The sequence below is a fragment of the Saccharopolyspora sp. NPDC045941 genome, from assembly GCF_056431445.1.
Map to the genome: position 1 here is coordinate 1 of NZ_JBWKKU010000056.1, position 56,385 is coordinate 56,385.

Genomic DNA, 56,385 nt, shown 5'->3' on the forward strand with positions numbered 1-56,385 from the left:
AACACCCTCGTCGTCCTCTTCCCAGGACGCATCCCACTCAGCTAAAATGATCGAGTCAATTCATCCGTGGCTTACACGGAAACAATGACAGGGCCGTCCCACGTGCCGTCCGCCGACCAACGCCGGTGCCATTCATGGACGGTCTTCCAGCTGCCGAAACGTGCGGGAAGGTCCCGCCACGGTATGCCCGTCCAGTCCCGACGCCGGCAAATGCGGCTCCAGCCGGACCCACTCGGCATTCGTCAGATCACCCCGCCCCATGCCGGGCACAACGAACCAGCAGTCCGACAGTCACATGATCCGCCGGACAGTGCCTAGTCGGGTTTGCCATCGGGCAACTGTATCCACGGGCCGCGACGTGCTGACCACATCCACCGCGCTGTGGCGCAGCGGCACCGGACTCCTCGACACTCAGGGCATGCACCTGCTGCTGATCGCCGACACTCACCTCCCGAAACGCGCCAAGGCCCTGCCATCGGAGATCTGGGACGCGGTGACAACAGCCGATACCGTCATCCACGCCGGCGACTGGGTCGATGTCGCGCTGCTCGACGAACTCGAGGCACGCAGCGCATGGACGATCGGGGTGTACGGCAACAACGACGGTCCACAACTGCGAAACCGGCTTCCCGAAATCGCCCGTGCCGAGCTGGGCGGAGTCCGACTCGCCGTGATCCACGAAACCGGCCCCGCACGGGGCCGGGAAGCCAGATGCGACCGGTTGTTCCCGGACACCGACGTGCTCGTGTTCGGGCACAGCCACATCCCGTGGGACACCACCACGCCCGGCGGTCTTCGACTGCTCAACCCCGGCTCTCCCACCGATCGCCGCAGCCAGCCGTACTGCACGTACCTGACCGCTGACATCTCCGGCGAGCAGATCCGGAACGTCGTGTTCCACCGCCTACCACCGCGTTGCACCGGTTGACCCCGGGTTGGCGGCCGAGCGCTCCCGTCGCCGACGATCGGAGGTCCGCCATCGCCCGGCGTGCAGGAAATTTGATCCCGCACGACACCAGGACGATGGCTACTGTTGTGCGTCGCCAGGGCTCTTCGCGTCATGGCGTTGGGGCGGGCCCCGTGCCGCATCGGAACAAGCAAAGCCATCGTCCGGTTCTATTGAGCCTTTTTCATCCTGGTCAGCCCGCAGCCGCGGGTCGCAAAGCCGCACGTCGATGGGGTGTCGCATGCGCCGCAGGCGCATAGCCCACCTATGACCCTGGCACCGCCGCGGGTTCACGGTGCCCACCCCTCCGGGGTTCCCTCGGCGAGGACGGCCCCTCTGCCGTGTATTGGGCATACATCAGGAGGGGCACCCACAGTCCAGGGAGCCTCTGAGGTTCCGCCGCCCGCACCGCCACGCAAATCGAGGTTGGAAAAACCTCATTCGACGAGGACGGGTTTAAGCCATCACCTCCTCAATAATCCGCCGAATCGTCGTCGGACATGTCCGGCTCGGCCGAGTAGCCGCCGTCGAGCGAGCTCGGATCGACCGAGTAACCACCGTCGAGCGAGCCCGGGTCGATGGAGTAGCCGCCATCGGACATGTCCGGGTCGGCGGAATAGCCGTCGTCGGTCATGCCCGGATCGACGGAATAGCCGCTATCGGTCATGCCCGGGTCGACCGAGTAGCCGCCGTCGAGCGAACTCGGATCGACCGAGTAACCACCGTCGAACGAGCCCGGGTCGACCGACATGTTCGGTTCGGCGGAGTAGCCGCCGCCCGACATGTTCGCATCCGCCGACATTCCACCCGTGTCGTCCGTGCCGGGGAGGCACATGCCGGCCCCCTGCTCGGACGCGGCGGCCGCGGCTCCCGCGTCGGCGGGGTCCACTTCGTGCGGGAGGTCCTCTTCACTCACCACCTCCATGCCGCGGACCGCGTCGACGCCCTCCCCGACGATGCCGCCGACTCCTTCGCCGACCTCTCCCCCCGCCCAGCTTCCGGCCGGGCCGAGCTCCCCACCGGCAGCGCTCCCGATCATGCCGCCGATCGCTTTTCCGGCCTGCTGGCCCGCGTGCTCGTCCCTGAAGTCGCCTTCCTGGACGGGCCCGGGGAACGGGACGCCGCTGTCGTTCGGATATCCAGGATTCGCTTTCGGTCCCACGTTCTGCACAGGACCCTCCTTCCCTGCCCGCCGAACCGAACGTGCGCTCCAGCACGGGGTCCGGCCCGGCGGGCACCGATGTCCGGCTCAAGCGACCCGCTGCCGGACGGCAGCGGGTCGCGACCACCCCGCGGTCACCCGGTCGGCCCGACGAGGTCGCCCAGCATTCCTTCGCAGGTGCGGATCAGGACCTGGGCGGCTGCGACCGACTGCCGCAGGCTCGCCGGGCTTTCCGCCCGGCCCTGCCAACGGGCCAGCGCCTCCTGCGCGGCATTGCGGATCGCCCCCTGGTCGGCCTCCGGTGCCAACCCGAGGCGGCGGGCCGGGGCGATTCCGGAACTTCCCAGCAGGCGCTCGGCTTCCGCGACCTCCTCCTCGGTGAGTCCGGCGGGGTCTTGCCGCAGGGAGTTGAGCAACCGGAGCTCGGCGATCTCATGGGCGCCGGCCCACACCCGCTCCACCTCCGCGACCAGTTGTTTGTTCCCCTCCAACGGCATTTGCCGCAGCACCGAGCCCAGCGCCTGCAGCGCCGACCGGGCCTTGAGCACTTCGGCCCGGGCCGCGAACTGGGTGCCCAGCGCCGCGACGAGCTGCCGCAGCCCGGAGTTCTCGATGAGCATCGCGGCCAGCTGCGCGGAATTGCCGCACTTGCCCGACCGGATCAGCTCGATGCCCAGCCTCAGCCCGTACATGCCCAGGCGGTCCAGCAGGCGGCGCCGCCCTTCGGCGTCGACCTCGGCGGGGCAGTCCAGCTTGATGAAGCGGTCCACCGAAATCAGCGTCGGCGCCAGTTCCTCGGCCGGTGCCCTGGCCAGCAGTTCCAGCCCGTGGAATTCCTCCTCGCGCAGGGTCCGCCCGGTGTAGGCGAGCAGCCCGGTCACCGGCAGCACCGTCTGGCACAGCCGGCGCACCTGCTCGCTCTTCCGGTAGGAATCGGCCACGCGCGCCGCGCTCGCCATCGAATCCATCTTGCCCGCACCGATCTCGTCGGCCCGCGACAGCACGCCCACCGCGTTGACCGGCGTCGGTTGCACGATGTCGTCGTCGTGGAACGCCTCCAGCAACCGGATGTCCTCGCGGTGCGCGTAGCGCATCAGGTACAGCACCGCGTCGGCCGGCGTGACCCGGCCGTTCGCCGGGGTCAGGAAGTCCTGGGCCCGCTCGGAGATGTCCGTCGACACCGAACCGATCCCCGGTGTGTCGATGAGCATGAAGTTGCGCAGCGCGGTGGACGGCCACTCCACGACCAGCCGCTCCACGTCCGCGGCCCGGGCGCCGCCGAGGTCGATTCGGATGGCGCGGCTGTCCGGGCGGGCGTACCGCACCTCGCGCGCCTCCCCTTGCCTGGGCTGCAGCACCACGCGACAACTGTCGCCGTGCTGGAACCAGGTGACGATGCGGGTGCACTCGCCCGCGTCGGTGGCCGCCAGCTCCTCGCCGATCAGCGCGTTGAGCAGGGTTGACTTGCCGGCCTTGACCTTGCCGGCGATGGCCACCCGCAGCGGTTGCCGAACCCGCACCGCGAGGGTCTTCAGCGATACCTCGGCCGGGGTGCCGGCGTAGGCGGTGGCCGCCGACCGGATCAACCCGTCAACCTGCTGGATGAGCGATGAGTTGTTCATCCCGCACCCCGCCTTCACTTGCCCGGAAGAGCGTTTCGGCTTTCCTGCGCAGCATTGCCACGGACTTGCGGGCCTGCTCCATCTCGGGCAGGCGGCGCTCCCGCTGGGCCTTGTCCGCCTGCAACGACTTCTTCGCCGCCGCCACCGACTGCGCCGCCGCGTTCTGCAGTTCCGCCGCGCGTTCGGAATAGCCCTGCCGCATCTCGCGCTGCATCCGGCGGATGGTGTCCTTGGAGTCCTTGGCGACGTGGAACTTCAGGTCCTCGGTGTACTGGTTGACCGCCGCCTTGGCCTTCTGGCGGCGTTCCTGCACGTCGCGCTTGGCTCCGGAGCGCAGTCCGCCGACACCGCTGAGGACGCCGAAGGCCATCGACACCGGGTTCATCCCGGACATCAGCGCCACCCGGCCCACGGTCTTGAACAGCAGCATGCCGGTGCGCATCCCCTTGGTCTTCAGGCTGGCCTTGACGATCTCGACGTCCTCGGCCGCCTCCTCCAGCTCCTTGATCAGCTCCGTGGGGGCCTCGGCGTGCACTTCGACCTCGGCGCCCTGCTGCTCCTCGGCGAACTGCTCGGCCACCGACTTGCCGAGCTCGGCGACGCGTTGTTGGAGCAACGTGTAGTTCTCCACCACCTCCGCGGTCAGGCGGCGCCGCATCCACGCCTGGATCTCGTCCCAGGTCTTCGCCGGATCTCCCTCGCCGATCGCCTTGTTGGCCTCCCGGGTGAGGTCCCGGAACCGCCGCCGCATGTCGAAGTCCACATCGGACGAGATGTTGCCGAAGCCGTCACCGAGTGTCTGCTGCCAACGCGCCCCGGCGGCGCGCAACGCCTCCGCCTTCTTGCCCGCCTCCTGCAGCTTCGCGACGAGCTCCTTGCCCTGCTCGGGATCGGCCAGCGTCTTCTGCCTGGCCGCCAGCACCTGGTCGACCTGGCCCAGCACGTCGCGGAAGTTCGCGGTGACCGCGGCCAGGGTGAGCCGTTCGATGTTGGCGACCACTTTCTGCCCGAGGTAGGCCAGCAGCGGCACGCAACCGGACTCCGCGAACAACCGCTTGTCGCGTTTCAGCGCGGCCTGCGCCTGCAACGCGGTGGCCACCGGGAACACCGGGATCTCCAGCCCCGCGGCGCGCAGGTGCGCCTTGTCCTGCTCGACGATCTGCCGCCACTGCGGGTAGAGGTCGATCTTCGTCACCGCGCAGACGACACTCGGGCAGAGGTTCTTCGCGGATTTGAGCAGTTCGATCTCCGTGGCGGTGAGTTCCTGCGCGGCGTCGGTGGCGAACACCAGCGCGTCGGCGGCCGACAGCACGCCGTAGGTGGGTGCCTCCGCCGTCTCGCTCAGGCCGCCGACCGGCGTGTCCACGAAGGTCACGCCCTGCGACAGCAGCTGGTTCGGGATGCCCACGTCCACCCACATCAACTTGCCGCCCTTGTCGTTCGGCGGAGCCTCGGTGACCTGCCTGGGGATCTCCCGCAGCGGCGCCGCCACCCGGCTGGCCTCCTTCTTGCCGTTGCCGCTCGGCTGGTAGGTCAACGTGACGGTGGGCTTCTCGGCGTAGGTGATCGACATCGGCACGGCGGTGGACGCGGTGTCCACCACCGGGCAGATCGGCACGTTGACCAATGCGTTGACCAGTGAGCTCTTGCCCTTCTTGAATTCGCCGACCACGACGATGCGGATCAACCGCTTCTTCCGGTCGGCCAGGTGCTTCCGGTCCGCGTTCAGCCGCCGGACCAGGTCCTTGCGCCCGCTCTTCTCGGCGAGCCTGCTGGCCGCGGCCAGGACGGCTTCGACGCCGTCCACCCAGTGCGCGGAGCCCCCCTCGGGGGGCTTGGGTTGCTGCGATGGCCCTGTCATTGCCGCCCACCCGACCCCGTTACCGTCAAAGTCCACTGTGGATGTGCATCGGTCAGAACCCGAAGAAGTCGCCGATGGCTTCGCCCGCGTCCTCCAGGGCACCACCGACGTCGTCGACCACATCGGTCACGGTCTCCGCGACGTCGTCGACCGCATCTCCCGCCGCCGTGCCGAAATCGCTGAAGGTGTCACCGATGTCGCTGACCGTCTCCGTGCCGAAATCCCAGACGTCCGTGAGCTCGTCGTCGAATCCGATGTCGGTCACCAAGTCCCAGGTGAAGTCGCCGACCGCGTCGGCCGCGTCGTCGATGGCATCGTCGACACCGGCGTCGCCGAGCCATTCGCCGAACTCGCTGCCGAGCCAGCCACCGGCTGCGGCTCCCAGCGGCCCGAGGAACATCCCACCGACTGTCGCGCCCGCGACACCGCCGACCGCCGCGCCGTAGTCGCCCTCGAAGAGGTTTTCGACGCCCGAGGCGAGACCGCCGACGCCCAGCGCGCCGCCGCCCAGGTCCACCGCGGTGTCCAGCATGCCGCCCCAGTCACCGCTCAAGACCTCGGTGGCCACGTCCGCGTATTCCCCGACACCGAGCGCGTCGGCCGCGACACCAACCGCTTCGTCGGCCAACCCGCCCCAGTCGCCGCTCAAGACGCCGGTAGCCACGTCGTCGATCGGACCGAGATCGCCGACACCGAGTTCCTCGGCCGCGGTACCGAGCAAACCGCCCCAGTCACCGTTGTAGAGGTCGGTGGCCGCCTGGCCGTAGTCGCCGAGCCCGAGCCCGCTGGCCACGTTGTCGGCCAGCCCGCCGATGTCCCCGCTGAGCAGACCGCCGATGTCTCCGCCGAGCCCACCCCAATCACTCACGTAGTCCGTGTAGTCGTCGAGCGGGGTCCCCACCAGATCTCCCAGGCCGCCCCAGTCCCCGCCGAGCAAGCTGTCGGCGGCCGTGGTGAAGTCGCCGAACCCCGTCCCGGACAGGGTGTCCCCGGCGTACGAACCCCAGTCGGTGCCGGCCGTCGTCTCACCGACCCAACCGCCCAGCTCGGCGCCGGCGGCGGAGGTCGTGGCACCGACCGGGGCGCCCAGCCAGCCCGTGTCGTCGAGCACGTTGTCGTGCAGGACCGGCTCGGTGATCTGGAGCACGGCCGGATTCGAGAACGGATCACCCTGCGCCCACGGCAGCGTGGTCGTGGTCGTAGTGGTGGTGGTGGTCGTGGTCCAGCCACCGGTGTCCCAGCCTCCGACACCGCCCCAACCCCCGGTGTCCCAGCCTCCAGCACCGCCCCAACCCCCGGTGTCCCATTCCCCGGGGAGGATCCCGGTGTCCCAGCCTCCGCCGTCCCAGAGCCCGGACGTATCCAAGGTCGTGTCGTACCCCGTGTCCAGCTGGTCCTGCTCGGGCTCGCCGAGCAGGCCGCCTGAAGACTCGTCCACCGCAGGTTCGGTGGTGGCCGGTTCGGTGTAGCCGGAGAAGTCGTCCTGGACGCCTGTCTCGGCCGCGGTGCCTGCTCCCAGCGGCTCGCTCATGTCCTCGCCGCCGAAGTACCCGGTCGGACCCGCTACGCCGTGGGCGTCGAGGTCGCGCAGCCTGTCCAGGTCCTCCTGGCTGAGATCCTGCTGTTCCGCGGCCAGACCCGCGTCTTGCGTCGTCGAGTAGTCCGGGTGCTCGTACTCGGTGTGCGGCGCCAAGCTCTCATACCCGGGCTCAGCCGGCTGCACGTCCTCCCACGCTCCACGCTCCGGCTGCTCATAATCCGTATGCGGCCCCAAACTCTCATACCCGGGCTCAGCCGGCTGCACGTCCTCCCACGCCCCGCGCTCCGGCTGCTCATAATCCGTATGCGGCCCCAAACTCTCGTAACCAGGCTCAGCCGGTTCCACCTCCGGCTGTTCCCCGGCCCCGGGGTGCTCGTATCCCGCCTCGGAAGCCCAGCTTTCACCCGCGGGGAACTGGTATTCCAGGGTCGTGTACTCGCCGGTGTCGGAAGTCTCCCCGGCGGGTTGGTCCACGTCCTCCGTCAAGTATTCGGGAGCCTCGTCGACCACCTCCGTGGGCTCGGCCCCGTAGTCCGCCGACTCATCGACCGTGTAGTCGGATGGATCGGTGTAGGCAACGTCGGTGGAATCCTCAGCGGTGCCGTAGTCGGATGGATCGGTGTAAGCGATGTCCGTGGAGTCCTCGGCGGTGTCGTAGTCGGACGTCTCGGCGGTGTAGTCCGTCTCGGCTGAGTAATCCGTCCCGGCTGAGTAGTCGGTATCCGCCGAGTAGTCCGTCTCGGTCGAGGAATCGGTTTCGGCGGAGTAGTCCGTCGTTTCCGCTGCCGTGTAATCCGTCGTTTCCTCGGCAGAGAAGTCCGTGGTCTCGTCGCCGGCACCCGTGTCAGCGACCATCTCCTCGTCCATGTCTTCCCGCCTCGTGTCGTGGGTGGTCGTCCACCCGGACGCCATCACTGGTTGTGGGTGCCCTGGTTCGTGCCGTCAGTTCCTCCATCGCCGGTCTTCGGAGGGCTTTCGTCAGTGGGCCTCGGGTGATCGGTCCCGGTACCGCCGCCGGTTCCGCCGCCACCGGTACCGCCGCCACCGGTACCGCCGCCACCGGTACCGCCGCCACCGGTACCGCCGCCACCGGTACCGCCACCACCGGTTCCGCCGCCCCCGGAGCCACCGCCGGATCCGTGGTCCGTGCCGCCGCCGGAACTGCCCCCAGAGCCACCGCCGGATCCGTTGTCGGTGCCACCACCGGAACCTCCGGAACCGTTATCGGTGCCCCCTCCGGAACCACCGCCCGTACCGCCGCTGCCACCGGAGTCGGTGCCGCCCTGCTGGTTCGGGACGTAATTCGGCGTCGGCGCAGGGGCCGGTGCTACCGCAGGTGGCGGAGGTGCCCCGGAGAGCCCCGACAGCAACGTCCAGCCGCCCCAACCCGCGCCCCCGAGCAACAAGACCACAACGACCACGAGCGTGATCACTCGCGCGCGCCGCTCCTTCAGCGCTGCGGGGACCTTCAGCGACGGCATCGGGGGCTTCGAAGGCATCTTGAGCGGCGAGCTCGGTGGTGCGACCGGTGCGGCCTCGGGCACGTAGCCGACCGTTTCCCGGGGTGCGGCAGCGACCGGAGCGGGTTCCGGCTCGGCAGGTGCTGGCGGCTCGGCAGGTGCCGGCGGCTCCGCCGCGGCACGCTGCTGTGGTACCGGCTCCGTCGGTGCCGGCTCCGGCTGCACCGGCGCCGGTTCGCTCGGCGCCTCCTGCGGGGCGCCTACCGGTGGGCCCAACTCCGCAGCGGGCTCGCTCATCCCGGCCAGCGCCGGACTCGCGGCTGCGGACGGCGAAGCCGGGGTGAGCCGGCTGGCGGCTCGTTCGCGTGCGGTGATGGCCGCGCCGGACGCGATCGCGTACTTCGGGGAGGCATCGACCGCCACCGGCCTGCGCAGCTCCGCGGAGATCATCTGGGAGATCAGCGGGATCCGCGAGGATCCGCCGACCAGCAGCACCTTCTGCAGGTCCCCCGGCTCGATCTCGGCCGAACGCAGTGCGCGCAGGAGGTCCCGGATGGTTTCGGCGACGCTCGGCCGGATCATCTGCTCGAACTCCTGCCGGGTCAGCCGCACCTGCGTCTGGACCTGGGGCAGCAGCACCGGCACGACCGTCTGGGTGTCCTCCGACAACGCCTCCTTGGCGGCCGTGCATTCGGCTCGCAGGCGCAGGATGATCTGCCGGGTGTGCACGTCGCGCGGGTCAAGTCCGTGCAAGGACTTCCCGGTGCTGCGCACGACGTGGGTCAGCACGGCCTCGTCGAAGTCCATACCGCCGAGGTGTTCGATGCCCTGCGATGCTCCGACCAGGTCGAATCCACGCTCGCGCTTGGCCAGCACCGCCGCGTCGAACGTGCCGCCACCGAGGTCGTAGACGGCGACGGTGTCACCGGCGTCGACCCGTTCCGCCGAGGCGTAGGAGATGGCTGCGGCCTCCGGTTCGGTCACCGTGGTGGCCCCGGTCAGGTCGGCCAGCTGGAAGCACTGGGCGAGCAGGTCTTGCTTGTACGGCCCCCAGTTCGCCGGGTGGCAGACCGTCACGTGCTCGGGCTGCTCGCCCCGCTCGCGGGCGACGGTGTCGACGGCCCAGCGCAGCAGCCGGGCCATCAGCGCGTCGGCGGAGAACGGTTTCCCGCCCAGGATGATCGGGGCCGGGTCGCCGAACCGGCGCTTGAACTCCCGGACCACGCGACCGGGGTCGGTGGCCGCCCGGCGGTGCGCGGCCTCGCCGACGAGGAAGTCGTCCTCGTCGGTCAGGAACAGCACCGACGGCACCTTCGGCGCGTGCTCACCTAGCGTGGCGACCTCGACTCGGTCCTCCACGGCGACTGCCGCCGCGGTGAAGGTGGTGCCGAGGTCCACCCCGAGCTGGTATCCCATCGAGGTCTGTCTCCTGTGCCAGCCCTGGTTCCCGTCCCGGTGGTGATCTGCGGTACGCCTGGCGCACCCGCGGCCCGCCACCGCCATGTTCCGGCCGACTGCGCCGGAGCGGAGCGGTGGTGCACCCACGTGGCGACCGCTGCGTCGTGGCCGCGCCCCATCTGCGTCCACACTTGTCCTGGTCGCCCTGTAGCCATGCGAACACGCCGAGTTCGCCCGGCAATAGCGCCGAAAGTCCCGTCTCAGGCGGGGAAATGCGCGCCAATCAAGGAATCTGCCGACAGCGAGAAGCGAATCGTTCGCCAAATGCCCCGAATGACTCGGTGGCAGGCAGAATCACCTTCTGCCGCAACCGTGTCTGGTGTGGACAGTTTCAGAAGTGGCGTTCGGGGCGCGATGTGGACGGGCCTGCTGACCTCCGGAAGCACACCTGCACGTCGCAACGCTCGAAAAGCGGCAGCATGCGGACGAACTTGTTATCACTGAAGGCAATCTCATACTCACCGACCACGATCGCACAGGAAACCCCGAACCTGAACAATGATGCCCAGTGGATCGACAGGCCCATCGCGTGCCGAACCGGCTTACGGCGCACCGATCGCGAACACGTCCATCAGCTGCGCGAGGGTGCGGTAGTACCCGACGAGGACGACCAGCTCCACTACCCCCTCGCGCCCGAGCCGGGCGACCGCGGCGTCGAATTCGTCGTCGTCCAGGGGACGGAAGTCGTCCTGCAGGCGCCGGCACAGGGCGTAGGCCGCAGTCTCGGTGGAGTCCTCGGAGGTGAAAGTGCCGGAGGCCAGGGTGGACAGCTCTTCTTCGGTGAGCCCTGCCGCGCGTCCGATCCGCTCGTGGGCGTATCGCTCGAAGCCGCTTTCAGTGGCCGCGGCGACGGTGAGGATCGCGATCTCGCGGGTGCGGACGCTCATCCGCGTGCGGTAGCGCACTGCCGCACCCAGTTCTTGGAGCGGGCCGCCGACGCCGGGTGCGTGCAGCATCACGCCGAAGGGTCCGTTCAGCGCGCCGTTGTCGTCCTGAAGCGCGAAGAGCTGGGGCCCAGCGGCGCGCGGGCCGGAGGTGATGCGCTGGTAGAGGGACAGCTGTTCCTCGTTCAGCTCGGCCTTGGTCAGCTTGGGAAGTCGAGCGGGGTGGGTGGGGTTCACGTCGATGTCCTGTTCACCTCGGAGCACCGGAGATGTCCGGTGAAGAATTCCGCAACGGCGGCGATGGTCTCGTGTTCGTCGAACAGGGGGTCCTCGTGGTTGGCGCCGTCCAGGAGCAGGGTCCGGGCCTGGCCGCCGGCCGCCCTTACCGCCTCCGCGAGCCACCGGCTCTGCTGCGCTGAGGTGATGGCATCGCCGGTCCCGTGCAACAGCATCATCGGCGGACTTTCGGGGTGGACGTGCGTGACCGGGCTCAGCGCGCGGACGTGCTCTTCGGTGAGGTCGGCCTCGGGCACGCCCGCCAGCAGCGCATGGCGCAGGCGGGCACGGGGCGGGTGCGGCAGGTCGGTCGGCCAGACCGCCGAACGCACTTCGTGGGGCACCGGCAGGGCGGGATCCGGACGGGCTTCGGCGGCGCGGGCCGTGAGGTCGTAGCTGCCGAAGTAGCCCACCATCGCCTGGACCGAGCTTTCCGGCCCATCGACGGCGAGGGCGAGGTGGGCGGCGATGTGGGCGCCGGCGGACGCGCCCCAGACCCCGATCCGTTCTGCGGCCAGACCGTGTGCCGGACCTTCACGCCGCAGCCAGCGGACGGCGGCTTGGGCGTCGTGCAGCTGAGCCGGGAAGGCGGCAGCGTTCGCGAACCGGTAATCGGCGCTGGCGACGGCGACGCCGTGCTCGGCGAGGCGAACCAGTCGGTCGAGGTGATCCTCGCGGCTGCCGATCAGCCAGGCACCGCCGTGCAGGTACAGGACGACGGGCACGCCTGTCGGAGCCGGGACGTCCGGGACGTGGAGGTCGAGCAGCAGGTCCGCGGAGGCGTAGCGCAGCCCCTTCCGCGTGCGGACGACATGGTGTCGGGTCATGGCGTGATCGTCCTCGTGTCCAGTCGGTGTTGCGCGAAGCCGGTGCGCCGCAGCGGCCTGCATCAGCGCATCGCGGCGATGGCCGCGAGCACCCGCTGCTGGGAGCGCCGGGCCAGCTCCAGCGCCCGGTGCGGGTCGGCGGTCAGGAGCTTTCCGCCGCGCTTGACGATCCGGCCGCCGACCAGCACGGTGTCGACGTTGCCGGGATGGGCTCCGAGCACCAGTGCTCCGGCCGGATCCGACACCGGGGCCAGATTCAGGTCGCCGGCCCGGACCAAGATCACGTCGGCCTGCTTGCCGGGGGTGAGCGAGCCGGTCCTGCGGTCGAGTCCGGCCGCCTTGGCGCCGGCCAGGGTGGCGAACTCCAGGACGTCGCGGACCCGGAGGGACTCGGGCGCCCCCGGTGCGCGGGAGTGGCCGCCGCCCATCCACGTGCGGAAGTACGCCATCAGGGTCCGCATCTGGGTGAACATGTCGCCGGAGCACTTGGTCTCGGTGTCGCCGCTGAGGCTCGGCCGGATGCCCGCGGCGAGCAAGCGGTCGAGGGGAACGTCGCCCATGCCGGGGGAATTGAGCTCGCAATGCACCCCCAGCGACACCGATGCGCCCGCGTCCGCGATCATCGCGAACTCGTCGTCGCCGCAGCGGCAGCAGTGGACGAAGGTGATGTCCGGACCGAGCACGCCGGCGTCCCGCAGCTGCGCGACGGCCCGGTGGTGGGCGTTGTGCGCGTACGCGCCAACGTGGACAGTCGTGCGGACGCCCAGCTCCCGGGCCAGTCGCAGGTCGTCGAGCCAGACGTCGCGCTGGGCCATCTCCGGTCCGCGGGCCGCCATCGCCAGGGTCAACAGCTGGTCATCGGAGGCGAAGTACCGCTCGCGAAGGCGGCGGATGTCCTGCGGGTGTCCGAGGGCGCTGTCGCGGGTCCACTCGGGCGCCAACGGCCACCCGTGCGCGAAGACACCGCGGATGCCCGACTCGGTCAGGGCCTGAATGGCGGCGTCGGAGTGCTCGGGGGTGTTCTGGACGTGGGACCAGTCCACCAGCGTGGTCACACCGGAGTCCAGCGCCGAAAGTGCGCCCAGGAGGTTGCCCGCGTACACGTCGTCCGGGCGGTATCCGACGCCGACCGGGCCGAGCATCTCGGCGAAGTACTGCAGCGGATCGGTGTCGGCGTAGTGGTGCCGCACGGCGGTCTGCCAGGTGTGCCGGTGGGTGTCGACGAACCCCGGCATGACGATCATCGACGTGGCGTCGACGACCCCGGCGCCGAGGGCGTCGATGGTCGGAGCCACCTCGCGGATGACACCGTCCTCGATCAGGACGTCACCCACCGGCAGCTCGCCGACCGCGCCGTCCATGCTCAGGACGTGGCCGTTGGTGATGAGGGTCGTGGTCATCGCCGGGCTCCGATCCAGTGCTTGATCTGGTCGGCCGCCGCCTGCGGGTCGGGAGCTTGCTCGTCGGCCCAGGCGATGTAGGCGTCGGGGCGGATCAGCAGGCTGCGGACGGCCCGCAGTTCGGGGGTGGTCACGACGGGCACCCCGCTGACCACCCGCAATGGCAACCCGGACGCGTCGAGTCCGGCGTAGCTGTCGTCACCGGTGCAGTCGATCAGCAGGAACCGTTGGTCGCGCAGCAGTTCTCCGACCCGCTTGATGCCGTCGGCAGTGACCAGTTCGAGGTCTGGGGCGCGGTGACCGGTGAGGAGGTGGCTGCCCGGCAGGCTCGGGTAGGGCGCGGTCAGGCCGTTGAGTTCCAGTGCGATGCGCCGGTTGACCTCCGGCAGGGGGAGCAGGTGCTCCTGGAACATCCGTTTGAACACCACGCCCTCCGGGGTGAAGTTGAACTGCACGGCGCACTGCGCCTCCACGCTGCGCAGCAGTTCCTCGGCGACCGGCCGGCGCTCCTGTTCGTAGGTGTCCAGCAGGGTGTCGTCGGCGTGGCCGTTGAGGACGGCGGCGAGCTTCCAGCCGAGGTTGAACGCGTCCTGGATGCAGAAGTTCATCCCGACGCCGCTGGCCGGGTAGTGGATCCGGGTCGACTCCCCCACCAGCAGGATGCGGCCGTTGCGGAACGTCGTGGCGATGCGCAGGGCGTCGGTGAAGCGGGACGCCCACCGCAGCCCGTCGAACTCCACCTCCCTCTCCAGGACGTCGCGCAGACAGGCGCGGACCTCCTCCTCGGTCACCGCCTCGGATTGCGGGGCATGGCGCCGTTGCGCGTGCACGATGTTGAAACGCGTCACCGCGGTGCCGTCCTCGTCGTGGCCGAAGGGGAAGGACGTGACCCAGCCGTGTTCGTTGTCGGTCATCAACCGCCCGTCCGGCCCCAACCCGCCCGTCCGCAGATCGGCGACCATGCCCGTGAAGGTCGCACCATGTCCTTCGAAGCCGATTCCGGCCTGCCCGCGCACCAGGCTGCGACCGCCATCGGCTCCCACCGCGTAACGGGCCGTGAGTTCGAGGCGGCCCGCCCCGTGCGCTGCGGTGACCAGAACTCCCTCGGCGTCCTGGGTGATCTTCTCGACCAGTGCGCCGTGCCGCACGTCCACATCCAGCTCGCGGGCGCGTTCGAGGAGCAGCTCCTCGGTCATGTTCTGCGGCATGATCAGCCGGAAGCCGAACCGCGAGTTCAGGTGGTGCCAGTGCACTGGTTGCATCCCGGCCCAGATGTGCACCGGGATCAACGGGTTGTCCCTGATCGACCTGGCGCGCTCGAAGAAGCGGTCGGCGATCCCGCGGGCGTCGAAGAGTTCTAGGACACGCGGCAGCACCGTGCCGGCGCGGGACTCGACCGGCTTCGTACGGCGCTCGAGCACCGTCACCCGCACACCCGCCAAGGCCAGCTCACTCGCGACGGTGAGTCCGGACGGGCCGCCTCCGACTACCACGACGTCTGTGTCTGTCATTCTTCAGACTCCCGTCTGCTTCAGGGTCCGGGCGTCGATCCCGGCTCGTTGGAGTGCGGTGGCGGCGTGGGCGGCCAGGCGGCTGCGGTCGCCGCTCGGGTCGACGAAGAACGCGGCGCACACGCCGCCCGCGATGGCGATCAGCCCGGTGATGGTGAAGCCCAAGCCGAAACCGCTCGCGGCATCGGAGGAGGCGTCCAGGATCAGGCCCATCGCGAACGGCCCGGCGATGCTGCCCAGCGAGTAGAGGCCGTTGAGGGTGCCCATGACGGCTCCCCGCCGGCCGGGTGGGCAGAGCCGGCCGACGGCGTTGAAGGCCGAGGTCATGGCGACCATCGGCAGCCCGGCGGCGAGGGTGACGCCGCAGATCAGCAGGAAGGCGTTGCCCAGGTGGGGCACCAGCACGGCGCAGGCACCGCCGACCGTCACGGTCACGCCGGTGAGGACGCCGAGCGGGAAGCGTTCGGAGACGCCGCGGGCCATGAGCCGACCGGACAGGGCACCGAGAACGATGATGGCGACGATGCTGACGATGTTCGGCGGGATGACCATGTTGCCCGCCGCTGAGGCGCTGAAGCCGGCGACTTTGATGAAGAACGGGACCAGCCACGCGATGACGACGGCGAGGCTCCAGGCAGCCGCGAAGGTCATCGCGACCGCGCCGACGAACGTGCGGCTGAGGAGGATGCGCCGGTAGGAGATGCGCTCGCCGTCCAGGTCGGCGGTTCCTCCGGTGGCTTCCGAGCCTTCAGCCACAGGGGCGGAGGGAGTCTCGGCAGGCCGGTCTTTGCCGAAGACAGCCCAGACCAGCGCCCACAAAGCACTGAGCGAGGCAGTGGTGAGAAAGCCCCACCGCCAACCGTGTTCGACGATGACCCACGTCAGGATGGGCGCTGCGGTCAGCGCACCGATGCCGTGGGCGATCTGGGTGAGGGCCGTCGGCAAGCTGCGGCGCTCCGCAGGGAACCAGCCGTGCACGGTGTGGACGGCCAGCGGATTGGCCGGCCCCTCGGCAGCGCCGATGAGGATTCGGCTGGCGAACAGCGCCGCCGCGGTGGAGGTCAGCAGCACCGAGCCCTGCGCTATGGCCCACAGGAGCGCCAGCACGACGAACACCCACTTGCTGCGGACCTTGTTCACCATCAGCCCGACGAGGACTGCGGCGACGCTGAACAGCAGGTAGAAGCTGCTGCTCGCGGCGCCGTAGGTGGCGTTGCTGAGGTTCAGCTCGTCCATGGTCGGGACGGCCGCGAGCCCGAGAACGGCCTTGTCCCAGAACGAGAGCGCCATGGCGGCCATCAACAGGACGGTCATGAGCCACGCGCGCCTCAGATCATGCGACCTCTCCATGGTGATCTCCTTGCATCAGGGTGAATCGTGTGGTCAGGCGTGCCGGCGCCGCGGCTGCAAGACGAGGCCATCGGTGGCCGCTCGGTTCGGGTAGCCCGAACAGGCGTGCATCACGGCGCCACATGGGGGCCGGGCTCTCCCCCACGCGCGTCGGCCTTTCCCCTTCCGGCCGGCTCGCACTCCGGTTCGCCGACCGGTCCGGCCGGCGACGCCCCCCGTCAGGAGTGGTGGAGACGTCGTGGCCACGGGTTCATCCGGCTGCGCTGTGCGTGCCGGTCATGAGGGCGGCCAGGTCCTCGGGGTGCAGGAACGACGGGGGCGGCGGCGGGCCCCAGTTGAAAAGTCCTTTGGCGCCTTCGAGGACTTCGGGCGTCCACAGCTGGTCGTCGACGACGCAGTCCATGTCGGAGTAGTACTCGGAGAAGTTGCCTGCGGGATCCTTGAGGTACCAGAAGAAGTTGGACCCGGCGTGGTGCCGGCCCAGGCCCCATACGTGCCGTTCCGGGTGGTCCTCCAGCATCGCCGTGGCGCCGCGACCGACCTCGTCGACGTCGTCTACCTGCCAGGAGGTGTGGTGCAGGAACGCGACGGGGGCCGCGAGGACCAAGAGGTTGTGGTGGTCCGTGGAACAGCGCAGGAACACGCCGTGGTCCTTGATGAAGTCGCTGGCCTTGAAACCCAGGCCCTCGCGGAAGAAGGCGGTGGTCGCTTCGAAGTCGGTGGTGCCGACGACGGCGTGGCCGAGCTTGCGGGGCCGCACAGGGGTGGTGCGCAGGATGCCGGGGGCTCGGGAGCCCCTGCGCTCGATCCGGCCGGGCCCGTTGTAGACCGTCGCTGGGACGGTGGGCTGGCCGAGGCGCGGGGCGACTTCCAGCACGGCTCGTACCGCAGTGGCCCTGTCGTAGGCGGTCAGGGTGGAGCCCGTGGGCCGGCTCTCGATGCCCAGACGCTTCAGCCGTGCTGCCGCGGCGTAGAGGTCGTCAGGCGTGTCGGCGCCAACGCGGACTTCGACCAGCCGACGGGCTGGCGTGTGAACGATGTGGAGCTGACGGCCAGCGTCACGCGTGCTGAACCAGCCGTCGCCGTCCGGGGAGAGGCCGAAATCGGCGTAATACGCCGCCGTCTCGGCGACGTTGGGAACCCCCATGGTGATCGAGACCAGGCGGTGCAGCGCCATGGCGGAGACTCCTTCGTCCGTCTTGTTCGTCAGAGGGCAGGTCGGGCGGGCGGCCGGGTCAGGCGGTGAAGGTCTGGCGCAGTTCACCGATGCCCTCGACGGTGCTGACGAGCACGTCGCCGGATGCCAGCCAGCGCTGCGGATCACGGCCGAGGCCGACGCCGGAGGGGGTTCCGGTGAAGATGACGTCACCGGGCAGCAGCGGCAGGACCGCGGACAGCCCGGCGATCAGAGCGGGCACGGAGAAGATCAGTTCGCGGGTACGGCACTTCTGGACCTCTTCGCCATTGATCGTGCAGCTCAGTTCGAGGTCGTCCGGGTTCTCGAACTCGTCGGGAGTGACCAGCCACGGCCCGACCGGTGCGAAGCCCGGGTAGGACTTGCCGAGGCTGAACTGCGGCGCAGGCCCGGCGAGCTGGGTGATCCGCTCGGAAATGTCCTGCCCCACCGCGAGACCTGCCACGTGCTCCCAGGCAGCGTCCTCGGCCACCCCTTCGGCACGGGCGCCGATCACCGCGACCAGCTCCACTTCCCAGTCGGTGTGCCCGCCCGGCGGAAGCGTGACCTCCGAAACCGGGCCGGTGATGCTGGTGACGTACTTGGTGAACACCGGCGGCAGGCCCGATGGGGACGCGAAGCCCGATTCGGAGGCGTGGTCCCGGTAATTCAGGCCGATGGCCAGGACCTGACGAGGAGCGGGGACGGGTGAGCCGAGGGCGGCCGGCTCGAAGGCCACCCCGACCGGGAGGTCCGCCGCCGCCTCCACCCAGGCCCGGAACTCCTCCCAGCAGTCGTAAACGGCCTGCGGGTCGGCGGTGAAACGACCGCCGGTGGCCTGCTCGACATCGATCGCGCGACCGTCGGCGATCAGGACGAGGCGACCGGAGAGATTGGCGATGCGCAAGGCAAACTCCTGTGGAGGGGATCGCGGAAGTGATGTTCAGGCGCGCGGAGTCGTTCCACAGCACCCGGAGAATCGGGCACGCCGTGGGGAATCGGTGTCCGGATTCGGTGTGCCTCGAGACTAGAACGCCAGCCAACAGCAACGTTAATGATTCGTGCCGATGGGATGCATCACTGGCGTTGATGCTGCCGGCCATGGGACAACTCGTCGGCCACGGCTTTCCAGACGCCGACGATCAGCGCGCCGAGCCGGATCCATCATGCTTGCGGCGTTCACGGCGACCGTGAGTCAGGCGGGGCCATCTCCCGGCAAGTCGAGTTCCCGGGCGAGCTCGACGAGCCTCTTCCGCAGCCACTCGTGTGCCGGGTCCTGGGCGTGTTGCGGGTTCCAGTAGAGCGCCTCGTGGAACGGCGGCAGCTGAACAGGGGGTTCGAGGATGCGCAGCCTGGCGGGCTCGGCGACCAGCCGCGCCAGCCGTTCGTGCACCAAGCCCACGACGGGCGTGTCACGAAGCAGCAGAGGCGCGGTGACGAAGGACTGGGTGCTGATCACGTTGCGCCGGGTGATCCCCAACTCCTCGAGCTGCGCCTCGATCACGGGCACCCCGGTGCCACCGGCGTAAGCCGCGTAGGGCAAGGCCACGAACTCCTCGACGGTGATCGTGTCGCCGACCGCCTGGTTGTGCCGGTCGACCGCGAGCACGTACCGGTCGGTGAACAACGGTTCGCTCGGGAACCCGAAGCGCTTCCCCGTGATCTCCGTCGGCATGATCAGGAAATCGGCCTGCCGGCGGCGAAGCTGGTCGACGTAGCCGGCCGTGATGGGCTTCACGCAGACCTGAATCCGAGGAGCTTCCACGGCGAGCACCGCGATCAGTCGGCGCAGCAGCACCAGCAGGACGTAATCGCTGGCGACGATCGTGAAGGTCCGGGCCTCCCGCGCCGGTTCGAAGTCGGCCGGGCGGCCGAGTACGGCCTCGACAGCGCCGATGGCCGAACGAACGGGTTCCACCAAGGATTCCGCCAGCGGGGTGAGCGTCGACGAGCGGCCTTCGCGCACCAGCAAGGGATCGTCGAAGTGCTTGCGCAGGCGTGCCAGCGATGCGCTCATCGCGGGCTGCCCCACCGACAGGCGCTCGCCCGCCCTCGTGACGTTTCGTTCGGTCAGCAGCGCATCGAGCGCCACGAGGAGATTGAGGTCGACGCCGCTCAACCGCATGACCGAAGAGTAACCGGCGAGGCCGCGGCGCAGCCGCCAGCCAGTCCACGGCTGCGCCCCGATCGGCACAGCGCTGTCCGCCCTGGCCGGTACAGGACGTCGCGCGCGCAACCGGTGGGTCGAGCTGGGGCGGGCTCGCCGCCGATGCGCTTGGGCTCGTCGTTGGCTTGTACCGCAGGAGCACGCCGATGGCGATCGGCATGGCGTTGGCCGCGGATGCGTTGCGTGGTCATTCGTTCGAGACTGGGTCGATGGGCGAATTGGTCCGGAAGCGTGTTCGGGTCGAGGGAATCGTGCAGGGCGTGGGTTTTCGGCCCTTCGTCTACTCGCTGGCGACCGGCCTGGGGCTGGCCGGGCACGTCGGCAACGACGTGCACGGCGTGTTCGTCGAGGTGGAAGGGCCGGCGTCGGGCATCCGGCGGTTCCTCGGCATGCTCCGGGAGCAGGCTCCGCCGTTGGCGGTGGTGGCCCGGATCTCCGTCGCCGATGTCGCGGCCGTGGCCGAAACCGGGTTCCGGGTCGTCGACAGCGACTCGACCGGTTCGCGGGCGGCCCTCGTCTCCAGCGATAGCGCCACCTGCGCCGACTGCCTGGGCGAAATCACCGATCCGGACGACCGGCGGTCCGCTTACCCGTTCACCAACTGCACCAACTGCGGGCCGCGGTTCACCATCGTCCGGGACGTTCCGTACGACCGCCCGAACACGACGATGGCGGGATTCGCCCTGTGCGCCCGGTGCGAGGCGGAGTACCGCGATCCGGCGAACCGCCGGTTCCACGCCCAGCCGGTGTGCTGCCCGGACTGCGGGCCGCGGCTGCTGCTGACCGACCGCGGCGGCGCGCCCCTTCAGGGCGACCCCCTCGCCGAAGCGGTGGCGGTCTTGGCACGCGGCGAAGTGCTGGCCGTGAAGGGCTTGGGCGGGTACCACTTGGCCGTGGACGCGACCAACAGCGATGCGGCGGCCACCCTGCGCAAGCGCAAGCACCGGGAGGACAAGCCCTTCGCGGTCATGGTGGCCTCGGTGGAGCAGGCCCGGTCGCTGTGCGCGATCGACGATGCGGAGCAAGCCGCGCTCACGTCCCGGCGACGCCCCATCGTGCTGCTGGACCGGCTGCCCGCCGCCCCGGTCGCGCCGAGCGTCGCGCCCGGGAACCACCAGCTGGGCCTCATGCTTCCCTACACCCCGCTGCACCACCTGCTCCTGCGCCGCTTTCCCCGGCCGATCGTGCTCACCAGCGGCAACGTCTCCGACGAGCCGATCGCCTACCGCGATGACGACGCGCTCGCGCGGCTGGGCGGCATCGCCGATGCGTTCCTGGTCCACGACCGGCCCATCCACGTCCGCACCGATGACTCCGTCGTCCGCGTGGTCGGCGGCCGCACGATGCGGGTCCGGCGGTCCCGCGGCTACGTGCCGGAACCGGTGACGCTGCCGTGGCCGTTCCCGCAGCCGGTGCTGGCCTGCGGTGCCGAGCTGAAGAACACCTTCGGCGTCGCCAAGGGCGAGCACGTCTTCCTCTCCCACCACATCGGCGACCTGGAGAACTACGAGACGCTGCGGTCCTTCACCGCCGGGATCGAGCACTTCTGCCGGCTCTTCGACGCCGAACCGCGGGTCGTCGCCCACGACCTGCACCCCGAGTACCTGTCGACGAAGTACGCGGCGGAGCTGGACGGCATCGAGCTGGTCGGGGTGCAGCACCACCACGCGCACATCGCATCCTGCCTGGCCGACAACGGCGAATCCGGCCCCGTGCTCGGAGTGGCGTTCGACGGGACCGGGTACGGTGGCGACGGCTCGATCTGGGGCGGGGAGTTCCTGGTCGCCGACCTGACCGGCTTCCGCCGGCAGGGCCATCTGGAGCCGGTTCCGCTGCCCGGGGGAACGACCGCCATCAAGCAGCCGTGGCGGGCCGCGGTCGCCCACCTCGCCGAGTGCGGGAACCTGTCCCCGGATCTCGATGTGCTGCAGCGCAACGCGAACTGGGCCGAAGTCGCCGCGCTGTCTCGATGGGCTCGCCACGCGCCGCCGGCTTCCAGCGCCGGGCGGCTCTTCGACGCCGTGGCGGCGATCCTCGGCGTGCGGGACCTGATCAACTACGAAGGCCAGGCCGCCATCGAGCTCGAACAACTCGCCGACACAACGGAGGCGGGCGAATACCCGGTGTCGATCAGTGGCGGGCCGGTGTTGCGCATTCGCGGCGCGGACCTGGTTCGTTCGGTCGTCGCCGATCTCCGCGCCGCAACGCCACTGCCGGTGATCGCCGCGCGGTTCCACAACGGGTTGGCGGCAGCGGTCGTGGACGTTTGCGGCCGGCTGCGGGATTCCACCGGGATCGGCACCGTGGCCCTTTCCGGCGGTGTCTTCCAGAACGCCCTGCTGTTGCAGCGCGTCACGATGCTGTTGGACCGCAACGGGTTCCGCACGTTGCTGCATTCGCAGGTTCCGGCCAACGACGGCGGGATCAGCCTGGGGCAAGCCGCCGTCGCCGGGGCGCTGTGCCGCGCACGACGCTAGGGGTCGTTTCGGAATGCGGCGTCAGCCGCATGCGGTGTGGGACTCAGCTCGCACCGCCGCGGGTTCTCAGGCAGTGCCCACCCCGTCGGGGTTCTCGGCGAGGACAGCCCCAGCGCCGCGTATTGGTCATGCACAAGTCGGGGATCCCGGAGTCCAGGCGACGGCCGTAATTCCCCCAGGGGGGCCGCTACCGGCACCGCCACGCAAACCCATTCTGGGATGTGCTCTCAGGCAAGCACCTGCTTGTCCAGCCAGGCGTACCAGGCGTCGAGGCCTTCCCCCGTCGAGACCGACAGGGGCTGCACCCGGGCGCCGGGATTGGCGGTGGACGCGGCGTCGGTGAAGCGGGCCACGTCGAAATCGACGTGGGGCAGCAGGTCGATCTTGTTGAGCAGCACCAGGTCCGCCGAGCGGAACATGTGCGGGTACTTCAGGGGTTTGTCCTCCCCCTCGGTCACCGACGCGAGGACCACCCTGGCGCGCTCACCGAGGTCGAACAGCGCCGGGCACACCAGGTTCCCGACGTTCTCGACGAACACCACCGAACGGTCCGGCGGTTGCAGGGCGCGCAGGGCGTCGGACAGCATGGCCGCGTCCAGGTGGCATCCCGTTCCGGTGTTGATCTGCACCACCGGGCATCCGCTCTCCCGCAATCGTGCCGCGTCGAGGCCCGTTTCCTGATCGCCTTCGACGACCGATAGCGGGGCGCCGTCGAATTCCCGCACGGTGCGGGCCAGCAGGCTGGTCTTGCCGGAACCGGGCGAGCTCATCAGGTTGATCAAGGCGATCCCCCGGGACTGCGCGCGGTCCCGGTTCCCGGCGGCGAGCCCGTCGTTCTTGGCCAACACCTGCTGCTCCAGGACCACCGTCCGCGATGATTCCTCGTCACAGCCGCACGTGCCGCACATCTACCCCACCTCCACGGCCTTGATCCGAAGTTCTTGTCCGGCGAGGATCGCGATGTCGACGCCGCCGCACGGGCAGCGCGCGAACAGCTCGTCCATCGCGATCTCCTGTCCGCACGAGCGGCATTCGCCGCGCCCGGCCGGTTCTGCGATGTCCAGGTCGGCCGTCGACAGCCGGGTGCCATCCGCCACGAGCTCGAAGCAGAACCGGATCGCATCCGGCACCACGCCGGAAAGCCGCCCGATCTCCAGGTGCACGCGCTCGATGACCGGCTCGTCCACCGCCTCCAGGACGGCGTCCACGATGCTCTGGGTGATGCCGAGCTCGTGCAAGGCTCAGCAGATCCGCGGTAGTGGATCGCCGACCAGCAGATCGACGATCCGGGTGCCGCCGAAGGTCGTGTTCAGCAGCACCAGCCCGGGTGGATCGTCACCGATGCGCCCGATCAAGGCGGCCTGCTCCCCCAGCGGATGCGCGCGCATCGCCTCCAGCGCCGTCTCGGCCTGCCCGCCCGGGACGACCGCGACGATGCGTCCCTCGCAGGCCACGTAGAGCGGGTCGATGCCCAGCAGTTCCGAGGCGCCCCGGACCTCGGTGCGCACCGGTACCGCCGCTTCGTCGACGACGACGGCCACCTGAGCGGCCTGGGCGATCTCGTTGAGGATCGTCGCGACACCGCCGCGCGTGGCGTCGCGCAGCGCTCGGACCTCCGGCACCGCGGTGAGCAGGTCCGCGACGAGCCCGTGCACCGGAGCGGTGTCGGAGACCACGTCGGAGTCGATGTCCAGTTCGCCGCGGGCGAGCATCACCGTCACGCCGTGATCACCGATCGGTCCCGAGACCAGCACGGCATCGCCCGGACGCGCCGTGCGGACGCCGAGCCGGTGATCGGTGTGCAGAACGCCGACGCCCGAGGTGTTGATGTAGCAGCCGTCGGCCTTGCCCTTCTCCACGACCTTGGTGTCGCCGGTGACGACCTCGACGCCGGCCGCCCGCGCCGCGGTCGCCATCGACTCGACGATGCGGCGCAGGTCGGCGACCGGAAACCCCTCCTCGATCAGGAAGCCCGCCGAGAGGTACCGCGGCGTCGCACCGGAGACCGCGAGGTCGTTGACCGTGCCGTTGACCGCCAGGTCGCCGATGTTCCCACCGGGGAAGAACAGCGGTGACACCACGAACGAGTCGGTGGTGAACGCCAGCCGCCCCCCGTCGACCGCGAGTTCCGCGCCGTCTTCCAGCTGCTCCAGCACTTCGTTGCGGAACGCCTCCAGGAACACGGCCTCGACGAGCGTCTGCGTCGCCTTCCCGCCGGATCCGTGCGCGAGCGTGATCCGCTCCTCCTTCACCTTCGGCTTGCGGCGGCGGGCCTTCTCGATCCGGTCGAGCACCTGCTGCTCGGCGTCGAGTTCGGCCAGATCGCCGCGGCGCTCGGTGCTCACGTCCGGCTCGCCTCCTTGACCCGGTCCCGGCTGAACCGCCCGAAGTTGTAGTACGCGGCGCACGCGCCCTCCGGCGAGACCATGCAGGTGCCGATCGGTGTTTCCGGCGTGCACGCGGTGCCGAACACCTTGCATTCCCACGGCTTGAGGACTCCCTTGAGCACCTCGCCGCACTGGCATGCCTTGGGATCGGCCACCCGCACGCCCGGCAGCTCGAAGCGCCGCTCGGCGTCGAACCGCGCATAGGCGTCGCGGAGCCGCAGCGCCGAGTGCGAGATGAAACCGAGGCCGCGCCACTCGAAGTACGGGCGCAGCTCCATCGTCTTGGCGATCGCTTCCAAGGCGGTCGTGTTGCCGTCCCACGGCACCACGCGCTTGTACTGGTTCTCCACCTCGCAACGGTCCTCGGCCAGTTGCTTGAGCAGCAGGTAGATCGACTGCATGATGTCCAGCGGCTCGAAGCCCGAGACCACCACCGGCTTGCCGTAGTCCCGGGCGATGAACTCGTACGGCCGGCAGCCGATCACCGTCGACACGTGCCCCGGGCCGAGGAACCCGTCCAGCCGCAGGTCCGGGGAGTCCAGGATCGCCTTGATCGCCGGGATGATCGTCACGTGGTTGCCGAAGACGGAGAAGTTCTCCAGCCCTTCCTGCTCGGCCCGCAGCAGCGTCATCGCCGTCGACGGGGCGGTGGTCTCGAACCCGATGGCCATGAACACCACGTGCCGGTCGGGGTCCTGCCGGGCGAGCTTCAACGAGTCCAGCGGCGAGTACACCATCCGGATGTTGGTGTCCTCGGCGTTGGAGTCGAAGAAGTTCCCGTTGCTGCCGGGCACGCGCATCATGTCGCCGAAGGAGGTCATGAGGACCCCGGGCCGGCGCGCGATGTGGATGGCGTCGTCGACCCGGCCCATCGGGATCACGCACACCGGACATCCGGGTCCGTGCACCAGCTGCACGTTCTCCGGCAGGTAGTCCTCGATGCCGTGCTTGTAGATGGTGTGGGTGTGCCCGCCGCAGACCTCCATGAACTTGTACTGTCGCCCCGGCTCACACAGCGCGGCGATCTCGGCGGCCAGCGCTCTCGCCTTGTCCGCGTCCCGGTACTCGTCGACGAATCGCATCGGTCCCCCCACTCACTCGATGCGCGAATCCTGCAGCGCGTCGATCTCGTCGGTGTAGGTCTGCCCCAGGCCCTCCAAGAACTCCAGCACCGCGCGGGCCTCCGCTTCGTCTATTGTGGACAGCGCGAAGCCGACGTGGATCAGGATCCACTGCCCCGGTTCCGGTGGTTCCCCGAGGAGCCCGATGTTGATGTTGCGGCGGACTCCGCTCACCTCGACCTTGGCGAGGTCCGGCCGGTCCGGGAGGATCGCCAGGACCTCACCGGGTATCGCCAGGCACATCGGCGGCTCCTCCCGTTTCGTCCAACGCCAGCAAGGTCATCTCCCAAAGCGCGTGGTAGAGCGTGGTCTGCGCCTCCTGGATGCGGTGCACCGAGGCGGACGGCACCACGAAGAGGTGGTCGATGTGCTCGGATTCGGCCATCCGGCCGCCCTTGTCGCCGGCGATGCCCACGGTGAGCAGCCCGCGCCGCGCGGCTTCCTCGAAAGCCCGCAGCAGGTTCGCGGAGTTCCCGCTGGTGGACAGGCCCACCGCGATGTCCTGGCGGCGGCCGAAGGCACCGATCTGGCGGGCGAACACCACGTCGAACCCGATGTCGTTGGACAGCGCCGTGACCACCGCGATGTCGCTGGTCAACCCGATCGCCGGGAGGGCGCGCCCCGCTCGGCCCGGGCTCAGGAACAGGCTGGCGAGGTCTTGGGCGTCGGTGGAGCTGCCGCCGTTGCCGAAGGTGAGCAACCGCCCGCCGCGGGCGAAGCGGTCCGCCATCGCCGTTGCGCACGCGATGATCTCACCGCGGTACCGGTCCAGGACCGCGCCGCGGAGGTGCACGATCTCCCGCGCCTTGTCCTGTGTGGACACCTGGACTTCGTCGAGCACCGCATCGACATCGCCCTCCGCCCTCGACAAGAACGGGTACAGCGAGTCCACGGCATCAGTACCGGTATCCACGCGCGGTCACCCCTTCACGATCCCGATCGACTCACCCGCGTGGACCAGCACCGTGTCCCCGGGACGAGCCGACACCAGCGCGACGCTGACCACTTCCTCACCCGATTCGGTGGCCACGGCCGCGAGCCCGTCGTCCAGCAGCCGCAGGACCTCGACCGCGACGACCTCGTCCGAGCAGGTCACGCACGAATCCCCGCGGCAGGTCTCCGCGGGTTCCCCAGCCGTCATGCGATCGCCCCCCGCCGCAACGCGCCCGGGTGTTCGAAGAACACGTGAACCAGTTCCCAGAGGATGTGGTACGTCGTCACGTGCACTTCCTTGACCACTCGCGGGTCCTGCGCGGCAGCGATCAGCACGTGGTCGAGCCCGGCGCGGGCGATGCGTCCGCCGTCGCCACCCAGCAGGCCGACGGTCAGCAGTCCCTGCCGGCGTGCTTCGGCCAGGCCGCGCAGAACGTTGCCGCAGCCGCCGTCGGTGGAGATGCCCAGCGCGATGTCGCCGGGGTCGGCGAGGTGGCGGATCTGGTGGGCGAAGACCTCGTCCAGGCCTGCTCCGGTGGCGACGCCGGTCACCGTTGCCACGTCCGCGGTCAACGAGATCGCCGGCAGCGCCCGCTTGCCCACGATCACGGGATGCACGAACTCGACGGCCACGTGCTGGGCGTCCGTGCTCGGCCCGCCGTTCCCGAACACGATGAGCTTGCCGCCCTCGTGGAACCGGGTGGCCATCGCATGGCACGCGCGTGCGACCTGCTCGGCGTCCCCCACCAACGCCTGCAGCGGTGCCACCCGTCGTTCGAAGATCTCGTCGACGGCTCGCCCGGCGGCCTCCTCGGACCACGGCATCAGGTCACATCCTCACTCACGATCATGCGGCGCCCCCCGAAGCAGCTTGCGCGGCGGAGCGAGTTCAACTCCTGCGCCGCGCCTGAGACGCTAAAGGCGGTGCTCCGCCGGGACAACTCGATCTGCTTTGCCCTCAACGACATTCGAGTCGCTTTCACATGCCGCGCCGGCCACCCCCAGACCGGGCATCGATGGCGATTTCGCGCGAAATCGCCGCCCTGCGTCCCCGGCGGTCATGTCACGGGTGCCCGCGTACTCGATCTGAAACGACCCCTTCGCCGGCGCTGGACCCCCGGATCGGGCGACCGGCGAGCACGTCGTCCACAACGGACAGGACCACACCGGCGATGCGCGTTCCACCGTCCGGTTCACCGCGTTCCGCGTCGCCGCAGCCGACCACGATGACCTGCCCGCACCGGTGAGCCGGGGTCAACGGCAGATCCGCGAGCCCGGTGGAGCGGACTTCCCCTACCGGCCCGGCGCGCAGCACGACAGCGGCGTCGAACTCCTCGATCGCCCGCGCCAGGTCCTGCCCGCGAACACCGAAATCAGCGACCCGCACCCCGGGCGGGAGGTCGCACCCCCGCAGGTGCTCGACAACCGTGCGCACCTCGCATTCGCCCGGCTTGACGGCGTCGCCGCCGAGGGCTGCGACGAGGACCCGGCGCTCACCCGCATCGGAAACCGGTTCGAGCTCGTCCGGGTCGAAGAAGAACCGGTGGCCCAGTTGGCTCATGCGACCGAGGTCCGCCGCGGTGTCGCCGACCAGCGACACGAGCACGTAAACCCGGCCGTCCGCCCCGTACTCGACGCCGTCCACTTCGGCGAGCCTCCCCGCCAGCGCGATGTCCACGATGTCGGCGCGCCGGGAAGGCCGCAGCCGGACCCGCATCCCGACGGCCGGAAGTGGTTCAGCGGTCACGCCGTCCCCCCTCATGGTGTCCGTGCCGGCCAGGTCGGCGACGAGCTCGCGAACGACGGCCGCGGCCGCATCGACCGACTCCGCCACCGGCTCGGTGAGCCCCCACCGGTAGGAGCAGTCCGCGGGCTCGCAGCCGACGACCAGAGCCCTGCGCAGCGGCACGCCGAAACCCGCGCAGCAGCCGAGCACTGAGTCCGGGTTCATGCCGTGGCCGTCCACGCCGGCCGCAGGTTCGATCGCCGCCAGGTCGGGTTCGAGCACCGAGACGGTTCCCGGCACCTCGCCACGCGCCACCGCGTCGACCAGGACTAGCACGTCGTAACCGTTCATCAGCTCGTACGCGAGGTGCATGCCCCGGATGCCGAAGTCCGCGACCGTCGCGCTCGCCGGCGGGTCTTCCGCCAACCGGGCGGCGACCGCGACGCCGAACCCGTCGTCGCCCAGGAAGACATTTCCCACGCCTGCGACCAGGATCCGCGACCCCGTCATGCTCGCCCGACCGGCAGAACGTCCTTCGCGCAGCACGGCATCCGGCACCACACTCCCCATTCCATGAGCCATTCCGCCCGCCGAACCAGCATCGGAGTGTCGACCGGAGGCGCGAAGCACCTCCGGTCCCTTCGACAGATCGATCGCCGCTAGGTCGTGTTCTTCCGGCGTGCGCCTCCGCGGACGCCGATGGCCATCCGCCACATCCTGATTTCCCGCACCAACCCGGGGAGTTCTCTCAGCAGCAGCGCCGCCAACCCCGCGCCGACCAAGACACCTTGCAGGATAAGAACTTTCCTCGCCATTCGGACTCCCTCCCGATCAACCCGGCGAGACGTTCGGCATGTTCTCGAGAATCGCGTTGTGGTGCTTCCAGTGGATCCCGGTCGAACGGCGCGCGTCGGCCGTGCCGTCGGCGTGGTGCCCCGCCTGCCGCCGGGACGGGCCCCGGTTCCCCTGGTGCAGCCCCGGGACGTGACTGGGCGTATCCACCTTCACGTCCTGCTTGCCTACCCTGATCTCACCCATCGCAACTCCTCCGGTCTTCGGCCAGCGCCGCGAAGAACCGCTCGATCGCCGGCCACACGGTCGAACCGCCGGACAGCCCGCTCCACTCCTGGCGCACCACGGCGACCAGCCGGAAGCAGTCCTCGATGGGAACGATCCAGTGCTCCCGCTGCCCGCGTGCGGTGTTCACCAGCAGCGCCTCGACCTCCCGGGCCATCGTCCCGAGCGGTGCGTGCCGGTCCACGACCTCCTGCCAGACGTGCGGATCGACCTCCCACTCCGTGGCTCCCACGGGGCTGGGGTAATGGGCGACTGCCGTGCCGTCCGACCTCACCGTGACGAAGGCCAAGCCGACCGGGACTCCCAGGCTCCCCGTCGGCACGGGATCCAGTCGCTGCCGCCGTTGCGGCACGAGCCGGTAGTGGTCGCCGCCGGCGGCATCCCGGTCGAACAGCACCGAACATGCCCGGCAGGCGCACATGAGCTCCCGTCGCCCCAGATCCAGCACGTGGCGGTGCTCGTCAGGAACCGGCGCGCCGCAGACATCGCAGGGCTGCCCTTCCGCACGCCGGCGGGCTTGCCGAACCAGGCGGTCCAATGCCGCGGACCTCACGTCTGCCTCCGGGCGCTGCCCCGGGCACGGCTCAGCACGGCATCCACCGGGATCATCGATGGCGAGGCCGGCTGCGCCACGTCGACCTCGGCTACCTCGGGTACCAGGGCCAACACCGTTTCGGTGATCGCCTGTGCCACGTCGGCGGACGTCGACGAACAACTCCCGTGCACTCCGGTCAGCCGCACCCGCGCGATGTTCCCCGCCACCTCGGTCAGCTCCACCTGTCCGCCGCGCGACTCAACGTGCGGGCGGACATCGTCGATGGCCTGCCGCACGCGCTCGGCCACCGGATCCGGATGGATCTCGTGCAGGACCATCAGGTGCTTCAGCAACTCGTCCTGGGCGAGCGTTCGGGCGAGCGGCCCGCCGAGGTCCACGACCCTGCCCAATGCCTCGCCGTAGACCTCGATCAGAATGTGCACCGATTCCATCGCCGCGTCGGCGGTCGGCCCCGGCGCCTGCTCGACGGTCGCGAGCAGGTCGTCGACTCGGGCGAGCCGCTCCTGGACCGCCGAGTCGTCGAGCCTGCTCCGGTCAGGCATGCGCTCCTCCGAAGGTCGGCGAATGCACCTTCCGGAGCTCTCGGCCGCCTCCCAGGTACATGTGCACGCCGCAGGGCAAGCACGGGTCGAAGCTGCGCACCGTGCGCATGATGTCGATGCCCTTGAAGTCGTCGGGTCCGTTCTCCTCGAAGATCGGTGTTCCGCCCACCGCGTCCTCGTACGGGCCGGGCACGCCGAAGCTGTCCCGCGGACTGGCGTTCCACGGGGTCGGCGGGTACGGGTGGTAGTTCGCGATCTTCTTGTCCTTGATCACCAGGTGGTGCGAGAGCACTCCGCGGACCGCCTCGTGGAACCCGCATCCGATGGCCTCGTCGGGCACCTCGAAATCCGTGAAGATCCGGCTGTCGCCGGCCCGCACCTGCTCCAAGGCCTGCTCGGTGAAGTGCAGCGCCATGGCCGCGGCGTAGGCGACGAAGTACACCCGTGCCCGGTCCCGCTCGATCGCGTTCGACAGCGGCTTTCCCGCCTTGTCGTGCGGAATGCGCCATTCGAGCGTCGTCTCGGGAAGCTTGTCGCTGCGTGGCAGGGAGATCTGCACGCTCGACCCGGTCGCCCGGACGTAGGGGGTGTCGACGAGACCGTTCAGCGCGGTGGACCACAGCCGTGCCAGCGGGCCGCCGCCGGTGTCCAGGGCCAGGTGGTTCTGCCCGTCGAACCACCGCGGGCTCATCACCCAGCTGTAGTTCGCGTCGAAGTCGCGCTTCTGCGGGACGGGCACGGTCGTCTGGTTCCACGGGTGGCGCATGTCCACCGGGTTCCCCAGGGGATCACGGGTCACGAACGGTTCCTCGTTCACCCAGTCCTCGTAGAACGAGCTCCCGAGCAGGATCCGGATGCCCAGGTTGATGTCGACGAGGTCGTTCGTGACGAGTTCGCCGTCCACGATGACGCCGGGCGTCACGAACATCGCCTTGCCCCACTCGCTCATCGTCTCGTACCGGTAGTCGCAGACGTCGGCGTTCTGCCACGCGCCCCAGCACCCCAGCAGCACCCGGCGCCTGCCGACCTCCTCGTATCCCGGCAGCGCCTCGTAGAAGAAGTCGAAGACGTCGTCGTTGAGCGCGACGGCCTTCTTCACGAAGTCCAGGACCCGCACCAGCCGGGACAGGTAGTCGGTGAAGGTCGTCGGCTCGGGCATCGTCCCCACCCCGCCCGGGTACATCGTGGACGGGTGCACGTGCCTGCCTTCCATCAGGCAGAACATCTCCCGGGTCACCCGGCTGATCTTCAGGGCCTCCTTGTAGATCTCGCCCTCGAAGGGGTTGAACCCCCGCATGATGTCGGCGATCGTGCGGTAGCCGTGCACATCCCGGTTCTTGGCCTCGGCGGACTCCGCCCGTCGCAGCAGGGCCGGGTTGGTCTCCTTGACGATCGCCTCGCAGAAGTCCACGAAGACCATGTTGTCCTGGAAGATCGTGTGGTCGAACATGTACTCGGCCGCTTCGCCGAGGTTCACGATCGTTTCCGCCAGCGGCGGCGGTTTGGCCCCGTAGGCCATCTGCTGCGCGTAGTTGGAGCACGCCGTGTGGTTGTCCCCGCAGATGCCGCAGATCCGGCTGGTGATGAACCCCGCGTCACGCGGGTCCTTTCCCTTCATGAACACCGAGTAGCCGCGGAACAACGATGACGTGCTGTGGCATTCGGCGACCTCGCCGTTGGCGAAGTCGATCTTGGTGTACACGCCGAGGTTGCCGATGATCCGGGTGATCGGATCCCAGTTCATCTCGACGAGCTTGCCCTGCTTCGGTTCAGCGCTCGTTCCGCGATCGGCCATGGTCCGGTTCTCCTGCTCTCGTCGTCAGCCACTGCCTACGGACGCCAACGTGGGTTGTACCCACTCGTCAGCACCGGCTGCTTGTGATGCCACTTCGGTTCCTTGTTGGCGACCATGTTGGTGATGCCGCGCATCCGCCGGATGAACGATCCGTAGGGTTTGACGAGGATGCCGGACAGGCTCGCCCCCGTCGGTTCGTCCATGAACGGCATGAACATGTCCGGGAATCCCGGCATGGTGCAGCCGATGCAGATGCCGCCCACGTTCGGACAGCCGCCGACCCCGGACATCCAGCCGCGCTTGGGCACGTTGCAGTTGACCACCGGGCCCCAGCAGCCGACCTTCACCTGGCACTTCGGCGAGTTGTAGTCCTTGGCGAAGTCGGCCTGCTCGTAGTAGCCCGCCCGGTCGCAGCCCTCGTGCACGGTCTTGCCGAACAGCCACTGCGGCCGCAGCTTCTCGTCCAGCGGCGGCGCCGGCGCGGCTCCCGCTGCGTGGTACAGCAACCACGTCAGGGTCTCCATGAAGTTCTCCGGTTGCACCGGGCACCCCGGGATGTTGATGATCGGGAGGCCGCCGCGGGACTTGAAGTCCCAGTCCAGGTAGTCGGCGAGCCCCATGCACCCGGTGGGGTTGCCGGCCATCGCGTGGATCCCGCCGTAGGTCGCGCAGGTGCCGGCCGCGACCACTGCCCACGCCTTCGGCGCGAGGCGGTCGAGCCACCAGTTCAGCGGCAGCGGCTCACCGGTCTCCGGATCGTTGCCGAACGACGTCCAGTACCCGTCACCTTCGATGATGTTCTGGTTCGGGATGGAGCCCTCGATCACCAGGATGAACGGCTCCAGCTCACCGCGCGCCGCGGCGCGGAACGGCTGGAGGAAGTCCTCCCCACCGGGCGTGGGCGAGAGGACCTTGTTGTGCAGATTGACCTTCGGCAGCCCCGGAATGAGGCCGAGCACCACGTCCTCGATCGCGGGTTGTCCGGACGCCGTCACCGACACGGTGTCGCCGTCGCAGCTCATCCCCTCGGAGATCCACAGGATGTCGATCTCCTCGAACCCACTTCGTCGCGCGGCGCGGCTCATCTCTTGCTTCCGCGTCTCCAGCTCGTCGTCGGCAGTCATGTCGCGGGCCTCCCCTGCAACCGATCTCGTATCCGGTCGTACCCGAGCAGTTCCTTCTGGCGCAGTTCGTCCAGCAACGCGCCGGCACGCTCGTCCCCTCCGCACAACCTGTCGAGCGAGTCGTGGTCCCCGCACAGCTGCTCGACCATGCGGTGGTCGTGTGCGATCGGGTCGACCGCGTCGTGCTGCTGCATCAGGTGCCGTCCCCTCGTGCCCCGGTGGCGTCGCGCAGCGAGCGCATCGTGCCGTGCAATCGCGCAAGGACCTCCGGCGGCATGCCGTCCACACGGTCGAGGATTTCGGCGGCACGAGGATCGGTGGCCCGCGCTTCGCGCTTCTCCGCGTCGGTCAGCGCGAGCGTCAGCAGGGACAACATTTCGTCGATCTCGGTCGCGTCGTGCAGATCACCCGGGCTTTCCGGGGCGACCTCGGGTTGATCGGGCAGCAGGATGGGCGAGGACAGCACCAGGTCGGCGTCATCGCCGATGAGGACTGGGAACGCGTGGATGTTGCGACTGGCGGCCACTGCTGCCGAGAGCTCGCCGGGCGGGTCCATCATGGAGCAGAACTCCATTCCGCGTCCGCTGATCAGCAAGTGGGTGGCCACCAGCGAACGCCGCAGCGCCGCCGGACGAGACGCCTCGGCAACCACATCGCGATCGCGATTCTCGACTCGCACGCGCAGGCGGTAGGCCCCGTCTCCTACCCTCTCGGCGACGGCGGACAGCGACGCGGCGATGCCCTCCGAGCGCCGCAGAATCCGCCCGCTTTCGCCGAGCGGCTCGGCCTCCATGGCATCGGGAAGTTCGATTTCGCGGGTAAGTCCACCATCGAGGAGCTCTGACAGCTTCGCGTGCAGATCGAACTGCTGGGGCGCGGCTTCCTCCGTCGACAGGTGCCGCGTGCCGTCGACGTCCAACGAATCCACCGGGACGAATTCGCCGTCGACAGCGCGTTCGGCGGTTCGCGCCACGACCCGCAGGAAACGGAGCCGGATGTCGGCCTCGGCCTCTTCGGGCTTGCCCCGAACCTGGAACAGGCATTCCGTCTGCTGCTGCCACGATTCCACCGAACCCGCCACCACCGGCGGCACCGGGCCATCCGCCTCTACCCACCGGCGCGGCGCGAGGATGCCGAACTGCCATCGCACGCGGTTCTTCCCCGACGAACGCCGATACGGGTAGAGCAGGTAGCCCTCGTAGAGCACCGCGTCGGCAACCGCTTGAGCCCGTGCGAACTCCGTGCCGGGCTCAACGGGCCCGGGTGGGCTGTCCTTCGGTGCGAAGCTCATCGGTTTCCGCCCCCAGCTTGGCTGCTGCCGTGCAGAAGCAGGATCGTGCGCTTCCCGCTGATCAACGGTTGCCCCACGGCAGTCCTGATATTGATCCGGTTGTCACCCGCGTGCCCGCGGGCCTGACGACCGGCCCGGAACGCATCGACGCGGAGGTGCTGCGCGATCCGTCCAAGCTACGGCGGCCGCCACAACGTCCACAAGTCGATCTGCCCGCGCCCGAACAGGACCTGCAACCGCACCGCGACGACGAACGCGTTGCCGGCAGATGTGCCGCGCGACTGGCGGCCGGGTATCCACGTGCCGAGTCCGCAGGTCGCCGGTGCGATGCGCCGCCCGTCGACCTGAGAAGGGATCATGTCCGACAGATCCACTGGCGACGCCGAAACGGATCTGCCGGCTGCGGTGGAGCGCGAGCCGGAGGAGCAACTGTAGTCCAATGTGGACGATGATGGACCCGCGCCGCGACACGCTCTGAGCGCGTCCCCTGCCAAGATCCGCGTCGACGTTTGGGGTGACTGCGCGGCGGGAACGTCATGGTTGAAACAGGAAGCTGATCGTTGGAGCGCAGATCATGGCCGACAAGCCGGGCAGCCCTGTCAAGGACAAGAACTACAACCTGATCACGGTCCTCCAGGAATCACTGCAGCACGTCTGGACCATGGAGACCTACATCAAGGACGCCGAACAGCAGGGCGACGAAGAACTCGCGGAATGGTTCCGCAAGATCCAGCACAACAACCAGAAGGCCGGCGAGCAGGGCAAGGAGCTGCTGCAGAAGCGGCTCAAGACCGAGGATGCCTGAAGCCTTCGGCAACACCCGCCCTCAGCGCTGGCTGACAAGCCGTCGAACGAAGCGAGCCGGCTCCCTACGCATTTGCTGGGGAGCCGGAACGCTTGCCCGCAGGACGCGGTGATCAATCGGAGAAGGTCCACGGCAACCGGATGCGGGGCCAAGCCAGCCCCTCGTGCCTACCCCGGACGACGAGCGCGGAAACCACCCGCAGCGGAAGCCCCCGGAGTGGCTCGCCCGCCGCTCACGCGGGACCGAACCTGACCGGCTCGTCGGCCTCGGCGAGCTCCATTTCCGCTGTGGCTTGGATGAGCTCCATCAGCCCCGGGTCCAGGCCCGGGCTGAACTCCTCAGGACGTTCCGCAGCGATGCCGAAAGGCACTCCCTCGGGCGCCTGAGCCATGCGCAGCACTTCACCATCGTGCGACGAAGGAGAGCTGCCCCGGAACACCTTGGCCGCCTCCGACTGGTGATCGAGGCTGAAGGTGTACTGCTTGTTGTGCAGCCCCTGCTCGAGCAGGGTAGCGACCTCCGGGAAGCGCTCGGCGTTCGTCTTGGGGATCGGCAACGTCTTACCCCAGTTCACCCCGAGGCTCTCCAGCGCCTTGGCGTAGGCGTTCTCGTGCGCTTGATCACGCACGATCAGGTAGGACACCGTCGAGCGCAGCGTTTTGTTGGAACTCATCTCGTAGATGCGGCACTTCTGCAGCCTGCCAGTGGACTCCAGCATCAGGTTGTACAGCAGGTCGAGCACGAGGTTGCCGCTGTTGTAGACGTACGAACCCGACCAGGGGTTGCCGACGGCGTCGACGGGGAGCGCACCTTGCGCCCCAACGAGCATGTGGTGGATGTTGCCCTGGTGCAGGGCGTTCGACAACGGCGTCGCCCCGGCCGCGGCTGGTTGATCGAGCGGCTCGTCCTTCGCCCCCTGGTACCGCGGCGAGCCGTCGGTCAACCTCGCGATCGTCGTACCGATGAGCTCCACGTGGCTGATCTCCTCGGTCCCGATCCCGTACAGCAGATCTCGGTAGGGCTTGGCATCGGGACCTCGGAAGTTGAAGCTCTGGAAAAGGTACTGCATCATCGTCCGCATCTCACCGAACTGACCGCCCAGGCCTTCCTGCAAGGCGTTGGCAGCGCCGGGATCCGGCTCGTCAGGAACGATCTCGTTGATCATCCGCTGGACGTGGAAGAACATGACACCTCCCGCCCCGCCGAGTGCAACGGGGTAGCTGAGATCAAGGCTCGGAATATGACGCCATTTCAGACGTGCTCGCTCTGCCGGAGGCAACGACGCCGGAACCACGTTCGGCGGAAAAGCCCGCCAAAGAGCGAGCACCATCCACGGTAAGAGGGACCGAGCCGCTCAGCCAACGCGGCAGGCTCAAACCAACCTGCTGTATGAACTCGATGGCAGAGGGCATCGGGAGAACGGTTCGTCCAGTTGTTTGGCCGGTGGCGTCGAGCGGTAAACCGCATGGGTGCACGGACTTCACGACTTGGGTTCGGGTAAAGAGACCGATAAGATGGCACCGCAGGGCGAACAGCATCCCGGGCAGTCGCTGGCCACGCAGGACCACTCGGTGACACCAGGTCGCCGGCACGGAGCACGGAGATCACCACGGTGTTCCGGAGATCGGCTTTCCCGGGTACGGCGGGGAGAAGTTGAAGCACGTGTCCTGGGAGGAATGGTTCGCGCCCTTCGAACACGACCACGCCGCTGCGGCGGTGCAAAGCCGGGACGGCGTCCAGTGCCTGCGGAGCCCGCCGCCTTGGAATGGGTACCTAGGGACCGATGTCCGGCTTCCAGGGAGGAAACGATGTCGAGAGCATCGAAGATCGCAGTCGATCGCTGGCGCGGTGATCCGGGCGAACCCGAGCGGCCCGAAAAGCCCACGGCGCCCGAAAAGCCCACCACACCGAGCAAACCTCAGGCGCCGGGCAAACCCGAAAGCCCGGACGCGCCCGACGCACCCGGTCCCGAGAAGCCCAAGCCCCCCGAGCCCCCGGACGCGCCTGAAGGGCCCGAAGGGCGAAGCACCGCAGGCGCTTCGATCTAGCCTCGACGCGCCGGGCGGGCCTCACGGCTACGACGAGCAGCGGGCATTGGTGGCGCCGGCGGAACCGGGGCTCCGGGCGGGGCGGTCAGCGTTCTGGGCGGCTTCCCGCCGGGCGACAGCGGGCAGTCGGAGCGGGCGACGTCCAAGACATCCAGCGGGACGTCCAGGCGCGGCGCGGAGGGTGCCTCCGCGCCGCGCTTCGTCCTCGGGTCAGGTCAGCTGCTGAAGTCCCACTTGTGGCCCCAGTAGCTGTCGGCCGTGATCTCCTCCGCCGAGTAGGCCGATTCGTCGACCAGCATGCCCTCGCAACCGACTTCGAGGTCCCAGCCGCCCGGGGTGCGGACGTAGAACGACACCATCTTGTCGTTCGTGTGACGCCCCAACGTGGACGACACGTGGTAGCCGCCCTCCATGACCCGGTCCAGCGCCCGGCCGACCTCGTCGAGGGTCTCGCACTCGACCATGATGTGGACCAGGGCCGGGGACTTGAGATCCGGCGACGGCAGCAGCGCGAGGCTGTGGTGCCGCGCGTTCACACCCATGAACCGGAGGCGGACCGGGCCGTATTCCGGAGGCGCCGGCAGCCGGAAGGCTCCTCTCGGCAGGAAGCCGAGCGTCTCGGCGTAGAAGCGGTACGCCCCGTCCAGGTCGCTCACCGGCACCACGACGTGGCCCAGCCCCAGCGCCCCGGTGACGAAGCGGTTGCCGAACCGCGTCGCGACCGGGCTGTGGTCCAGCGCCGGGCCGTGGAAGATCTCCAGCGGGGTTCCGCCCGGTGCTTCGAAGGCGATTCCCGCCTCCACCCGGCGGGTGTCGGCCTCCTCCAGGGTCAGCGGCTTCGGGGCGAGCCCGGCCGCCTCGACCGCGGCTTGGACCCGCTGGAGGCCCAGGTGGTCGCGGACCTCCCAGCCCACGGCCTCCACCCGGTCCACATCGCCGGGCAGGACGACGATCCGGCCGATCCGCTCGTCCACGCGCAGGTACAGCGCGTCCTCTTCCGGCCCGCTGCCCTCGGCGAAACCGATGGTCTCGAAGGCGAACTTCCGCCAGGCGTCCATATCCGTGGCGCGGATCCGGACGTAGCCCAGTGAGCTGATGTCGGTCATGCTCTTCCTCTCCTCATGTCGTAGGTGCCGGACGTCGCCGGCGTCAGATCAGCGCCCGCAGCGGCCCGTCCGGTTCGATGCCCAACGACGTCAGGGCATTCGAGTGGTAGATCGAGCCGGGGATGTGGATGGCGTGCTGCAGGCCGACGTGCGCGTCGCGCCAGAAGCGCTGCATCGCGTTGTTGCGGCGCACCGCGTTCCCGCCGGACCGGGCGAAGATCTCGTCGACCGCGGACACCGCGCGCCACGCGCAGCGCACCTGGTTCCGGCGCACCACCGACCGGTCCTCGAAGCTGATCGGCCGGCCCGCGTCGACCATGTCGTAGAGCCGGCTGACGCCGTCGAGCAGCTGGGCGCGCGATCCAGCGATCTCCGCGGCTGCCTCGGAGATCGCGTACATCGTGTGCGGGTCGTCGCGGACCCGGGTCCCGGCCGCCATGACCCGGTCCCGCTGGTAGTCGAGGTGGCAGGCGAGCGCGCCTTCCGCGATGCCGATGACCGCCGCCGTGATGCCCAGCGGGAACATCGTCCAGAACGGCAGCCGGTACACCGTGTCGGTCCGGCCGGCGCGCTCGGCGGCCAGCTCGCCCTGGGCGACCTCATCGGCGTCGATCGTCCGGTACGCCGGGATGAACGCGCCGTCGACGACGACGTCCTTGCTCCCCGTGCCGCACAACCCGATGACGTCCCAGGAGTCCTCGACGATCGTGTAGTCCTTCCTCGGCAGGACCACGTGCATCGTCTTCACCGGCTGCGCCGGCTTGCCGTCGGCGTCGCCGAGCATCGCACCGAGGAAGATCCAGTCGCAGTGGTCGGTTCCGGAGGAGAACTGCCACCGGCCCCGGAGGACGTAGCCACCGTCGGTCGGCGTGGCCACGCCGCTGGGCATGTACGGGGAAGCGATCCAGGTGTCCCCGTTCTCCCCCCAGACCTCCTCCTGGAGCCGGCGGTCCATGAGCGCCATCTCCCACGGGTGGACGCCGCCCACCCCGCACACCCATCCCGTCGATCCGCACACCTTCGCGACCGCCATCACGGCTTCGGCGAAATCGCGCGGGTGGGCTGCGTATCCGCCGAAGTCGGTCGGCTGCAGCAGCCGCATAACCCCGGCCTCGCGCACCAACTTGACGCTCTCATCCGCCAATTTGCCGAGGCGTTCGGTCTCTTCCGCGGTCGCTGCGAGCCGGGCGGCGACCTCCTCCACTCGGCGAACCACATCGTGCGCCATGCAGGCACCTCCGGAAATGATCAAGACGGCCGCTCCCGCCACCGATGTGCCAGGGCTCGCTAGACGCTAGGTTCGGCTTCCGGGCCGCTCCCAGCACTGCTCCCGCTGACCGAGACCGACCTGCGCGCCCGGACTTCCGCGGCTGCGGCGCGGGTCCGCACCAGCGCAACTTCCCAAGCAAACGCTTGGCCAGTTATGCTCCCGGTGCCGAGATGGATCAGGCCGGTGCCGCGGGCACGGCGGAAGGGCAGGAACAGGTGGCCGAGGAATCCGGGGGCGCAGCCCCGTTCACCGTCGACGGGCTCGACGAGCTCCGCGCGGCCGTCGGCACCACGCTGGGACCCACCGCGTGGCTCCCGATCGACCAGGCGCGGATCGACGGCTTCGCCGACGTCACCGGCGATCACCAGTGGATCCACGTCGATCCGGTGCGGGCGCGCGAGTCCGCGTTCGGGTCGACGATCGCCCACGGCTACCTCACGCTGTCGCTGTGCAACTACTTCCTGCCCCAGCTGCTGTCGGTGCGCGGCGTCAGCATGGGGGTCAACTACGGCGCCGACCGCGTCCGCTTCCCGGCGCCGGTGCCTGCCGGATCCCGCATCCGCGGCCGTGGCGAGGTCCTCGCCTGCGCCGACGTGCCCGGCGGGGTCCAGGCGACTATCCGGATCACCGCGGAGGTCGAGGGCCAGGCCAAGCCGGCGTGCGTCGTCGAGACGCTCAACCGCTGGCTGGCCTGACCCCGGAAACCCGTGCCCCGCAACGGACGCGTGCCGTCACGAGGCGGACTGCACGTCCTCGGGGCTCCAGAACGCCCGCATGCTCGTGATCCGCCCGTCCTCGTCGAAGGTCATGACGTCGATCGGCTCGACCTCGACCGCCCCGTCCGGCGTCTCGGTGCGCACGCGGAAGTGGAAAGCGGCGCTGTCCCCGGCCGCCCGCACCGCGAGCAGCTCGCTCTCCCGGCGCAGGTTCTCGATGGCCGAGTAGAACTCGGCGATCGCGTCCCGGCCGCGCAACGGCTCACTTCCCACCGGATCTTCGAGCGTGGCGTCCTCCGCGTACAGCGCCGCGATCTCCGCCGCTCCCCCGGTCCCGATGGCCTTCACATAGCTCGCGACGACGTCGCGGATGACGGACGGCTCCGGCATGTCCGATGTCCTCTTCTCCTGGTCGGCCCGCGCCCCGGCGGGCTGATGGCGATGATCAGGATCGGCCGACTCCTCGGCTGCGAGGAGTCGGCCGTCCCGGGATCACGGCTGCGAAACGCGGATTCGCCCATCGCGCACCGCGGTTTCGATGCTGTCGCGCAACTTCAGGCACGTCAGCACCGTTGCGCGGTCGGCGGTCGGGCTCTGCGCGAGCTCGACGCACTGCTCGGTGTCGCTCGTCCACTGCACGAGCGTGTGGGCCAGGCTGTTCTTCTTGACCAGCACGCACGTGCCACAGCTGCGGCAGGACACGGGCTGGAGCGGAATCTCCTCGTCGGTCATGGATCGCGCCGATCAGGCGGTGGGGGCGGTGTCGTCGACGATGATCCGGCCGTTGGCCAGGTTGTCATCGACCTCGGCCTGCCAGAACTGGATCGCCCGCTCGGTGTCGATCTCGAACTCGAACCGCTGGGTCATCTCCGGCTGGACGTCCTCGACGTCGACGTAGAACTGCTCGTACCAGCGCCGGAGCTGGTAGACCGGGCCGTCCTCCTCGCACAGCAGCGGGTTGTCGATCTTCGCCTTGTTCTGCCAGATCTCGACGTCCTGCAGGAAGCCCTTCTCCACTCCCGTGGCGAACGCCTGGGCCATCTGCTCGGCCTCCTCGTCGGACATGCCGTCCGGCTTCTTGACCATCGCGCCCCACTGCAGCACGAAACTCGTGGGCGACACCGGGTAGTGGCAGTTGATCAGCACGGTCTCGATCGTCTGGTCTCCCACGTCGCTCCACAGGTAGTCGATCATGTAGGAGGGTCCGTAGTAGGAGGCGCTCGAACGCAGGCTGCTGTCGTCGGAGTAGTTCGTGCCGATCTTCACGTCCGGCCGGGCCTTGCTGTGCATCGTCTGGGTGGCGACGTGCCCCTCGAACACGTTCTTGAAGTACGTCGGGAACGAGTAGTGGATGTAGAAGAAGTGCGCCATGTCCACGACGTTGTCGACGATCTCCCGGCAGTTCGATCCGTCGATCCGCAGCGAGTTCCACGTCCACGACGTCCACTCGTCCGAATCCGTGCCGGGGGTCTCCGGGATCGTCACGTCCGGCGGAGGCTGCTTCCCCTGCGGGTCGTTCCACACGAACAGCTGCCCGTTGCGCTCCAGCACGGTCCACGCCTTCGTGCGGGCCCGCGGCGGCACCCGCCGCGCGTACGGGATGCTCGCGCAGCGCCCGCTGCCCGACCAGCGCCAGTCGTGGAACGGGCAGGCGACCTCGTCGCCCTTCACCTCGCCCTGGCTCAGGTCGCCACCCATGTGCGGGCAGTACGAGTTGAGCACGTTCAACTTCCCGCTGCTGTCGGCGAACACGACCAGCTTGGTGCCGAACGCCTCGATCGCGTGCGGCTTTCCGTCCCGGTAGTGGTCGGCAAGGCCGAGGCAGTGCCAGCCGCGCGCGTAGCGAACCGGCGGAGCCGCCGCCTCGATCACCCGCACCTCGTTCTCGCCCGCCGCTTGCAGTGACGTCATGAGGACTCCTTTGCCTCCGTCTTGCCAAAGCTCATCAATAGTGGGAAGTCCGGGCGGGGGGAAAACAGTCGGCCTCCCGCTCACCGAGACCGATCTCGGCCGGCGCGGGCCCGCCCGCAGCTTCCGGCGGTCGCCGTGGACCGCGACCGGATATGACCCGGTACTCGGCCGGTCATCGCGACGCCAGCCCTCGTCCGACGGGCCACCGCGCTGATAACGTAGCAAGCGCTTGGTCGTTACAGCGCGCGCCGGGCCGCTGGGCCACCGTGCCGCCGAGGACGGAACCGTTCAGGAGGAAACCCATGAGGCTGTCCGGGAAAGTCGCTTTCATCACCGGCGCCGCGCAGAGCCAGGGCCGCAGCCATGCCGTACGGCTGGCCGAGGAGGGCGCGGACATCATCGCCGTGGACATCTGCCGGCAACTCGACGTCGTCAAGTACCCGATGGGCACCGAAGAGGGGCTGGCCGAGACCGTCCGCCTGGTCGAGAAGCAGGGTCGGCGCATCCACACCGCCGTTGCGGACGTGCGGGACGCGGATCAACTCGCGGCCGTCCTCGACGCGGGTGTCGCCGAGCTGGGCGGCCTCGACATCGTGGCGGCCAACGCGTCGATCTGCACCACGCAGCCGTCCGAGGACCTGACCCCCGAGATCTGGCAGACCACGCTGGACATCAACCTCACCGGGGTGTGGAACACCTGCGCGGCCGCCATCCCGCACCTGCTCGCCTCGGGCGGCGGCAGCATCGTGATCACCGGTTCCACCGCGTCCCTCAAGGGACTTCCCTTCTTCCTGCCCTACGTGGCGGCGAAGCACGCGGTGGTCGGCATCGCGCGATCGCTCGCGCTGGAGTTCGCCGACCGGGGCATCAGGGTGAACACGATCCACCCCACCGGCGTCGACACGCCGCAGGGGCATTCGCCGGTCCTGCCGACGCTCCTGGAGAAGCGGCCGGACCTCGGACCGCTGTTCATGAACACCCTCCCGGTGGAGCGCGTTCAGTCGATCGACATCAGCAACGCGCTGGTGTACCTGGCCTCCGACGAGGCCCGGTACGTGACCGGCGCGAACTTCCCGGTGGACGCGGGCAACACGATCCGCTGAGCGGCCACGCCGCGATCGGGAGGACTGCGTTCGATGGACGCCGGGATCGCCGCGATCCCGGCGTCCGCACCGGCTCCCGGGAGCCGGACGATGCTGTGACCGCCCGGGTGCGCTGCCGAAGAGAAGCGGTCACGACTCGAAAAGTGCGCAGGCCGCCCGCTGCCCCATCCTGATCAGGAGGGACGACGGGCGGCCATGATTCAGCCTTTCGGCGTCAGTCGGCGAGTGAGCCGAGGCGGTCGCTCGCCGTGACGCCGCCGTCGACGAACATCGTGCTGCCGGTGACGAAGCTGGCTTCGTCGCTGAGCAGGAATCGGACGACGGACGCGACCTCTTCCGGTTGCCCGACGCGACCGAGCATCGCATCGCCGCGCATGCGGGCCGTGCGCCGGGTGTCGGCGAAGCTTCGCTCCAGCATCGGCGTTTCGATGTACCCGGGGCAGACCGCGTTGACCCGGACTCCCGCCGGGCCGAACTGCGCGGCCAGCGACCGGGTCAGCCCGAGGACTCCCGCTTTGGAAGCGCTGTAGGACGGGATGTTCGCCTGACCGAGGGTCGCGTTGATCGACGAGATCGCGACTATGGCCGAGCCCGGCTGCGCCTCCAGGTCCTCGGCGAGCGCCGCGGCCGCGTAGGCGTACGCCGTGAGGTTGACGTCGAGGACCCGTTGCCACGCCTCGCGCGACAACTCCGTCACCGGTGTCGAGTCGACAACACCCGCGGCATGGACGAAACCGCCGATCCTGCCGACGGCCCGTCGGGCTTCGCCGAGGACGTCGTCGTACCGGGCCACGTCGGCGACATCGATCCCGGACACGGCGACCGGCGTCCCGTGGTCGTGCTCGATCTGCTTCGCGACGGCGGTCGCGCCCTGCTCGTCGCGATCCCACAGCACCACCGGCCGGCCGGCGGCCGCCAGGGTGCGGGCGCAGGCCGCGCCGATCCCGGATGCCGCGCCGGTGACCAGCACCGGCGTCTTCGGAGATGTCACGGCACTCATCGCGTTTCCTCCATCGTCGCAGCGGAATCCGATCGGCCCGCGACGGCCGGACCGTCGTCGGTGAGGTCGCGGCCCCTGGTCTCGGCGATGAGCCAGATCGACACGATCGTGATCGCCGCCGACACGGCCGCGATGGCGCTCAGCGACAGGCTCGAACCCCCGCTGGCGGCGACGAGGCTGGTGGCGATCAGCGGGGTGAAGCCGGCGCCGAGCAGGCTGGCGAGCTGGTAGCCGAGCGAGACACCCGTGTACCGGACGCGGGTGCCGAACATCTCCGAGAGCATCGGCGCCAGCGGCGAGTACATCAGGTTCTGCAGCACCTGGGCGATCATCAGCCCGACCGTCATGACCACCGCGGACCCGCTGTCGACCATGGCGTAGAGCGGCAGCGCGAAGAGCACCGTGCCGACCGCGCCCACCATGACCACGCGGCGCCGCCCGAACCGGTCGGACAAGGCGGAGAACAACGGGATGCAGACCACCGAGACGGACACCGTGAACAGCAGTGCCCGCATGACATCGGACGTCTGGTACCCGATACCGGTGGCGTAGGCGATGATGTGCGAGCTGGTCAGGGCCGTGAGCGCGAAGGGCCCGATCCCGGCGGCGCACGCCAGGACGAGCGCGCGCGGCTGCCGCAGCAACTGCAGCGCGGGCACCTTGGGCTGCGCCTGGGATTCCGCGGCGGCAGCGGCCTCGCGGAACACCGGGCTTTCGACGACGCTCAGCCGGACGTACAGCCCGATCATCAGCAGCACCGCGCTCAGCAGGAAGGGCACCCGCCATCCCCAGGCGAGGAAGGCCTCGTTCGGCAGGAGGGTCACCAGCGTGACCGCGGCGGTGGAGAGCAGGAAGCCGAACGGCGAGCCGAGCTGCATGATCCCGACCCACGCCCCTCGGCGCCGGGAGTCGGCGTGCTCGATGACCATCAGCGCCGCGCCGCCGTACTCCCCGCCGACCGCCACGCCCTGCACGATGCGCAGCAGGACGAGCAACACCGGGGCCGCGAAGCCGATCTTGTCGTAGGTGGGCAGGACGCCGATGAGGAAGCTGGCGCCGCCCATCAGCATCATCGTCACCACGAGCATCGACTTGCGCCCGAGCCGGTCGCCGAAATGCCCGAACAGGAGCCCGCCCAGGGGACGTGCCACGTAGCCGGCCGCCAACGTCCCGAAGGCGGCGACGGTCGAGACGCCCGGGGTGAGCGCCGGGAAGTAGAGCTTCCCGAACACCAGGGCCGCCATCGTGCTGTAGAGCAGGAAGTCGTAGTACTCGATGACGGTCCCCAGCAGGCTGGAAAGCGCCACCTTGCGCAATTGTGCTGACCCGACGGAAGACGGGCCGGCACCCGTCGGGGTTGGTTCCTGCGAGTTCATCGGGGGCCTCCAGCCGATACCCGACCAATGGGGAATTTCCTCTGTGGACCGTTCACCGGTCGCACCGCACGGCGATCGAGGAGGAACGCCGCGTGTCGTACGGCAGAGCGCCCGCTACAGCCGGCCGCGGAGGTAGGAGAAGAACCCGGGCGTCTTGGTGACGCGGAGGCGGGTGAGCTTGCGGTAGCTGATCCGCCACCGCCCCTCCACCTTCCGGTATTCCTCGTGGTAGTGGCCGTAGCCGTGCATGTGCTCGGTGACGTCACCGTGCTGCCACCAAAGCTCGTCCTCCATCGCCCAGATCCCGCGCGCCGTGGTCGGGGAGGTGAGCTCGATCTCCGGCATGTGCCCGTGGTGCGCCGTGGTGACCTTCGTGTCGCCGTCGAGGAGCCCGGAGATCGCCTTGGTCAGCGCCTCGGCGCCGACCACATTGTTCCCCTTGCCGTCCGCCTGCGGCCGGTTCGCGTCCGGAACGTCGGCGTAGGACTCGCTGACCACGTCGTCGGTGTGGCACTCCGCGTAGCGGTCCCACTGCTTGGTGTCCATCACGCGTAGGCGCTTGGCGAACAGGGCCTGGATCTCCGAGATCGCCAGCAGCTCCTCTGCCGCCGACGGCGTCGCATCCACGGGAACGCTCGACATGCCTTTCCTCCTGCGTCGTCCTTGACGTTGACCGGCAGTCGCGGTGGCGACGACCTCCGCCCGAATTGCACCGGGCGGCGCGCGGACCCGGCGGGCGTTCAGCGTTCAGCCCGCTTCGTTTGTCCGCGAATTGCCCAAGCGCTTGCTTGATGGCGGGAAGGTTAGCCACGCGCCGGGGAGGCGTCAAGGCGAAGGCCGCGTTTCCGTCGAGCGAGGTCGCGGCGGGCAAGCAGAACGCCGCGAGGCGGGTGGCCGGAAACCGGCCCGCAGCTCGCGGCGATCGTCGAATTCGAGCGGGCGCTCCCCATGCCGATCGCCTGGAACGCGATGGCCGGCGGGTCGGTGCGCCAGGCGGGCAACGCGGCGGTCGTCAGCGCGCCCCGCCGGTCGCCGCGGTCATCGTGCGAGCATGTCGAGCGCGGCGAGATGGCTGAACACCATGCACGATCCGATCGGATTGCCCCCGCCCGGATACACCGTGCCGCTGACCGCCGCCATCGAGTTGCCCGCGGCGTAGAGGCCCGGGATCGCGCTTCCCGACGTGTCCAGCACCCGGGCCCGCGCGTCGGTGCGCAGGCCGCCCTTGGTGCCGAGATCGGAGATCCCGAACGCAGCGGCGTGGAACGGTCCCTTCTCGATGGGGACCAGCGGGGAGCCGTCGCCGGCGAACGCCCGGTCGTACGGCTCGGCACCGCGGTGGAAGTCGTCATCGGTTCCGGCGGCCGCGAACGCGTTGAACCGCGCCACCGTCCGCACCAGGTTCTCGGCCGGGACACCGATCTGCTCGGCGAGCTCGCCCAGGGTGCCGGCGCTGAACCACAGGCCGGCGTCGACGTAGTCCTCGGTCTCCCCCACCGGGACGCTGGTCGAGCGCACCGGCGGCCGCGCGCCCTCGCGGTCGTCGTAGATCATCCAGAACGGCAGCGTCACGCCGCCATCGCTGATGCGGTCGATGACGACGCGACCGATCCGGTCGTACGGCCAGGACTCGTTGACGAAGCGCTCCGCGTTGTCGTCGACGAAGATCCCGCCGGTGAACCACAGCGAGAACGTCGACGTCCCGTCGGGATGGGTGATGCCGGGCGACCACCACGCCTCCGACATCAGGTCGGTGTCCGCGCCGGCGTCGATGCCGGCCTGGATCGCCTTGCCCAGATTGCCCGGCGGCCCCATGGCATCGCGCGCCGCCCCCGGGACCTGGTGCTCGGTCCGCATCGACTGGTTCCGCTCGAATCCACCGGAGGCGATCAGCACGCCCCTGCGGGCGCGGATCCGGCGCCGCCGTCCACCCTCGTCGACCACGGCACCGACCACGACGTCGCCCTCGCGCACCAGCTCGTCGCAGACGGCACCCCGGCGCATCCGAACCGCGTCCTGCTTGGACAGCGCGAGGAGCAGCCTGCCGATCAGCGCCTGCCCGCCGATGAGCAGGTCGGCCGGCGGATTGCCCGCCCGGTCGACGTCCAGCGGCGGCCGGAGGGAGTCCCGCAACGCGCCGAGCCGCGCGGGCTCCAGCGGCGTCGGCATGATGTGCCGACCGGTCGCACTCGCCTTCGGGGCGGACCCGAAGTAGTCCGGCCACGGGTAGACCAGGAACTCGAAGTCGTCGTCGGCTTCCAGGTAGTCGACCAGCCGTCCGCCGTTGTCCAGGAACGCGTCCTGCAGCTCCGGGGGCGTGCGATCCCCCACCACGGCGCGGAAGTAGGTCTTGGCGTCCGCCAGGGTGTCCTGGTCACCGGCCCGCCGGAGCACCGCGTTGCCCGGGAACCACAGGCCGCCGCCGGAATACGCCGTGGTGCCGCCGAACTTGTCGGTCGCCTCGGCCACGATCACCGAGAGCCCCTCCCGGGCCGCGGTGTAGGCCCCGGTCAGCGCTCCGCCGCCGGAACCGATCACCAGCACGTCGCACTCGTCGTCCCAGCGGTTCGAAGTCTCTTCCGTCGCCATGGGATCATGATGCTCCCGGGCGGCTCAGCCGTGCCGATTCGATCCCACTGACCAAGACGGACATTTCCCGCTCGCGCGGCTGAGCAAGCGCTCGGGCGGGAGCGTCCGGAGCCCGCCGCGGGCCCGGTGCGGTGCGGATTCCCGATGAGCGGGAGGCCTGCGGGCATTCGGCGGGCAAGGCTGGAAGCCTGGTGCTTTCGGGTGGCGCAGGAACCGGCGATCCTGCCCAATTCGGGCCATTCCGCCGCTGAAAGGGAATCCGATGGGACGACTCGATGGCAAGGTGGCCATCATCACCGGCGCCGCGCAGGGCTTGGGAGCCGCCACCGCGCGGCTGTTCGCCGCCGAAGGAGCGGCCGTGGTGCTCGGTGACGTGCTCGGCGACGCGGGGCAGCAGGTCGCGGACGAGATCGGTTCGCGCGCGATGTTCCACCAGATCGACGTCCGGGACGAGGCGGACTGGCGCGCGTTGGTCGCCGCGTCCGCCGACCGGTTCGGCGGCATCGACATCCTCGTCAACAACGCGGGAATCCTGCATTGGGCGGAGATCGAAGAGCTGTCGGTCGCGGACGCCCAGCAGGTGCTCGACATCAACGTGCTCGGCGTCCTGCTCGGCGTCAAGGCCGTGGTGCCGGCGATGAAGGCGGCGGGGCGGGGCGTGATCGTCAACACCTCGTCGGTGGACGGGCTCCGCGGCGTCAACGGCCTGGCCGCGTACTCGGCCAGCAAGTGGGCGGTGCGCGGGTTGTCCCGGTCGCTGGCGTACGAGCTGGGACCGTCCGGAATCCGCGTGTGCACCATCCATCCCGGCGGGATGAACACCGCGATGGGAAATCCCGCCGGCGAGTCCGGCGAGGCGCTGCAGCAGCACTACGTCGACGTGCCGTTGCAGCGCATCGGCGAGCCGGACGAGATCGCCCAGGTGACGCTGTTCGCGGCCAGCGACGCGGCGAGCTACCTGTCCGGAGCGGAGATCGCGGTCGACGGCGGCTGGTCGGCCGGAACGTACTACCCGGCGCTGCCCGGCGCGCCGGACGGATCGCGAGCGGGGCGGCGATCGGGACCTCGTTTCGCGCAGCGGTGCATCCTCGCTAGCCGGTGAGCAGTGAACGGCCTGTTCGCCTCGATAGGCGAAGTGAACGGTCCGTTCGCTCCATCCGCCCAGCATCGGCGGGCATCGCTGGAAGTGGAGTGAACGGACCGTTCGTCCCGATAGACGAGGCGAACAGGCCGTTCACTCCACCGCTCTCCCGGGCTGGCGGATGCTTCACCGAGCACGGAAGAACCCCGCCCCGCGAAGTCGGCATCGTCGTCAGCTGGAGGAAGCAGGCGCAACCGGAGCTTCCTTGCCGGCGGCGTGGCGCGCCACCACGGCGCCGTAGACGAGCCCCTGACCGATGGTCGCCCCGGCTCCCGGATACGTGGTGCCGAACGCGTTCGCCGCGGTGTTGCCGATCGCGTAGAGCCCGTCGATCGGGGAACGGTCCGACCGCAGCACCCGCCCGTGCTCGTCCGCTCGCAGCCCTCCGCAGGTGCCGAGGTCGCCGAGGACGATCCGCACCGCGTACAGCTGTCCCCGCAGGGGGCGCAGGTTCGGGTTCGGCGCGACGGTCGGATCGCCGTAGTAGCGGTCGTAGGCGCTGGCGCCGCGGCCGAAGTCCTCGTCGACGCCGGCGGCCGCGAGTTCGTTGAACCGGCGCAGGGATGCGACGAGGCCCTCGACCGGCAGCCCGGTCCGGCGGGCCAGATCGGCGGGGTCGTCCGCCCGGTGCGCGATGCCGGCGGCGTACCAGCTCTCCGGCAGCGGCATCCGCGGGAACAGCCCGGCCGCGTACACGTAGCTGTTGCGGTAGAGCTGGTCGAACACCATCCACATCGATCCGACGGCGTCGCCGGCCCGCTCCCGCGCCAGGACCCGCTGGCCGAAGCTCATGTAGTCGGTCGCCTCGTTGACGAACCGGCGACCGTGCCGGTCGACGATGAGCGACCCCGGCAGCGACCGCTCGGCGAGCAGGACCAGGGGCGCCGCCCCGGGCAACGGCGCGACGGCCGGGAACCACCACGCCTGGTCCATCAGGCCGACGTCGGCTCCCGCCTCCTGCCCGATCCGGATGGCATCCCCGGTGTTCCCCTCGTTCCCCAGGCTCCAGCCGGGTTCGAGCGCCTCCGACTGGAACTCGTGGCGCAGCGCGATGTTGTGGTCGAAACCGCCGGCCGCGAGCACGACACCGCGCCGCGCCCGCACCGTCACCTCGCGCCCGTCCTGCTCCAGCACCACGCCGGTCACCCGGTCGCCCTCCGTGGTCAACCGCTGCACCGAGGTCCGGGTCCACACCGGAATCCCGGCCCGCAGGACACCCGCGTACAAGCCGGCGGCGAGCGCCTGACCGCCCGCGACGTACTCCCGGCCGACCAGCTTTCCGCCGATGCCCTGGGAAACCCGCCGCACCACGCGCGGAACCGCGCGTCGCGGAACCCGGGTCATGAGGTTCATCCACTTGTAGTCGAAACCGGTGATCGGCATCGGCACCGGGGATTTCATGCCCGAAGGGCGCAGCCGGGCCCGCTCGGCGCCCAGGACCGAGAGGTCGAACGGCTTGCACTCGCAGCTGCGGCCGGCCGCGGTGCCGCCGGGCAGTTCCGGGTGGTAGTCGGAGTAGCCCTTGCTCCACATGAAGCGCATCGGCGTGGTCCGCTGCAGCATCCGGACGGTCTCGTCGCCGTGGCGCAGGAAGCTCTCCCACCGCTGGTCCGGTGAGCTGCCGTCGACGACGGAGCGCAGGTAGAGCTCGGCGCGCTCGGGCGAGTCGACCGCGCCCTCCGCCGCCAGCAGGGAGCTCGCCGGGATCCAGAACGCACCGCCGGACAGGGCCGTCGACCCGCCGACGTAGTCGGTCTTCTCGACGATGAGCACGTCGAGCCCCATTTCTCGCGCCGCGAGCGCCGCGGCCATCCCGGTGCCGGAGCCGGCCACGACGAGGTCGACGATCGTGTCGTGGGCGGGCGCGGGAGCGGGCGGTGTGCTCGTGGGCATCGGGGTCTCCTCGTTCTGGTGCGGTACTGCGATGCCGCAGCCCACCACCGCTGCGCACCGGCGGTGAAGAGCTGCTCCCGCTCAACGGGATGCGCTCGATCCACCGATCAATCGCGCCGGCCGAACCGGCTCCGGTGGGGCTCAGGGGCGCGACGGTGCGTGAGCCGGCCGGCACGCGCCGCCATGGCCGCGTGCACGGTCTCGGGGTGGGTGACGATGTAGAACTCGCCTTGCGCCGCCTGCTCCATGATCGTCGCCGCCGCTTCGTCGGCGCTGATGGCCTGTTCGAGCATGGCCAGCATGGCCTGCCGGTGCTCCTCCGCGGCTGCGACGTCACCGGTTTGGACGCCGCCCGCGGCGCTGAAGATGTTGGACGCCACCGGCCCCGGCAGCACGGCCGCGACGAAGACGTCGGCGCCGACCTGGGCGATCTCCTGGTGCAGGCACTCGACCATGCCCAGCACGGCGTGCTTGCTCATGATGTACGGGGCTTGCAGGGGCAACGTCGTGACGGCACCGACCGACGCGATCGTGAGCACGTGGCTGCGCCGCTCGTCTTCGATCATGGCAGGCAGGAATGCCCGGATCCCGTGGAAGACCCCGCTGATGTTGATGTCCACGACCCGCCGCCAGCTCTCCGGCGGAACGTCCCACAGGTAGCCGACCTGCTCGACCCCGGCGTTGTTGATCAGCAGCCGGACCGGGCCGAACTCGTCGCGCACCTGGCGGGCGAGCCGCATCATCGCGTCGGGATCCCGGACGTCGACGACGTGCGCGACCACGCGGCCACCACTGCCGTGCTCCTCGTCGGCGATGCCGCGCACGGCCGGCTCGTCGACGTCCGCCGCGATCACCGTCATGCCGAGGTTCCCGGCGAGGTGCCGGGCCAATCCGGCACCGAGCCCGGAACCGGCACCGGTCACCACGGCGAGACCCCCGCCGAACACCTCCTGCTGAGTGGGCACGGAATTCCCTCCTGCGGCATCGTTCGGGTCGCGTCCCCGGAAGTCCACGGCACCACCGGATGTGGTCGCCGCTGGAACAGCACCGGCCGCGACATCGTCCACGATGGACGCGGGCCGCCGCGGCCGCGATCACGGTCGGCGCCAGGATCCCCGGTTCCTCCGTGGAATTCGCCACCGGCCCCTCGCGACGGTAGACAACCGAGCGGTTCCACACCAGTATGTGGTCCTGTTGAGCGGGACATCCCAATCAAGCGCTTGGTGGATACTCGCTCCGCCGCCGCGGCCGAGGACTTCGCGGCGATCCGGGGCTGTCGCCACGGCCGCCGGTGCCCACGGGGTCGCGGCCGGCGTCCGGCGATCCGCGCGTCCCCAGGCCCACCGCCGCCCATCACGACGACCGGAGGTTTCCCATGGTCACACGTGTCACCTACGCGCGGAGCGTGCACGACGAGACGGAGATCAACGCCGTGCTGGAGGTGCTGCGCGGCGGCCCGCTCGCGCTGAAGATCGGCAAGAACGTCGCCGAGATGGAGCGCCGGGTTGCCGAGCTGTACGGCAAGCGGCTCGGGCTGATGTGCAACTCGGGCTCCTCGGCGATCTACCTCGCCGTCGAGCTCTTCCGCCTGCAGGACTCCCTGGAGGCCGCGGGAATCGACACCCGAACGGTCTGGAGCGGCAACGTCACCCGGCATCCGATGATGCGGGGGGCGAGTTCCGGCAGCCGCGCGACGGGTTGCCGGTCGCCGACGAGGTCTTCGAGCGGGGCATGTCCCTGGGCATGAGCCACGGCACGACCCAGGAGGAGCTGGACCACGTCGTGGGCCGGCATCCACGCCTTCGCATCGCGACACGCTCCGGCCGGGACCCGCGCCGCGCGCTGACAGGCCGGGCAGCCATCCCGCCCGCGCAACGGGACCATTCGGGCGGGATGGCCGCCGCGGCCACCGTTCAGGCACTTTTCGCCGGCCCGAGTCGCTGCTAGCTTGTTTTAGAATCAATTCCATTTTGCCGGTCGCGGGAGGTGTGGCATGACCTCAACGTTGAGGATGAATGCCGAGTCGGCAGTCGAGGAGCCCGTACCGCCGTCCATGGTGGAGCGGATGACGCTGATCCTGGACCTGTTCGAGCACCCGCACACCCGTCGGAACCTGGAGGAGGTGACCCGGCGGACCCGTCTGCCCCGCTCGACCGCCCACCGCATCCTCGACCAGCTGGTCCGGTTGCGCTGGCTCGACCACACGACGTCCGGATACCGGCTCGGCAAACGAGCGCTCGGGCTCGGCGGCCGCGAAATAGGGCAGAACGCCCTGCGCAGCGCTGCGGCGCCGGTGCTCCACGACCTGGCGATCCGCACCAAGCTGGTCGTGCACTTGGCGGTCCTCTCCGGCACCGAGGTGTACTACCTCGACAAGGTGGGCGGCCGGTCCGCGGTCGACGTGCCCTCGCGCGTCGGCGGCCGGGCCCCGGCGCACTGCACGGCGCTGGGCAAGGCGATGCTCGCCTGGCTGCCCCCGGAACGGATCGACGCCGAATACGCCGACGCGGTCCGCCGGACCCCGCGCAGCATCGGCGATCTGGGCATCCTCCACCAGGAACTGGATCGCATCAGGCGCCGTCGCGGGCTGGCCTTCGAACGCGGCGAGTGCTTCGCCCACGTCAGCTGCATCGGCATCGCGCTGCGCGGCCAGGAAGGTCCCGCGGCGGCGATCTCCGTGGTGGGCGACGCGCAAACGCCCATGGAACGGGTCGCGCCCCTCCTCATGCAGGCTGCGCACGCCGTGTCGAACGAGTTCTTCGCCGGCCCCGCCCTGCCGCGGCCCGACCTGGCGGCTCCCCAGCAGACGTGGTCGAGCGAGGCGATGACCCGCTTCCTCACCGTCGGCGACGGCGGCGACTGGCTCTAGAACCTGTTTCCGAACTTGCTGTGCTTGGCGGCGCGGGTGGCGGAACCTCAGGAGCCTTCTCGCTGTGGGATCCCCGACTCATGAATGCCGATTCACCACGCCGGGGCTGTCCTCGCGAGGAGACACCTGAGAACCCGCGGCGGTGCCGGTTGCGAGGGTGAGCTAAGCGGCTGCGCCGCGTCAAAGACAACAACCCCGCGCTACCACGCCTCACACCACAACACTCAAAACAGCCTCCAGCCACCAGATCCGACGTCCGGCGCGGGAACTCGCGCCTCTATCCTGAGAAACCGGAGAATCCGGACGTGCGGCCAGAACAGGGGGAACAGTGGCCAGAATCGCCGATGTGCGGCCTCCCGCATCGCCGGTCTCGAAAGGCCAGGTCGCGCGCCGCGATCGCATCCTCGACGCCGCCGCGGAACTCGGCGCCACGGCGGACTTCGACCGCGTGCAGATGCACGAGGTCGCCAAGGACGCCGGTGTCGCGATCGGGACGGTCTACCGCTACTTCCCGTCCAAGACGCACCTGTTCACCGCGGTGTTCGAGGCGCAGCTCGGCAAGTTCGTCGAACAGCTGTGGCCGGTCGGCGGCGAAGACATCGTCACCGACATCGGCGAGGTCCTGGTGGCGCTGAGCCGCGAGCTGCTCCGCCGGCCGCTGCTGTGCTCGGCGATGGTCCAGAGCACCGCCGCCAGCTACACCACGGACCCGAGCGGGTATCCGGACAACGACTCGGCGCTCTCCCACGCCATCCTCCGCACCCTCGGGAAGTCCTCCCCCAGCGAGGAAGACCGCAGCACCGTCCGCCTGCTCGTGTTCAGCTGGTGGGGGGTACTCGTCTCCAGCCTCAGCCGCAAGACGACGGCCGAGCAGGCGGAGGCCGACATGCGGCTGGCGGCCCGGCTGCTCCTCGCGCGATACCTGGCGTAGCCGATCCTGGCGGAACACCTGCGGCCGGAACGACTGGAACCGCAACGAGGAAGCGCCGTCATGCCTCTTTCGCGGAGAACGTCGTGGTGACCTCGCCGAGCGGATCGATGACGGCGCGGAACCGCATGCCCGGTGCGACCGGGACCAGCGGGCCCAGTGCTCCCGAAAGCACGATCTGCCCGGCGCGCAGCGGATCGCCGAAGGACAACGCCGTCCGCGCCAGCCAGGCGAGCGCGGCGAGCGGATCACCGAGGCACGCGGCCCCGTCGCCCTCCGAGACCAGCTCGTCGTCGGCGTACAGCCGCATGGTCACCTCTCGCGGCTCGAACTCGTCGAGCGCGAGCCGGTGCTCGGCCAGCACGAACAGCCCGCTGGAGGCGTTGTCCGCGATCGTGTCGGTGATCGCGATGTCCCATCCGGCGATCCGGCTGTCGACGATCTCCAGCGCCGGCACGGCGTAGTCGACCGCCGCGCGGACCTGCGTCTCGTCGAGCTCGCCGTCGGCCAGATCCGCCTTCAGCACGAAGGCGATCTCCGCCTCGACCCTCGGCTGCAGCAGCCGGTGGAACGGGATCACGGCCCGGCGCGAGACGTCCATGTCGGCGAAGAGCACTCCGAAGTCGGGCTGTTCGACGCCCATCTGCCGCTGGACGGCGGGCGAGGTCAGCCCGATCTTCCTGCCCACCGCCACCGCGCCCCTGGCTTCACGCCGCCGCGCGAGCTCCTGCTGCACCGCGTAGGCGAGCGCGATGTCCGTGTCGCCGAGAACATCCCGCACCGGCTCGGCGGGGATTCCCGTCCGCTGGGCCCTGCTGAGGCGGTCGACCGCATCGGCGATCGAAAGATCGTTGGAATTCCCGGAATTGGCCATCGATGCAAGCACACCGCTACGTTTGCGCGATTCGCCGCGCAGGCCCAGCGCCGGTCCCGCTGTCCGGGACCCCCGTTCACAGCCGTGCG

54 protein-coding genes and 1 pseudogene (1 of these 55 only partly in view) are annotated in these 56,385 nt (G+C 69.5%); 10 read left to right on the forward strand and 45 right to left on the reverse strand.

Annotated features, from left to right (window positions below; all coding sequences use genetic code 11):
• Positions 1-95 precede the first annotated feature (95 nt).
• Positions 96-191, reverse strand: a pseudogene (locus AC07FN_RS33785) (transposase); the annotation flags it as partial.
• Positions 192-418: 227 nt separating this feature from the next.
• Here AC07FN_RS33785 and AC07FN_RS33790 point away from each other — a divergent pair.
• Complete coding sequence (locus AC07FN_RS33790; protein ID WP_478399327.1) at positions 419-928, forward strand: metallophosphoesterase family protein; 510 nt, start codon at positions 419-421, stop codon at positions 926-928.
• A gap of 490 nt (positions 929-1,418) precedes the next feature.
• Here the strand turns inward: AC07FN_RS33790 and AC07FN_RS33795 are convergent, their stop codons facing one another.
• The 13 genes from AC07FN_RS33795 to AC07FN_RS33855 all read right to left on the reverse strand — a co-directional run bounded on the left by AC07FN_RS33795 (position 1,419) and on the right by AC07FN_RS33855 (position 19,596).
• Positions 1,419-2,117, reverse strand: a complete 699-nt coding sequence (locus AC07FN_RS33795; RefSeq protein WP_478399272.1) for a hypothetical protein — start codon at positions 2,115-2,117, stop codon at positions 1,419-1,421.
• 125 nt (positions 2,118-2,242) lie between these two features.
• Positions 2,243-3,730, reverse strand: a complete 1,488-nt coding sequence (locus tag AC07FN_RS33800) for a dynamin family protein (protein ID WP_478399273.1) — start codon at positions 3,728-3,730, stop codon at positions 2,243-2,245.
• On the reverse strand, positions 3,699-5,591 hold the full coding sequence (locus AC07FN_RS33805; RefSeq protein ID WP_478399274.1) for a dynamin family protein: 1,893 nt from the start codon (positions 5,589-5,591) through the stop codon (positions 3,699-3,701). Before AC07FN_RS33805 ends, AC07FN_RS33800 begins: the two co-directional genes overlap by 32 nt.
• 52 nt (positions 5,592-5,643) lie before the next feature.
• A complete protein-coding gene (locus tag AC07FN_RS33810; protein WP_478399275.1) occupies positions 5,644-7,998 on the reverse strand; it encodes a hypothetical protein in 2,355 nt (784 codons plus the stop codon).
• 44 nt (positions 7,999-8,042) lie between these two features.
• Complete coding sequence (locus AC07FN_RS33815) at positions 8,043-10,007, reverse strand: Hsp70 family protein (protein ID WP_478399276.1); 1,965 nt, start codon at positions 10,005-10,007, stop codon at positions 8,043-8,045.
• 584 nt (positions 10,008-10,591) lie between these two features.
• The gene (locus tag AC07FN_RS33820; RefSeq protein WP_478399277.1) at positions 10,592-11,170 is read right to left on the reverse strand and encodes a carboxymuconolactone decarboxylase family protein; all 579 of its coding nucleotides are present in this window, start codon (positions 11,168-11,170) and stop codon (positions 10,592-10,594) included.
• Complete coding sequence (locus AC07FN_RS33825) at positions 11,167-12,036, reverse strand: alpha/beta hydrolase fold domain-containing protein (RefSeq protein WP_478399278.1); 870 nt, start codon at positions 12,034-12,036, stop codon at positions 11,167-11,169. The genes AC07FN_RS33820 and AC07FN_RS33825 overlap by 4 nt, the downstream gene beginning before the upstream one ends.
• Before the next feature lie 62 nt (positions 12,037-12,098).
• Positions 12,099-13,436 (reverse strand): amidohydrolase family protein, encoded by a 1,338-nt coding sequence (locus AC07FN_RS33830; RefSeq protein WP_478399279.1) that lies wholly within the window; start codon positions 13,434-13,436, stop codon positions 12,099-12,101.
• Positions 13,433-14,947 carry an FAD-dependent oxidoreductase gene (locus tag AC07FN_RS33835; protein ID WP_478399280.1) on the reverse strand — a complete coding sequence of 505 codons (1,515 nt, stop codon included), beginning with the start codon at positions 14,945-14,947 and terminating at the stop codon, positions 13,433-13,435. The genes AC07FN_RS33830 and AC07FN_RS33835 overlap by 4 nt, the downstream gene beginning before the upstream one ends.
• 3 nt (positions 14,948-14,950) lie before the next feature.
• Positions 14,951-16,261: an MFS transporter gene (locus tag AC07FN_RS33840; protein WP_478399281.1), complete on the reverse strand. Its 1,311-nt coding sequence runs from the start codon at positions 16,259-16,261 to the stop codon at positions 14,951-14,953.
• A 286-nt stretch (positions 16,262-16,547) separates the two neighbouring features.
• The gene (locus tag AC07FN_RS33845) at positions 16,548-17,474 is read right to left on the reverse strand and encodes a VOC family protein (protein WP_478399282.1); all 927 of its coding nucleotides are present in this window, start codon (positions 17,472-17,474) and stop codon (positions 16,548-16,550) included.
• Positions 17,475-17,532: 58 nt separating this feature from the next.
• Positions 17,533-18,378: a fumarylacetoacetate hydrolase family protein gene (locus tag AC07FN_RS33850; protein ID WP_478399283.1), complete on the reverse strand. Its 846-nt coding sequence runs from the start codon at positions 18,376-18,378 to the stop codon at positions 17,533-17,535.
• Between the two features lie 288 nt (positions 18,379-18,666).
• Positions 18,667-19,596, reverse strand: coding sequence for a LysR substrate-binding domain-containing protein (locus AC07FN_RS33855; protein WP_478399284.1), 930 nt, complete (start codon positions 19,594-19,596; stop codon positions 18,667-18,669).
• Between the two features lie 251 nt (positions 19,597-19,847).
• Between AC07FN_RS33855 and hypF the strand changes: the two genes are divergently transcribed.
• Positions 19,848-22,115, forward strand: a complete 2,268-nt coding sequence (gene hypF / locus AC07FN_RS33860) for a carbamoyltransferase HypF (protein ID WP_478399328.1) — start codon at positions 19,848-19,850, stop codon at positions 22,113-22,115.
• Positions 22,116-22,342: 227 nt separating this feature from the next.
• Here hypF and hypB read toward each other — a convergent pair whose 3' ends face one another.
• The 16 genes from hypB to AC07FN_RS33940 all read right to left on the reverse strand — a co-directional run bounded on the left by hypB (position 22,343) and on the right by AC07FN_RS33940 (position 33,842).
• Complete coding sequence (hypB, locus tag AC07FN_RS33865; protein ID WP_478399285.1) at positions 22,343-23,023, reverse strand: hydrogenase nickel incorporation protein HypB; 681 nt, start codon at positions 23,021-23,023, stop codon at positions 22,343-22,345.
• The gene (locus AC07FN_RS33870; protein WP_478399286.1) at positions 23,024-23,353 is read right to left on the reverse strand and encodes a hydrogenase maturation nickel metallochaperone HypA/HybF; all 330 of its coding nucleotides are present in this window, start codon (positions 23,351-23,353) and stop codon (positions 23,024-23,026) included. It lies immediately after the preceding gene.
• A 3-nt stretch (positions 23,354-23,356) separates the two neighbouring features.
• Positions 23,357-24,460 (reverse strand): hydrogenase expression/formation protein HypE, encoded by a 1,104-nt coding sequence (gene hypE / locus AC07FN_RS33875; protein WP_478399287.1) that lies wholly within the window; start codon positions 24,458-24,460, stop codon positions 23,357-23,359.
• Positions 24,457-25,584 (reverse strand): hydrogenase formation protein HypD, encoded by a 1,128-nt coding sequence (gene hypD / locus AC07FN_RS33880; RefSeq protein ID WP_478399288.1) that lies wholly within the window; start codon positions 25,582-25,584, stop codon positions 24,457-24,459. Before hypD ends, hypE begins: the two co-directional genes overlap by 4 nt.
• Positions 25,585-25,596: 12 nt before the next feature.
• Positions 25,597-25,866: a HypC/HybG/HupF family hydrogenase formation chaperone gene (locus AC07FN_RS33885; RefSeq protein WP_358573892.1), complete on the reverse strand. Its 270-nt coding sequence runs from the start codon at positions 25,864-25,866 to the stop codon at positions 25,597-25,599.
• Positions 25,844-26,536: a D-sedoheptulose-7-phosphate isomerase gene (locus AC07FN_RS33890; protein ID WP_478399289.1), complete on the reverse strand. Its 693-nt coding sequence runs from the start codon at positions 26,534-26,536 to the stop codon at positions 25,844-25,846. The genes AC07FN_RS33885 and AC07FN_RS33890 overlap by 23 nt, the downstream gene beginning before the upstream one ends.
• A 6-nt stretch (positions 26,537-26,542) precedes the next feature.
• On the reverse strand, positions 26,543-26,719 hold the full coding sequence (locus tag AC07FN_RS33895) for a hydrogenase assembly protein HupF (protein ID WP_478399290.1): 177 nt from the start codon (positions 26,717-26,719) through the stop codon (positions 26,543-26,545).
• A gap of 41 nt (positions 26,720-26,760) precedes the next feature.
• Entirely contained in the window at positions 26,761-27,381 is a 621-nt protein-coding gene (locus tag AC07FN_RS33900) for a D-sedoheptulose-7-phosphate isomerase (RefSeq protein WP_478399291.1), read from the reverse strand.
• A gap of 238 nt (positions 27,382-27,619) precedes the next feature.
• The gene (locus AC07FN_RS33905) at positions 27,620-28,840 is read right to left on the reverse strand and encodes a hydrogenase maturation protease (protein ID WP_478399292.1); all 1,221 of its coding nucleotides are present in this window, start codon (positions 28,838-28,840) and stop codon (positions 27,620-27,622) included.
• A 273-nt stretch (positions 28,841-29,113) separates the two neighbouring features.
• Positions 29,114-29,320, reverse strand: coding sequence for a hypothetical protein (locus tag AC07FN_RS33910; RefSeq protein WP_478399293.1), 207 nt, complete (start codon positions 29,318-29,320; stop codon positions 29,114-29,116).
• Positions 29,313-29,912, reverse strand: a complete 600-nt coding sequence (locus tag AC07FN_RS33915; RefSeq protein WP_478399294.1) for a DUF5947 family protein — start codon at positions 29,910-29,912, stop codon at positions 29,313-29,315. Before AC07FN_RS33915 ends, AC07FN_RS33910 begins: the two co-directional genes overlap by 8 nt.
• The gene (locus AC07FN_RS33920) at positions 29,909-30,457 is read right to left on the reverse strand and encodes a NifU family protein (protein ID WP_478399295.1); all 549 of its coding nucleotides are present in this window, start codon (positions 30,455-30,457) and stop codon (positions 29,909-29,911) included. The genes AC07FN_RS33915 and AC07FN_RS33920 overlap by 4 nt, the downstream gene beginning before the upstream one ends.
• Positions 30,450-32,252, reverse strand: a complete 1,803-nt coding sequence (locus AC07FN_RS33925; RefSeq protein ID WP_478399296.1) for a nickel-dependent hydrogenase large subunit — start codon at positions 32,250-32,252, stop codon at positions 30,450-30,452. Before AC07FN_RS33925 ends, AC07FN_RS33920 begins: the two co-directional genes overlap by 8 nt.
• Before the next feature lie 35 nt (positions 32,253-32,287).
• Positions 32,288-33,337, reverse strand: coding sequence for an NADH-quinone oxidoreductase subunit B family protein (locus AC07FN_RS33930; RefSeq protein WP_478399329.1), 1,050 nt, complete (start codon positions 33,335-33,337; stop codon positions 32,288-32,290).
• Positions 33,338-33,372: 35 nt separating this feature from the next.
• Positions 33,373-33,570, reverse strand: a complete 198-nt coding sequence (locus AC07FN_RS33935; protein WP_478399297.1) for a hypothetical protein — start codon at positions 33,568-33,570, stop codon at positions 33,373-33,375.
• Positions 33,570-33,842, reverse strand: coding sequence for a hypothetical protein (locus tag AC07FN_RS33940; RefSeq protein WP_478399298.1), 273 nt, complete (start codon positions 33,840-33,842; stop codon positions 33,570-33,572). Before AC07FN_RS33940 ends, AC07FN_RS33935 begins: the two co-directional genes overlap by 1 nt.
• Before the next feature lie 387 nt (positions 33,843-34,229).
• Between AC07FN_RS33940 and AC07FN_RS33945 the strand changes: the two genes are divergently transcribed.
• Positions 34,230-34,793: a hypothetical protein gene (locus tag AC07FN_RS33945; RefSeq protein WP_478399299.1), complete on the forward strand. Its 564-nt coding sequence runs from the start codon at positions 34,230-34,232 to the stop codon at positions 34,791-34,793.
• Positions 34,794-34,843: 50 nt separating this feature from the next.
• Here the strand turns inward: AC07FN_RS33945 and AC07FN_RS33950 are convergent, their stop codons facing one another.
• Positions 34,844-35,026, reverse strand: a complete 183-nt coding sequence (locus AC07FN_RS33950; protein ID WP_478399300.1) for a hypothetical protein — start codon at positions 35,024-35,026, stop codon at positions 34,844-34,846.
• Between the two features lie 215 nt (positions 35,027-35,241).
• Here AC07FN_RS33950 and AC07FN_RS33955 point away from each other — a divergent pair, with 215 nt between their 5' ends.
• Positions 35,242-35,472 (forward strand): hypothetical protein, encoded by a 231-nt coding sequence (locus AC07FN_RS33955; protein WP_478399301.1) that lies wholly within the window; start codon positions 35,242-35,244, stop codon positions 35,470-35,472.
• A gap of 232 nt (positions 35,473-35,704) precedes the next feature.
• On the opposite strand, the gene AC07FN_RS33960 is transcribed toward AC07FN_RS33955, so the two are convergent.
• The 3 genes from AC07FN_RS33960 to AC07FN_RS33970 all read right to left on the reverse strand — a co-directional run bounded on the left by AC07FN_RS33960 (position 35,705) and on the right by AC07FN_RS33970 (position 39,854).
• Positions 35,705-36,658: a manganese catalase family protein gene (locus AC07FN_RS33960; RefSeq protein WP_478399302.1), complete on the reverse strand. Its 954-nt coding sequence runs from the start codon at positions 36,656-36,658 to the stop codon at positions 35,705-35,707.
• Between the two features lie 1,077 nt (positions 36,659-37,735).
• Positions 37,736-38,626 (reverse strand): VOC family protein, encoded by an 891-nt coding sequence (locus AC07FN_RS33965; RefSeq protein ID WP_478399303.1) that lies wholly within the window; start codon positions 38,624-38,626, stop codon positions 37,736-37,738.
• A 43-nt stretch (positions 38,627-38,669) separates the two neighbouring features.
• On the reverse strand, positions 38,670-39,854 hold the full coding sequence (locus tag AC07FN_RS33970; RefSeq protein WP_478399304.1) for an acyl-CoA dehydrogenase family protein: 1,185 nt from the start codon (positions 39,852-39,854) through the stop codon (positions 38,670-38,672).
• 212 nt (positions 39,855-40,066) lie between these two features.
• Here AC07FN_RS33970 and AC07FN_RS33975 point away from each other — a divergent pair, with 212 nt between their 5' ends.
• On the forward strand, positions 40,067-40,591 hold the full coding sequence (locus tag AC07FN_RS33975; protein ID WP_478399305.1) for a MaoC family dehydratase: 525 nt from the start codon (positions 40,067-40,069) through the stop codon (positions 40,589-40,591).
• Positions 40,592-40,627: 36 nt separating this feature from the next.
• Here the strand turns inward: AC07FN_RS33975 and AC07FN_RS33980 are convergent, their stop codons facing one another.
• The 3 genes from AC07FN_RS33980 to AC07FN_RS33990 all read right to left on the reverse strand — a co-directional run bounded on the left by AC07FN_RS33980 (position 40,628) and on the right by AC07FN_RS33990 (position 42,523).
• Entirely contained in the window at positions 40,628-41,002 is a 375-nt protein-coding gene (locus tag AC07FN_RS33980) for a nuclear transport factor 2 family protein (RefSeq protein ID WP_452614424.1), read from the reverse strand.
• 102 nt (positions 41,003-41,104) lie between these two features.
• Positions 41,105-41,344 carry a hypothetical protein gene (locus tag AC07FN_RS33985; protein ID WP_478399306.1) on the reverse strand — a complete coding sequence of 80 codons (240 nt, stop codon included), beginning with the start codon at positions 41,342-41,344 and terminating at the stop codon, positions 41,105-41,107.
• A gap of 12 nt (positions 41,345-41,356) precedes the next feature.
• On the reverse strand, positions 41,357-42,523 hold the full coding sequence (locus AC07FN_RS33990) for a 3-ketosteroid-9-alpha-monooxygenase, oxygenase component (protein WP_478399307.1): 1,167 nt from the start codon (positions 42,521-42,523) through the stop codon (positions 41,357-41,359).
• Between the two features lie 302 nt (positions 42,524-42,825).
• On the opposite strand from AC07FN_RS33990, the gene AC07FN_RS33995 reads away from it, so the two are divergent.
• Positions 42,826-43,626, forward strand: coding sequence for a mycofactocin-coupled SDR family oxidoreductase (locus AC07FN_RS33995; RefSeq protein WP_478399308.1), 801 nt, complete (start codon positions 42,826-42,828; stop codon positions 43,624-43,626).
• A 214-nt stretch (positions 43,627-43,840) separates the two neighbouring features.
• On the opposite strand, the gene AC07FN_RS34000 is transcribed toward AC07FN_RS33995, so the two are convergent.
• The 4 genes from AC07FN_RS34000 to AC07FN_RS34015 form a co-directional block, all read right to left on the reverse strand.
• On the reverse strand, positions 43,841-44,626 hold the full coding sequence (locus tag AC07FN_RS34000; RefSeq protein ID WP_478399309.1) for an SDR family NAD(P)-dependent oxidoreductase: 786 nt from the start codon (positions 44,624-44,626) through the stop codon (positions 43,841-43,843).
• Complete coding sequence (locus AC07FN_RS34005; RefSeq protein WP_478399310.1) at positions 44,623-45,933, reverse strand: MFS transporter; 1,311 nt, start codon at positions 45,931-45,933, stop codon at positions 44,623-44,625. The genes AC07FN_RS34000 and AC07FN_RS34005 overlap by 4 nt, the downstream gene beginning before the upstream one ends.
• 183 nt (positions 45,934-46,116) lie before the next feature.
• On the reverse strand, positions 46,117-46,644 hold the full coding sequence (locus tag AC07FN_RS34010; protein ID WP_478399311.1) for a nuclear transport factor 2 family protein: 528 nt from the start codon (positions 46,642-46,644) through the stop codon (positions 46,117-46,119).
• A 396-nt stretch (positions 46,645-47,040) separates the two neighbouring features.
• Complete coding sequence (locus tag AC07FN_RS34015) at positions 47,041-48,591, reverse strand: FAD-binding protein (protein ID WP_478399312.1); 1,551 nt, start codon at positions 48,589-48,591, stop codon at positions 47,041-47,043.
• Between the two features lie 262 nt (positions 48,592-48,853).
• Between AC07FN_RS34015 and AC07FN_RS34020 the strand changes: the two genes are divergently transcribed.
• Positions 48,854-49,693: an SDR family NAD(P)-dependent oxidoreductase gene (locus tag AC07FN_RS34020; RefSeq protein ID WP_478399313.1), complete on the forward strand. Its 840-nt coding sequence runs from the start codon at positions 48,854-48,856 to the stop codon at positions 49,691-49,693.
• Between the two features lie 210 nt (positions 49,694-49,903).
• Here AC07FN_RS34020 and AC07FN_RS34025 read toward each other — a convergent pair whose 3' ends face one another.
• Together AC07FN_RS34025 and AC07FN_RS34030 are read right to left on the reverse strand one after the other, a co-directional pair.
• Positions 49,904-51,625, reverse strand: a complete 1,722-nt coding sequence (locus tag AC07FN_RS34025; protein ID WP_478399314.1) for a 3-ketosteroid-delta-1-dehydrogenase — start codon at positions 51,623-51,625, stop codon at positions 49,904-49,906.
• Between the two features lie 107 nt (positions 51,626-51,732).
• A complete protein-coding gene (locus AC07FN_RS34030; RefSeq protein ID WP_478399315.1) occupies positions 51,733-52,590 on the reverse strand; it encodes an SDR family NAD(P)-dependent oxidoreductase in 858 nt (285 codons plus the stop codon).
• A 410-nt stretch (positions 52,591-53,000) separates the two neighbouring features.
• Between AC07FN_RS34030 and AC07FN_RS34035 the strand changes: the two genes are divergently transcribed.
• The 3 genes from AC07FN_RS34035 to AC07FN_RS34045 all read left to right on the forward strand — a co-directional run bounded on the left by AC07FN_RS34035 (position 53,001) and on the right by AC07FN_RS34045 (position 55,425).
• Positions 53,001-53,372 carry a DegT/DnrJ/EryC1/StrS family aminotransferase gene (locus tag AC07FN_RS34035; protein WP_478399316.1) on the forward strand — a complete coding sequence of 124 codons (372 nt, stop codon included), beginning with the start codon at positions 53,001-53,003 and terminating at the stop codon, positions 53,370-53,372.
• A gap of 246 nt (positions 53,373-53,618) precedes the next feature.
• Positions 53,619-54,494 (forward strand): IclR family transcriptional regulator, encoded by an 876-nt coding sequence (locus AC07FN_RS34040; protein ID WP_478399317.1) that lies wholly within the window; start codon positions 53,619-53,621, stop codon positions 54,492-54,494.
• Between the two features lie 346 nt (positions 54,495-54,840).
• Entirely contained in the window at positions 54,841-55,425 is a 585-nt protein-coding gene (locus tag AC07FN_RS34045) for a TetR/AcrR family transcriptional regulator (RefSeq protein ID WP_478399318.1), read from the forward strand.
• Between the two features lie 58 nt (positions 55,426-55,483).
• Here the strand turns inward: AC07FN_RS34045 and AC07FN_RS34050 are convergent, their stop codons facing one another.
• On the reverse strand, positions 55,484-56,296 hold the full coding sequence (locus tag AC07FN_RS34050) for a 2-keto-4-pentenoate hydratase (protein WP_478399319.1): 813 nt from the start codon (positions 56,294-56,296) through the stop codon (positions 55,484-55,486).
• A gap of 76 nt (positions 56,297-56,372) precedes the next feature.
• A protein-coding gene (locus tag AC07FN_RS34055) for an acyl-CoA dehydrogenase family protein (RefSeq protein WP_478399320.1) crosses the window boundary here: on the reverse strand, positions 56,373-56,385 show its final stretch. It continues 1,088 nt past the right edge of the window; only the last 13 of its 1,101 coding nucleotides appear in the window; the start codon falls outside the window, past its right edge; the stop codon is at positions 56,373-56,375.

Coding starts and splice junctions, on each gene's coding strand:
- AC07FN_RS33790 (WP_478399327.1), top strand. CDS start 419: ATGCACCTGCTGCTGATCGCCGACACTCACCTCCCGAAACGCGCCAAG.
- AC07FN_RS33800 (WP_478399273.1), bottom strand. CDS start 3,730: ATGAACAACTCATCGCTCATCCAGCAGGTTGACGGGTTGATCCGGTCG.
- AC07FN_RS33805 (WP_478399274.1), bottom strand. CDS start 5,591: ATGACAGGGCCATCGCAGCAACCCAAGCCCCCCGAGGGGGGCTCCGCG.
- AC07FN_RS33810 (WP_478399275.1), bottom strand. CDS start 7,998: ATGGACGAGGAGATGGTCGCTGACACGGGTGCCGGCGACGAGACCACG.
- AC07FN_RS33815 (WP_478399276.1), bottom strand. CDS start 10,007: ATGGGATACCAGCTCGGGGTGGACCTCGGCACCACCTTCACCGCGGCG.
- AC07FN_RS33825 (WP_478399278.1), bottom strand. CDS start 12,036: ATGACCCGACACCATGTCGTCCGCACGCGGAAGGGGCTGCGCTACGCC.
- AC07FN_RS33830 (WP_478399279.1), bottom strand. CDS start 13,436: ATGACCACGACCCTCATCACCAACGGCCACGTCCTGAGCATGGACGGC.
- AC07FN_RS33835 (WP_478399280.1), bottom strand. CDS start 14,947: ATGACAGACACAGACGTCGTGGTAGTCGGAGGCGGCCCGTCCGGACTC.
- AC07FN_RS33840 (WP_478399281.1), bottom strand. CDS start 16,261: ATGACCGTCCTGTTGATGGCCGCCATGGCGCTCTCGTTCTGGGACAAG.
- AC07FN_RS33845 (WP_478399282.1), bottom strand. CDS start 17,474: ATGGCGCTGCACCGCCTGGTCTCGATCACCATGGGGGTTCCCAACGTC.
- AC07FN_RS33855 (WP_478399284.1), bottom strand. CDS start 19,596: ATGCGGTTGAGCGGCGTCGACCTCAATCTCCTCGTGGCGCTCGATGCG.
- hypF (WP_478399328.1), top strand. CDS start 19,848: ATGGGCGAATTGGTCCGGAAGCGTGTTCGGGTCGAGGGAATCGTGCAG.
- hypB (WP_478399285.1), bottom strand. CDS start 23,023: ATGTGCGGCACGTGCGGCTGTGACGAGGAATCATCGCGGACGGTGGTC.
- hypD (WP_478399288.1), bottom strand. CDS start 25,584: ATGCGATTCGTCGACGAGTACCGGGACGCGGACAAGGCGAGAGCGCTG.
- AC07FN_RS33885 (WP_358573892.1), bottom strand. CDS start 25,866: ATGTGCCTGGCGATACCCGGTGAGGTCCTGGCGATCCTCCCGGACCGG.
- AC07FN_RS33900 (WP_478399291.1), bottom strand. CDS start 27,381: ATGCCGTGGTCCGAGGAGGCCGCCGGGCGAGCCGTCGACGAGATCTTC.
- AC07FN_RS33910 (WP_478399293.1), bottom strand. CDS start 29,320: ATGGGTGAGATCAGGGTAGGCAAGCAGGACGTGAAGGTGGATACGCCC.
- AC07FN_RS33920 (WP_478399295.1), bottom strand. CDS start 30,457: ATGCCTGACCGGAGCAGGCTCGACGACTCGGCGGTCCAGGAGCGGCTC.
- AC07FN_RS33925 (WP_478399296.1), bottom strand. CDS start 32,252: ATGGCCGATCGCGGAACGAGCGCTGAACCGAAGCAGGGCAAGCTCGTC.
- AC07FN_RS33930 (WP_478399329.1), bottom strand. CDS start 33,337: ATGAGCCGCGCCGCGCGACGAAGTGGGTTCGAGGAGATCGACATCCTG.
- AC07FN_RS33935 (WP_478399297.1), bottom strand. CDS start 33,570: ATGCAGCAGCACGACGCGGTCGACCCGATCGCACACGACCACCGCATG.
- AC07FN_RS33950 (WP_478399300.1), bottom strand. CDS start 35,026: ATGATCCCTTCTCAGGTCGACGGGCGGCGCATCGCACCGGCGACCTGC.
- AC07FN_RS33955 (WP_478399301.1), top strand. CDS start 35,242: ATGGCCGACAAGCCGGGCAGCCCTGTCAAGGACAAGAACTACAACCTG.
- AC07FN_RS33960 (WP_478399302.1), bottom strand. CDS start 36,658: ATGTTCTTCCACGTCCAGCGGATGATCAACGAGATCGTTCCTGACGAG.
- AC07FN_RS33965 (WP_478399303.1), bottom strand. CDS start 38,626: ATGACCGACATCAGCTCACTGGGCTACGTCCGGATCCGCGCCACGGAT.
- AC07FN_RS33970 (WP_478399304.1), bottom strand. CDS start 39,854: ATGGCGCACGATGTGGTTCGCCGAGTGGAGGAGGTCGCCGCCCGGCTC.
- AC07FN_RS33975 (WP_478399305.1), top strand. CDS start 40,067: ATGGATCAGGCCGGTGCCGCGGGCACGGCGGAAGGGCAGGAACAGGTG.
- AC07FN_RS33980 (WP_452614424.1), bottom strand. CDS start 41,002: ATGCCGGAGCCGTCCGTCATCCGCGACGTCGTCGCGAGCTATGTGAAG.
- AC07FN_RS33985 (WP_478399306.1), bottom strand. CDS start 41,344: ATGACCGACGAGGAGATTCCGCTCCAGCCCGTGTCCTGCCGCAGCTGT.
- AC07FN_RS33990 (WP_478399307.1), bottom strand. CDS start 42,523: ATGACGTCACTGCAAGCGGCGGGCGAGAACGAGGTGCGGGTGATCGAG.
- AC07FN_RS33995 (WP_478399308.1), top strand. CDS start 42,826: ATGAGGCTGTCCGGGAAAGTCGCTTTCATCACCGGCGCCGCGCAGAGC.
- AC07FN_RS34000 (WP_478399309.1), bottom strand. CDS start 44,626: ATGAGTGCCGTGACATCTCCGAAGACGCCGGTGCTGGTCACCGGCGCG.
- AC07FN_RS34010 (WP_478399311.1), bottom strand. CDS start 46,644: ATGTCGAGCGTTCCCGTGGATGCGACGCCGTCGGCGGCAGAGGAGCTG.
- AC07FN_RS34015 (WP_478399312.1), bottom strand. CDS start 48,591: ATGGCGACGGAAGAGACTTCGAACCGCTGGGACGACGAGTGCGACGTG.
- AC07FN_RS34020 (WP_478399313.1), top strand. CDS start 48,854: ATGGGACGACTCGATGGCAAGGTGGCCATCATCACCGGCGCCGCGCAG.
- AC07FN_RS34025 (WP_478399314.1), bottom strand. CDS start 51,625: ATGCCCACGAGCACACCGCCCGCTCCCGCGCCCGCCCACGACACGATC.
- AC07FN_RS34035 (WP_478399316.1), top strand. CDS start 53,001: ATGGTCACACGTGTCACCTACGCGCGGAGCGTGCACGACGAGACGGAG.
- AC07FN_RS34040 (WP_478399317.1), top strand. CDS start 53,619: ATGACCTCAACGTTGAGGATGAATGCCGAGTCGGCAGTCGAGGAGCCC.
- AC07FN_RS34050 (WP_478399319.1), bottom strand. CDS start 56,296: ATGGCCAATTCCGGGAATTCCAACGATCTTTCGATCGCCGATGCGGTC.